This window comes from Aquimarina pacifica (assembly GCF_000520955.1).
Classification (GTDB): domain Bacteria; phylum Bacteroidota; class Bacteroidia; order Flavobacteriales; family Flavobacteriaceae; genus Aquimarina; species Aquimarina pacifica.
This window is the reverse complement of sequence record NZ_JACC01000040.1, coordinates 1-57,671: the sequence shown is the minus strand read 5'-3', so window position 1 is coordinate 57,671 and position 57,671 is coordinate 1. Positions and strand designations below refer to the sequence as shown.

Sequence of the window (57,671 nt, the reverse complement as noted above, 5' to 3'; positions counted from 1 at the left end):
TAGATTAAATCCAATCTTAATGACAGCCTTTACAACAGGATTAGCATTAATTCCATTAGCCTTAAAAGGTGGCGAACCGGGTAGTGAAATACAAAGCCCGATGGCGGTTGTAATTTTAGGTGGTTTGTTGTCAGCTACGATATTGAATTTGGTGGTAATTCCTTGTGTGTATCAATTAGTTCTGAAAAAAGAAAAATAGTAAATTGATTATAACTGTAAAACCTTCTTACTCTGGTAGGGAGGTTTTTTATGCCATTAGATTTATAATCCCATTCAGCACATTCCCCTACATTCCGCGAAAGCTTCATTCCGGGAAAAGCGCTTCACTCAAAAAAGGTCTTGGACACAACTTCAAAGATTCCGATTTCCATTCCACTTGCCTACTCATTCCCGAGAAAATTCGGGAAGTGGTCAAACTCTATTCCAATCTACATCTTTAAAGTCAAGTCCGCTTTAAATCCTACTTCAAAAGAATAATTTGGTTCTATAATCCGTTCAGCACTTTCCCGCTACATTTCGCAAAAAGCTACATTTCGGGCAAAGAGCTTCTCTATAAAAAATCTTGGACCCAATTCCCGTTTTTGGTTTTCCATTCCGCTTCCCCTTCCCGCTTCGCTGGGAAGGAACGCTACATTCCCAAACCAAAACCGTGAATCCAGTCCGCTTGTAATCGGAAAGTCAAAGCCTCGATTTTCTTAACAGAATTAACGGCAAAGCCTACTTTGGTCTTTACTCGATAATTCTTAAAAACCGAACCTTTGCCTCACACATTTTAAGGGGTTTATAATAGATGAAGCCTTTATTGTTTTTCGGGACAGCGAAAAACAGGTATGGCATAACCAATTCTAAAATAAAGCCATTTGCTCTGTTCGCTTAACTGTCGGTACGCTCTCGTCACAAATGGCTTTATAAGAATTGCTAATACCATTATGGAACTTGTCAAGACTGTACAAGTTTTAGGCAAAAATAAGGTTTCTACTTCCTTGAAAATCCAAGGATTTTACTACGTCGCAAACACACCTGATTTATTCCCTAAAAGTCTTGACAAAACCCACTTCATCCATTGTGCGGAGCACGAAAGAAATCATACAAACACCCCTTAAAATTTAATTCAGTTTAAATCAAAAAGGGAAATATTAATCTTTTAAATCTTTTATTATGAGTACTATTAAAAATCACGTACAGTTAATTGGAAATGTTGGGCAAGAACCAACTATTACGAACCTTGAAAGCGGTAAGAAAGTAGCCCGTTTATCATTGGCAACCAATGAATACTACAAAAACGGCAAGGGCGAAAAGCAAACGGATACCAATTGGCACACCGTTGTCGCTTGGGGCAAAACTGCTGAAATTATCGAAAAGTATGCCGAAAAGGGCAAAGAAATCGGAGTTGTTGGAAAACTAAAGACCCGAACCTATACCACGGACGATGGCAATCAACGCTATGTTACCGAAGTGATAGCCGATGAAATCCTATTATTAGGTAGTAAGTAAAAAGTAAAGAGGGCACTAATACCAGTTTTCAATTAGTTTGTGCCCTCTTCTTTTCATCATTAATTCTAAAAAGATATAACAATGAAAGCACAAGTTAACGAAATAAAAGAAGGATTGCAACATTTTCACGGTTCTGAAATGTTCTATCAAATCCCATTAATACGCACCCGATTTACAAACGGACTGAAATATTTAGCCAACGTAGCAGAGTGTTTTTGGCTCATTACCGATGTTTCAGTAATCGCCAAAAGTTTGCTAAACCGAAGCCATTTTATAACAATAGATTTTAAAAGGCTATCGGAAGAGGAACAGGATTATACAGGCTATGAAGCTGAAATAATTTACAGCGATGGAAATGGGAATATATTTGAAATACACCGATACAATTTTACCGATTTTCCTTTGGATGAACTACGGTTGTATTTTGTGGATAATACGTTGATGCTTACAAGCGAATATTAAAAAGTAAGGCTATGATTTATCTAAATTATAACAACCTCGATGACGAAACCCAACAACATCTACTTTCCGTTTCAAAAGAAGATATAGAAAGCAAATTTGGGAACGACCTTAAAGCCTACGCCAATGAACATCATATGGATTATGATAAGATATTGGACGAAGAAGCGATAAAAAATCTATATTCATATCAGTACGTTTTTAACATCTAAAATAAAAACAAGAATTAAGACCTTTGAACTTTCAGAGGTCTTTTTTTGTGCTTTACTTTTTTCAAATTTACAAGAGCCAATATTCAAAAACTCGACGTCTTAAATTTACTTTTTTATAAAAATCCTATTTTTTGGTATCAAAACTAACCATTTGGAAACAATCTGTATTTCAATATTATATCTAAATAGAATATCTTTAAAAGACTGTTAGCAGTATCAATTTAAAGTATCGTTATCCCATTTTGATTTGACTTTCGCCGATAATGATACCCATCAAAAATTAAACATATCGGAATTTTTTATTCCGAAAAAAAGCAACTGACTTTTCAGTCAGGTTGTTTGAAAAATTTTGTCCCTGCGGGACGAATTTGAGAAGCAAGAGGGTAACACGCCAAGGCGATGTTAACGATTGGTTTTTAGTTGTAATTATTTGATATTCAAATAATTACTGGTTATATAAAATAGAGAAATAACAAAGTTTTACAGTAAATCCTTTTGAAACCCCTATAAAACGGCAATTTTTTACAGTAAATGAGTTCAAATCATCAAAAGAAATACAGTTTTTCTGCCATTAGTATTAAACCTAAAGTGGCAACTCGCTTTCGGAAATTTTCCAAGGAAATTACCCATTCACATACTGATACGTTGGAAGCAATGATGAACTTTTTCGATTTGAACGAGCTATCCCCAAATGAATCTTTGGGTGCAAATATGAAGACTTTAGAGAATAGCTTAAAAAAACGAATCAATGCACTTGTAGCCATTATTAGGGATATTGAAAAAAACCAGACCAAACCCACCAATGCAATGTTGGAACTGCTCTTTCAGGAGAATCCAAAAGAGGAAGAAGCACAAGAAGAATTATTTGAATTTGAACAACAGGAATTGATTACAGAAAATGAGGAACTGAATCATTATCGAAATCGGTACGAAGAAGTTCAACAACAATTCCATTCCGTAAAATATGATTTAGAAAAAATCATTGATAAGACCACTTATGTTAAAAGCAGTTTTGGAGGTGGCTATTTAAAACTGGATTTAAGCAAAGATGAATTTGAAAACATTAAACAAAAATTATAATGTATATCACAGTAACCAAACAGACATTAGATGGCAATTATGCACAGAGCGTTTCCGATTTTGTCGCTTATCTCGAAAAAGAAAACGATGACAAATCCATTGATGAAATGGAACATTTTTTCAATCAGTATGGCGAAGAAATATCAGGTAAGGAAGTCATTAAAGAAATTGACGGAAATACGGCTAAACTCAAAAAGACCGAACCAAAGTTTTATTCCATTACAGTCAATCCGAGTGCTTATGAATTGAAGCGATTGCAAAATCATTCCGAGGAACTGAAAAAGTACACCCGAGAATTGATGAAAGAGTACGCTAAATCTTTTAATCGGGAAATAAACGGACGAGCTGTTACTGTAGATGACATTATATACTATGCCAAAATTGAGCATCAGCGTACGTATAAGGGAACGGATAGGAAAATTCAGGAGAACCAACCTTATGCCACCAAGATACTTCAAATTAAGAACGATATCCGGAAAATTAAAAGTGGCGAATTAGAAGGCAACATCAAAAAATTACAGCAAACGATGTCCCGATTGGAAAAAGAAGCACCACATCAACAAGATGGAAAACGCATTGTTAGAGGGATGCCTAAAGAAGGCTCTCAAAGCCATATCCATATTATTGTGAGCAGAAAGGATATGTCCAATAAATACAGTTTGTCCCCTGGTAGCAAGTACAAAGCTTCGGAAACCGTTTTTAATGGCAAACCTGTAAAACGTGGTTTTGATAGGGACAAATTCTTTAAGGCTTCTGAAAAAACGTTTGACACTCTATTTCAATACAAACGAAACTATGTTGAAACTTATAAGGCACGTAAAACATTCCTGAAAAATCCAAAGTTGTATTTCTCAATTCTTTCGGGATTGCCAACCAATGAAAAGGCAACTGCCTATAAAATACTTGCCAAATCTGGTGTACCCATAATGAATATTCCAACAAACAAAGTACAGTTGGCATTAAAGATAATCAACAAGTTAAAAAAAGGGATTGACCGAGCCATACAGTCGGGTTCTATTGGGATATGAGTATGTCAATACCACATATCATCCTTTTTATTGTTGTTCCGGTATTGTTTGTCAGTACAGTTTTATATGTGTTTCTTCATCAAGAAGAGCCCAAAAACGGAGATAAGAAATATCAGGTACGCTTTAAACTTCGTCGTGGAAAATTTCAAATCGAAAATATCAAGCGAGGTGCATCGATTATTGGCTCTGCGGGAAGCGGTAAAACAGAAAGTGTTATCTATAATTTTTTACAGCATTTTAGTACCCATCAATTTTGTGGTATCATACACGATTACAAGGATTTTGAACTTACCGAAATTGCCTACCCATTATTTAAAGAAAAGGATATTAAATTCTATACCATAGCTTTTGACCAAATCCATTATTGTGTAAACCCAATTACCCCAAGATATTTGCCCAATGAGGAAAGTGTGAATGAATTATCCAAGGTACTCATTGAAAATCTTTTGGAGTTCAACGAATCCAGTACAAACAGTACCACAAAATTCTTCAGTGATGCTGTTGAAGGTTTGATGGGTGGAATGATTTGGAAACTAAAAACGTCCTATCCTCAATATTGCACCCTGCCCCATTTGATTGCTATTTTTCAATCGATGACTACCAAACAGTTGGTTACTTTTGTGAGCTCAAATATCACTTCCCGAAGTATGGCAAGTGCTTTTATCAACGGAATGGATTCTGACAAGCAAACGGCAGGTGTAAAAAGCACATTGGCCAATGCCTTTAAAAAGATAGGTTCACAACAGTTGTTTATGGCTTTGTCAAAAGATGAAGTACCATTGAATATCAACAGCAAGGACAATCCTGCTGTTATCTGCATCGTGAACCATCCCAAATATGAATCAGCTTACTCGCCTATCATCGCTGCAATTATGCACACAGTCATCAAGCAAATGAGCGTGAGAGGTCAACAGTCGTCATTTTTAATGATGGAAGAAGCCCCAACCATCAAACTACTTAATATGCACCGCATTCCCGCAACTTTAAGAAGCTATGATATTGCCACAATTTACGTCATGCAGGATAAAATTCAGAATGATATGCTTTATGGAGACAAAGCGAGTAAGGCTATTTTGAGCAACCTTTCCTATCAGTTTTTCGGAAAGGTCAATGACCCTGATACCGCAAAATATTATGAGCGTTTTTTTGAAATTGTCCGTATGGAAACCACAAGTATAAATCGTGGGCACAATCTAAATTTTGATACGAGAATTACCACAGGCGAAAAAGAAGTTTCTAAACGTAGGGCAGATGTGTTTTTCCGTCTAAAACAAGGCGAGTTTATCACTTTTGCGGATGGCAAGGATAAAGGAGTTCAATTTAAACTACAAGCGATTAAAAGAGAAGTACCAAATCCTCATCAACATTTCACAACTGATGAATTAAAGCTCAATTTTGAACGGATTTATAGAGAGGCAAAATCTATATTTAAGGTTAACTAAAATTAGTTAATAAAGATTTAAAAATCCGTAATAATGGGTTTAGCTTATTGCTTTAACTTAAAATTATCTCAAAACCTGATATTAAAAAATACTATTAAGAATTATTCTAAATAACTTGGATGATACAAAAGAGGATATTATATTTGTGACCTATTTATAATCATTCTAAATAAAATTGCAAATGAAAATTCTATCCTTCACAGCAACTACCTTGCTATTTTACATCACGGGATTGGCACAGACCAACCCACAACAAAAAGATTCAATTAAGCAACAAACCGAACAACTTAAGGAAGTCATCGTTACGGGAAGTGTATTATTGGGAAGTAAATTTGAGGCACAAAATAAAACGGGTTCTGCAACTTATATCTCAAAAGAAGACTTGAAAAAGTTCTCTTTCACCAATATCAACAGAATTTTACGCACGGTTCCAGGCATCAACATCTATGAAGAAGATGGTTTTGGATTACGACCAAACATTAGTTTAAGAGGTACTTCGCCTGAGCGCAGCGCAAAAATTAATTTAATGGAAGATGGTGTGTTGATTGCACCCGCCCCTTACAGTGCACCGGCTGCCTACTATTTCCCTACTATTGGTAGAATGGAAGCCATAGAGGTGTTAAAAGGAAGCAGCCAAATACAGTACGGCCCCAACACCACAGGTGGTGCCATAAATATGATATCCTCTCGAATACCGGAAGAATTTTCTGGAAAAGCGTCGATTGCTGCAGGAAACTATGATTCAAGAAACACCCAATTGGCATTAGGCAATAGTTTCAAGAACTTTGGGTTTATGACGGATTATTACAACTACAGTTCCGATGGTTTTAAGGATTTAGACGGTGGTGGCAACACGGGTTTCGACAAAACAGATTATTTGGCTAAATTTAGAGTAAACACAAATTTGGATGCCAAAATCTATCAGTCGCTATTGTTTAAAATCCAATATTCAGAAGAAGAGGCCAACGAGACCTATTTGGGACTGACAGATGCAGATTTTGAGGAAAGTCCCTTTAGAAGATACAGAGCTTCTTCAGAGGATGTGATGAACGCCGAACATCAACAATACCAGCTTACCCATTTTATCCGTTTGTCACCATCCCTTGATATAAGGACAACAGGCTATCTCAATAGATTTAAACGAAATTGGTATAAATTGGATGACGTGAATTTGGGCGAACGCGTAAGTATTAACAACATTTTGTCTTCACCAGAAAATTTTCCTTCAGAATATCAAACCCTCTTGGGCAACGAAGACACCCAAACAAATGCATTAGGTATAAAGGCCAACAACAGAGCTTATACCTCAAACGGAATTCAATCTGTAGCAACTCTAAATTGGGGTAACCGATGGGTACAGCGCTTAGAAGCAGGAATACGCTATCACGAAGATGACGAGGATAGGTTTCAATGGGTGGATAGATATGCGTTTCAAAACCAAGAGTTAATACAGACTACAGTTGGTGAAAAAGGAACAGATGCCAACCGTATAAGCAGTGCCAAAGCACTGGCAGCACATTTACTATACACGGTAAAAATTGAAAATTTGACTTTGACCCCAGGGTTGCGCTATGAAAACATCACATTAACTAGAATGGATTATGGTACTGATGACCCTTTACGAACAGGTCAAAATCTATCGATTAGAGAAAACGAAGTGGATGTCTGGATTCCTGGAATAGGAGCTAATTATAGGTTCAGTAACAACATATCAATATTCGGTGGTGTGCATAAAGGTTTTTCGCCACCAAGTAATACGCCGGGGCAAAATCCTGAAGAAAGCATTAATTATGAATTGGGTTCCCGATTTAGCCTTAAAGGTTTCAACGGCGAAATTGTTGGCTTTTACAATGACTACCAAAACCTACTTGGAAGTGATTTAGCTGCAACTGGCGGTACAGGAAGCCTTGACCAATTTAACGCAGGCGAAGTTCGTGTAAGTGGTATCGAGTTTTTACTAAATTACAACCTGTTGTATAAACAAAGTAGTAGATTTAAGCTTCCCTTATCTGTCTCATACACACTTACCGATACTGAATTTTTAACCAGTTTTGACAGTAATGAGGATATTTACGGCATAGTCACCGTAGGGGACGAGATACCCTATATTGCAAAAAATCAATTAAACGCATCTTTGGGGTTCCAGCACAGTAAGTTTGAAGTAAACCTCAATTCACGATACACAAGCGCTTTCAGAACAAAAGCAGGTGCTGGAACAATCCCAGAAAACTTTAAAGTAGATTCAAATTTTATAGTGGATTTGTCTGCCCGGTATTTTATTGATGCCAATTTTACCTTGTCATCTAATATTATAAATCTCTTTAATACAACCTATGCAGTATCGAGGGTTCCAGCAGGTTTACGTCCTGGACATCCATTTGGAATTAATTTTTCTGTCGCGTACGGATTTTAAATTCTTGAAAAGAAATTACACAATTTTTAAAAAATAGAACCTTGCCAAATTTTGTATGGATTAGGTTCACTTACTTACCCCTTAATAAACCACTTAATCGAGTACTCTTAAGGGAGGTATGGGTGTGATATTAGTTACTTTTGTAGCCTTTATTTAACTTTTAATTACCAATACGTCGATAATTGGGGCTTATTAGTTGATTTTAGAGCAAAATACGCAGATGGCTCTAATATTTTGATAAGTCAAATCTTATTTTTTATCCCGCTTCAAGTTTTTGCACAACCTGTGCATCGATTAATTTGTATCTTTGTGAAACTTTATGAAAATATTCTTTTCCATATCAATGTCTATTTTATTCTTTTTTCAGGGAATTAGCATTGATATGGATTTTTGTGGACCAATTAAAGAAATTTCAAGCATTATTACCCATTATCAAGACCATAAAGTTTATGGAGACTCCTTCCTTGAATATATAGTTGAAGATTACATCGACAACGATGCAAAAAATAAGGGGCATCATAATAACCCAGATAAGGAGAATACACCAAGCCATTCTCATCAGCAATGTTGTCACCCTTTAGTGTTAATGATTGAGAACAACAATTTGGCTTTAATTAATCAATTAAAGTTTGAAGGAAAAAAACAGGTTAACTTACATAAAGTAAACTTCACTTCCAGATACCTAGAATCCCTCTTCCAACCCCCTAAAGTATAATTCAGTTTTTTTTAAGGATAACTATATCCTAACGTGATGCTTCTCTAGGCAAGCATTGCTTTATAAATGCGTTGCATCTATTCGCATCGTAAGTTTTAAACTGAATTAATACATTTTCTATGATTAACAAAATCATTTCATTTTCCATTAATAATAAATTTATTATTGGCTTATTTATAGTGGCATTGGTTGGTACGGGCATTTGGTCTATGGCCACTATAAACTTGGGTTCCGTACCCGATATAACAAACAACCAAGTACAGGTAATAACCGTGGCCCCAAACTTGGGGACAGAAGATATAGAACAATTTGTTACCTATCCCGTAGAATTGGCAATGGCAAATCTACCTGATGTTATCGAACTACGTTCGGTGTCCCGTTTTGGTCTTTCTGTAGTTACCATTGTCTTTAAGGATGAGGCTGGAACCTACCTTCCTAGGCAATTGGTACAAGAGAAATTAACCGAAGTTGCTGGAGAAATCCCCGAAGGCTTCGGCACGCCATTTATGGCACCCATAACAACAGGTCTGGGCGAAATCTACCAATACACCTTAAAATTAAAAGAGGGCTACGAAGATAAGTACGATGCAATGGAGCTTCGTACCATCCAAGATTGGATTGTAAAACGCCAAATGGCTTTAGTGCCAGGAGTCGTCGAGGTCAATGCCTTTGGAGGTTATGTAAAACAATACGAAGTTGCCATAAATCCTGATAAACTAAAAAGTTTTGGTATTACAATGAATCAGGTTTTTGAAGCCCTTAAAGCAAACAATGCCAATACTGGTGGTGCTTACATTGAAAAAAACCACCAAGCAAATTTCATTCGTGGAGAAGGTTTGGCACGTAGCATTGAAGATTTGGAAAATACAGTTGTTACCACACAAAACGGTAGTCCTGTTTTGATACGTGATGTCGCCGAAAAAGTAGGCTATGGTAATCAAGTGCGTTATGGTGCGTTTACCCAAGATGGACACGAAACTGTTGGTGGACAAATTTTAATGCTGAAAGGCGAAAGCCCAGGCGACGTGATTGAAAATGTGGAAAAGCGTATTGTAGAAATTCAAAAATCCCTGCCGGAAGGCGTTTATATTGATGCTTTTTTAAGCCGAAGTGAACTTATTGAGGCAACCACAAGTACCGTTAAAAACAATCTAATAGAAGGAGCCCTAATCGTCATATTTGTTTTGGTCTTACTTTTGGGAAGCTTCCGTGGTGGCTTGATAGCAGCTTCGATAATCCCTTTATGTCTATTATTTGCATTTATTTTGATGAAACAATTTGGCGTATGGGCAAATTTAATGTCCTTGGGTGCGATCGATTTTGGAATTATTGTAGATGGTGCGGTGATTATCGTAGAAGGAGCGGTTTTCCACATTCATCAACGGATGAAAAAATCCACAACCGCCATCAACCAAGCTGAAATGGATGAAATCGCCTATGAATCTTCAAGTAAAATGATGAATTCTGCCTTCTTCGGTCAACTAATTGTTCTTATAGTTTTTACACCGATTCTATTTTTGACCGGTGTGGAAGGAAAAATGTTCCGACCAATGGCATTTACATTTGGTTTTGCCGTTTTAGGGGCAATTATCCTTTGTCTTACCTACGTGCCAATGATGTCATCATTATTTTTAAAACCTGCTAAAAATCAAAATAGTTGGTTCGCCAAGTTTGAAAACAAGATTGATACGTTCAGTGATAAAATTATGGATGTTCTGAATCGTATCTATCTGCCTATATTAAATTTTGCACTTCGCTTTCGGGCAGGTGTGGTTATAGGCGCGGTTGCCTTGCTTTTGATTTCAGGATTTATTTTTAGCAATATGGGAGCAGAATTTGTCCCTAAATTTGATGAAGGCGATATTGCATTTCAAGCATTGATAAAACCGGGGAGCAGTCTTACAGAATCTATTGAGGCTTCAGAGAAACTTCAGAATTTGATCAATGAGTTTCCGGAAGTAAAAACAGTAGTTTCAAGAATTGGTGTGGCCGAAATACCAACAGACCCAATGCCTATGGATATTGCCGATAGTTATATTATTCTTGAAAAAGATAAGAGTAAATGGACTTCCGCAGATAGCAAAGAGGAACTCATAGAAAAAATCCAGGAAAAAATTTCAGTCGTTCCTGGCGTAAATTTCGTGTTTACCCAACCTGTAGAACTTCGTTTTAATGAATTGCTTACAGGTGTGCGTGAGGACGTGGCAATTAAACTGTACGGAGAAGATTTGGGCGTTTTGGCAGACAAGGTACAGGAAATCGCAGCAGTCATCAGAACCGTTCCCGGAGCGGCTGACCTCAATGTAGAAGCTACAAGCGGTTTGCCACAAATGACGGTGGTGTATAAGCGGGCAAAAATGGCACAATACGGTGTAACCGTTGACAAGCTGAATGATTATGTAAGTGCTTCATTTTCTGGAGAACAGGCAGGAGTCATTTTTGAAGGGGAAAAACGATTCGATGTGGTCATTCGTTTGGCAGAGGAATATCGACAAGATATCAATAGCTTAAAAAACCTTTACATAGACCTGCCAAACGGTGCACAAGTACCTTTAAAGGAGGTTGCAGATATCAGCTATAAGCCAGGTCCGATGCAGATTTCAAGGGACAATACCTCTCGTCGTATTTCGGTAGGGGTCAATGTTCGTGGGCGCGATGTAAAATCGATGGTCGAGGAAATTCAACAAAAATTGGAAACGGACGTGAAACTGCCACCAGGTTATTTTGTAACCTACGGAGGTTCTTTCGAAAACCTGCAACGTGCTTCAGACCGATTGATGATTGTAGTTCCAATCGTTCTATTAACAATATTTGTTCTGCTTTACTTTGCTTTAAATTCAGTTACACAAGCCTTGATGATCTATATGGCAGTGCCTTTGGCGACCATTGGTGGTGTTTTCGTTTTGTTGATTCGTGGAATGCCTTTCAGTATTTCTGCCGGAGTCGGGTTTATTGTGCTCTTCGGAGTTGCCGTATTAAACGGACTCATACTCATAAACAAATTCAATGAATTAAAAGACAGTGGAATGACAGACTTAAAAAAACGAATATACGAAGCAACGCACGAACGCTTACGTCCAATTTTATTAACAGCTATTACAACAATTATGGGCTTTATCCCAATGGCAATTTCTACCTCTGGTGGTGCAGAAGTACAGCGGCCTTTGGCGACAGTAGTCATTGGAGGAATGCTTACGGCAACGTTTCTGACCTTGGTGGTTATTCCTATTCTTTATTATTGGCTTGAATCCCGAAAAGAAAAGAAGGATAATGATGGTGACGCAAGTTACATTAAGAAAGGCGCAACGGTTATTATTGTATTATTGAGTTTGGGAGGGTTTTTAACCCCAAATGCAGCAAATGCACAGGACAACCAGTTGGCTCAAACCCTTACCTTGGAAGAAGCCATATCTATGGCCAAGGAAAATTATCCTTCCCTAAAGGAAAGTCAAGCTTTAATCGAAAGAGAACAGGCGATGAAAGGAACAAGTTTTGATTTAGGAAGCACCTCTTTATATACCGGTAGAGAAGACCAAGGGGTGCAACAAGGAATATTGAGTACGTATGGCGTACAACAGGGCAATATTGATTTGCTTTCTGGTTTTTCAAAAAACAAGTTCTATAAAGAACGGGTTAAATTGGGCGAAAAATTCTATGCTGTCAATGAGCAGCAATTGATTCGTAATGTGATGCAGACGTATGACCTTATCAATTATAACAAGGCACAATTGCGTTTTGCGGAACAGTTGGACAGTGTTTATGCCAACTTTAGGACGGCTGCCGAATTACGCTATGACACAGGGGAAACGGGCAAACTGGAGTTTATTGCGGCTTCTTCCGAATATCAGCAGATTCAAGTATTAAGGCAACAAGCCTATGATGATATTGAAATTGCAAAAAGAGCATTGAAGCAGTATTTGGGCATTGACCAAGAAATTGAAACTGTGAATTTGGCCTATGAACCAATGGATTTTTTGACCAATTTGGATTCGGCTTCTGCAGCCAATAATCCTTTACTTCAATATGCTATGCAAAATGCCGAAGTAAGCAAAGCGAATATAGGTGTTGAGAAGTCACAGTTCTTACCAAAATTCAGCATAAGTTATGATAAATTGAAGTACAATGATGTGTCTGGCTTTAGCGCATATCAAGCTGGTATTAGCATACCGCTTTGGTTTTTTCCGCAGAAATCAAGGGTAAAGGCTGCCAAGGCAGATGCTATGGTTGCCGAGAACCAATATTTGGAACAAAAAGCAATGACCGAAAGTAGAGTGTCACAGCTCATAAAATCGCTGGAAAAGACCAAAAAAACCCTTTCCTATTATGAGGAAGGTGCATTACTTTTGGCAGAACAGCAAATTACTACGGCTGAACTGGCATCTAAAGAAGGTGAAATTGATTATGTGAACTATATCACTATTCTCAACAGTGCCATCAGGATAAAACAAAACCATTTACAGTTTATAAATCAATATAACCAGCAGTCCATTGAACTGCAATATCAATTGGGTAACCTATAATCTAAAAAAAGAAAAATGAAGAATATACTATTAGTATGTACCGTATTATTTACACTTATGTTTATGAGTTGTAATGATACCCCAAAATCTGAACTTGGGCACAACGAAGCCGAAGGCGTATCAAAAACCAATGAAGCTGGGGAAGATGCACACGGCGAGGAAGGCCACAATCACGGCGAGGAAGGCCACAATGAAGGAGAAGAAGAAGGTCACAGCGAGGAAGAAGGCGTTGTAGAACTCACAAAGCAACAGGCTGAAACCATAGGTTTGGAAATGAAACTTTTGGAGGAACGCAATTTAGGGAACAACATTAAGGTAACGGGAACGCTGGAGCTTTTCCCACAGGACAAGGCGAACATAAGCCCTTTTGTTGGTGGAAATGTGAGTTCCATAAAAGTAATCCCTGGAGATAACGTAAAGAAGGGTCAGGTGCTGGCATATATAGAACACCCGGATATCATTGCAATGCAACAGGATTATCAGGAAAAAAATGACGAACTGGTCTTTTTGAAACAGGATTTTGAACGCAAGCAGACGCTATATGACAAAGGCGTTTCTTCTGGCAAGGAATTTCAGATGGCACAATCAAAATTTCGTTCCACAACATCCAGCGTCAATGGTTTGAGGGCCCAATTGAAGTTGTTGGGGATTAATCCGGAAAAAGTGGCGGAAGGCCAGATATATTCCGCAGTTCCCATTACCACACCCATAAGTGGTTATGTGGATGAAGTAATGATTAGCCTTGGCGATTACGTGGCACAACAATCCAAAATGTTCTCAATAAGCGATAATTCAAAAATTTATGTCAACTTCAAAGTCTATGAAAAAGACATAAAGCAAATCAAGCAAGGACAACAGATATATTTTTCCACGGCCTCTCGCCGAGATGAACTGCTTAAAGCAACCGTTCGGTCTATAGGTAAAACTTTTGAGACAGACCCAAAAGCCATAGAAGTTCTTGCTGATATAGAAAACAAGGATAAAAATCTTTTGCCAGGTATGTATGTAGAAGGGCGCATAGTGCAGGGCGAGAAAAAGGGTTTTGCCGTTCCGGAAGCCGCCATTATAAAGGAAGGCGAGCAATCCTTCATTTTTATCTTGGATGAAGATGAGGAAATGGAAGAAGGCAAAATGAAATTCAAAATGATACCCGTAACGGTTGGTATTACTGATTTAGGCTTTGTTGAAGTCAATCTGCCTGCCGAAGTTTCAACCGATGCCAAAGTCGTGATAAACGGAGCTTATAACCTGTCTTCCGAGATGGTTAAAGGCGAACTGGAACACGGACATTAATTCAATAATAATCAAAGATTTTGATTCCGAGTTTGTTTATCGTCTTAATTAGTTAGTTAAAAATTAGAAAACAGGCTCGGTTCAAAATCGATTAAAAATTTAAAAAATTCATAATATGAAGGAAATAAAAGCATTTATAAAACCGAACCGAATCCAAAGAGTCATTGAAGCACTTTCTGACAATGGATTTGAAAGTATGACCCTTTCAAATGGAGAAGGCACAGGAGCATTTAAGGCAAAAGGCGCAAGACCGTCGTTGGATTTTCGTATTACCGATAGTCCTGTAGTTAAGCTGGAATTGGTCTGTCAAAATGAGGAAGCCCAAGCTGCCATTGAAATAATTTTAAAAAATGGCAAAACGGAAGAACCTGGAGATGGTATTATCTATATAGCAAATATTGAGGATGCCTTTCAAATTAAAACTGGAGAATCCTTAAAACGGTACGACCTATAAAACACTTTGTTGTAAATGGAAAAATTAGTTCAACTTCTGGAAAGCAAAGGGATACGACCTACGGCTATGCGCTTGATGACTTATAAACGTTTGGCGGAATTAGAGGCGGCCATAAGTCTTGGCGACTTGGAAAAGGATTTTAAGGTCAGTGAAAGAAGCACCCTATTTAGGACTATGAAAACATTTGAAGAAAAAGGTATTGTGCATCAAATTGAGGATGGTACGGGAATTATAAAATACGCCCTTTGCGAAGAAAATTGTGAATGCGAGGTCGGCAACGACCTTCATTTGCACTTTCATTGCAACAATTGTAATGAAACAGTCTGTTTAACAGAGCATAAAATCCCTCACATCAACTTGCCTGATGGCTATATCACGAAGGACATTAACTTGGTGATAAAGGGTATCTGCGAAAAATGCAGTGGCAATTTGGATTAAACCTTTGGTTTTTAAATTCAATTATCATTTATAAATAATTAGCAATGATAACAATTTATAAAAAAGAAGCTACGGTATATATGGTAGCAGAAAACAAGCTGGATACCAAGGATTATGAAAACTTGATACCGGTCTTAACAGAACACATAAATGCATATCAGGAAGTTTTCTGGTACATTGAAATGCAAAATTTTGAAGGCTGGACGGTAAGTGCCTATTGGAAGGGCATTGAATTAAACCTTCCGAATGAAAAGCATTTAAAGCGTGTTGCTTTGGTGGGTAGCGTTAAATGGCAGGAGCAATTTACCGAGGTATTGCTTCCTTTTTCAGAAGCTCATATAAAATTTTATAAGACCGAAGAAAAAGACGATGCCAAAGAGTGGATAAAATAAAAATAAAAAATGGAAAAACTACAACTAAAAATACCGGTCATCCTTCCGCAAGTTCCTAACGAAAAAGATTCTTGTGTTGAAAGGCTTATTCAAAAACTACAAGCTAAAGAGGGCATCGAAAAAGTGCACATTGCCGATGCAAACGGAGATGATGTGCCGCAGCTCTGTTTTCATTATGACCCAGATATCATTTCCATTGACCGCATCCAATCCCTCGCCGAAAGTACTGGTGCCAAGATTACAGAAAAATACGGGCATTTGCTCATTGAAGTTAAAGGAATCAGACACACAAGACAGGCTCGTTCCATAGAGAAAAGCCTTTTGACAATCAATGGAGTTTTGGAAGCTTCCGTTTCAGGCTCTGGAATGGTACGACTTGAATTTGATAAAAAACAAACAAATTTTGATGAAATAAGCAAACAAATTGAAAAGGAAGACCTTCAGGTTCAACGCAGTGCTTCAAACGAAAATGATTACACCAAAGCATCCAAAAAACAGGAGCGTTCAAAGAAGGAAGAGACTAAAGAGCAAACTTCCACAGAGGGACACGAGTACAAAGAAGGCGAGACCCACGAGGAAGGAGAAGAGCACGCCCACGGTGGTATTTTCGGTAAAAATACGGAGCTCATTTTTTCCATTATCTGTGGGGCACTTCTCGGAATAGGTTTCGGCCTTTCCTATGTGGAATCCATCCCAGATTGGGTCAGTCTTACTTTATACATTGGCGCTTACTTTTTCGGTGGTTTCTTTACGGCCAAGGAAGCAGTACAGACCGTCGCCAAAGGCGGTTTTGAAATTGACTTCTTAATGTTGGTTGCCGCCATTGGTGCCGCCATTCTGGGAGAATGGGCAGAAGGTGCATTGTTATTGTTCCTGTTTAGTTTGGGGCACGCCCTTGAACATTATGCAATGGAAAAGGCCCGAAAGTCCATTGCGGCACTGGCAGATTTAGCACCAAAAACGGCATTGCTCAAAAAAGATGGCAAGACCGAAGAAGTTGGAATTGAGGAATTGAGTATTGGCGATATTATAGTGGTCAAGCCCAATAGTAAAATATCCGCAGATGGCGTCGTGGTCAATGGAAAAAGCAGCGTCAACCAGGCACCTATTACCGGGGAAAGTGTACCCGTGGACAAAATTCCCGTGGAAGATACGAGCAGGGACTATTCCGCAGATGATGATATAAATGATGAAAACCGCGTGTTCGCCGGAACTATCAACGGTAATAACACGCTGGAAATAAAGGTAATCAAAGAAGCCAAAGACTCTACGCTGTCCCGACTGGTCAAATTGGTCAACGAGGCACAGACCCAGAAATCCCCAACCCAACTGTTGACCGACAAGTTTGAAAAATACTTTGTACCATCCGTACTGATATTGGTGGGTATCCTACTCTTTGCCTTTTTGGTCATCGACGAGCCATTTAGTGCCAGCTTTTATAGGGCGATGGCGGTATTGGTCGCAGCAAGTCCCTGTGCATTGGCCATTTCAACACCAAGCGCGGTATTAAGCGGTGTGGCACGGGCAGCACGGGGCGGTGTACTTATCAAAGGTGGGCGACCACTTGAGGATTTAGGGGTCATTACCGCTTTGGCTTTTGATAAAACAGGCACGCTTACCGAAGGAAAGCCTAAACTTACCCAAGTTGTTCCACTTGGGGATATAGAAGAAAATGAACTTATAAAAATAGCCGTAGCTGTTGAAAATTTGAGCGACCACCCTTTGGCAAAAGCCGTTGTAAGGGATGGAAAAGAACGTCTGGAAGGCACTTCAATACCCGATGCGACCGATTTGGAAGCTGTTCTTGGAAAAGGTATCAAAGCTTCTTTGGGCAAGGATAAAATCTATATTGGAAACCTTGACTTGTACGAAGACCTCGATGAAGCAAAACCACCCGAAGAAATATCGAATAAAGTAAAAGAACTTGAAGGTGGTGGAAATACCACAATGCTCATAAGAAGGAACAAAGAATATATAGGTATCATCGCCCTGATGGATACCCCACGGGAAGCGGCCAAGGAAACCCTTAAAAAATTAAAGGAAATCGGTATTAAGCGGATGATAATGCTAACCGGGGATAATCAAAAGGTTGCCGATGCCGTTGCTAAAGAAATTGGGTTGACCGATGCCTGGGGAAGCCTGTTGCCAGAGGAAAAGGTTGATGCCATTAAAAAATTAAAAGAACAGGAATCCAAAGTCGCAATGGTAGGCGACGGTGTGAACGATGCCCCTGCAATGGCAAACAGCACCGTAGGAATCGCAATGGGTGCTGCGGGCAGTGATGTAGCATTGGAAACAGCTGACATTGCCCTAATGGCCGATAAACTGGAAACCCTGCCCTTTGCCATAGGTTTGAGCAGGAAGGCAAAAACCATTATTAAGCAAAACCTTTGGGTAAGCCTCGGTATTGTGGCATTGCTCATACCATCGACCATTATGGGTTGGGCCAATATCGGTATTGCAGTGGTCATCCACGAAGGCTCAACGTTACTTGTGGTTTTTAATGCGTTAAGGCTTTTGGCTTATAAAAAATAAATTTAATAAAAAAGGGTTGCTTTTGAAAAGGTTAAAATGACCAAAACGGAAAAGATACTATCATATCACGGGATTCGACCTACTCAAATGAGGTCGAAGATATACAAGTTCCTGAAAAGGAAACAAAGTGCCGTGTCCTTTTCCGATTTAAAAAAAGCCTTTGTTCAAAAGAGCGAAACCAATAAAACAGCCAACAGAACGACCTTTTATCGCAATCTCAAGATTTTTGAGGATAAAGGGTTGATTCATCAGATTAATGATGGTGTCGGGGTGTCAAAATATGCGATTTCTGATGAAAATGCCAAAGGTAAATACGGTACAGATTTACATATGCACTTTCATTGTACCGATTGTAGGAAAACAATCTGTTTACCAAATAAAATATCGGAAGAAAGCTTGCCAGACGATTATGAAGTGAACGATGTGAACCTTGTATTGAAAGGAATTTGTGAAAAATGCAGAAAAAAATAACAGGTGGGAGTACTTGAACCTTGAACCCTTGCGCCCAATGGTCCAGTTCAGGTTTCTTCCACCCTCTTTAACTACAAAATATGACAGAACTAAAAAAATCATTATCAGAAGGCATCATAAGGGCGGAAGAATGGTTTTATGATTTAGAAGGATAATACTTAATTAAAAACTATATAAAATGTTACAGATAATCGAGTTAAAAGAAAAAAATATTGTTGCAACAAAAGCTTCGGGAAAATTGAGAAAAGAAGATATAGAAAAAATCCATCCACTTATCCACGCTATACTGGACAAGGGAATGAAAGTCCGTTGGTATTTTGAGATGGTCAACTTTACGGGTTGGGATTTACCTGGTTTATGGGAAGACCTGAAAATGGACACAGCCCACGCCACGGACTATGAAAAAATAGCAATGGTAGGAGATAAAAAATGGCAGAATTGGATAACCCAATTTATGAAACCTTTTACCAACGCCGATATTAAGTATTTCAATTTAGACCAAAAGGAAGAGGCCAAAAGTTGGATTGAAAGCCTGTAAAGTTTATAACTGTAAAAGACAAACGATGAATAAAAAAAACATTCTTATTACCATTTTAATTGGGTTTGCAGTAGGTGTTTTTATCCTTCAACCTTTTGGAATAACAATTTTCACGTTTAGCAGACAGAATTATGAAATTAATTGGTGGCAATATTTAATAAATAATTTCATTGAAATTTTGAATATCAATGGGAATCAAATTTTTGAGAACACTCTGTTTGGCTTATTAGGTGCAAGTGTTGCGCTGATTTATTATTTCGGTAAAAGAGAAAAGGATATAGATAACAAGTAGCGGTAAATCGTTATAGGAATGAGCGAAATTTTTTATTTAAATAAGTTAAGTGAAAACTTAATTAATAGCAGGCAGCTTTTATGATGCTTTTTAAAGCAAAATGATTAATAGCATTAAAAGCAAAAGTAGAAGCTGCTTTTTTAAATTATACAAGTAAAGATGGGCATTATGAATATTAAACATTGTTTTTTAATAATCTTGTTGGTTAGTTATTATAAGGTAAATGCCCAAAAAGTTTATACAACTGAAGAAGGTCATATTATGATGATGACTTTGGTTGACAATAAACCCGTCAAGGCAGAAAGCCATAAATTGGCACTATATCTTGATTATGATTCCAAAGTGGTCAATGGTGTACTCGACCTTAAGACTTTATCAACAGATAGTCCTAAAATCAATGCCCTTTTAGAACAGCGGGAAGACCCTTTAATACTACGATTTACTGGCACAATTCCATCACAAGATTTTTTATCAAAACGGCACGACCCTATCAACTTTAATTGGCTGATAGATGTTACTTATCAAGGGAAATCCTTTAAATCACAATTTAAAGCAACCATTACCCATATAGAACAAGGAGTAAGTATGTCCTGCCTGATAAGTGCAACCGGACAATTATTGGTTTCAAATACTGGTTTGGATTCCTTAATAAAGGGTATCGATGATACCATAGAGGTGCAGTTTGCCCAATTGGTGTTGAGATTGGAATGACTGTGAATTTAAATAAAATTATAATTTAAATAAATGAAAAAGAAAAAGCAAAATTCACAGCATATAAATGACAGCGAAAATTGTTGCATTGGCAATGATGGTAGCCATAACAGTAATGACAACGCAAGTACTTTTAAAATTTATTTGCCCGCTACATTCAGCTTTGTAATGCTGATAACTGGAATTATCGTTGATTATCTGGAGATTTTCCCGCATTTTTCCGATTGGATAAGGATTGTTTGGTATGTTATGGCCTATATTCCTGTTGGATTTCCAGTTATAATTGAAGGCTGGGAAAGTATTAAAAAAGGAGATTTCTTTACGGAATTTCTTTTGATGTCAATTGCCACAATAGGGGCATTCGCCATTGGCGAATATCCTGAAGGTGTTGCCGTGATGCTATTTTATGCCGTGGGCGAATTGTTCCAAAGTGCCGCGGTTAAAAAAGCCAAGGGAAGCATCAAGGCATTACTGGATGTACGACCTAATGAAGCCTTGGTCTATAGGAACAACAATTATGTTTCTGTAAATCCAGAAACCGTTGCCATTGGCGAAAAAGTACAAGTTCGTGTGGGCGAAAAAATCCCTTTGGATGGTATTTTACTTTCTGAAAAAGGCTCGTTCAATACAGCGGCTTTAACGGGCGAAAGTAAACCCGATACCATTGCAAAGGGAGAAAAAGTATTTGCGGGAAGCATAAATTTGGACGGTGTAATTGAAATAGAAACCACCAAAGAATTTAAGGACAGTTCTATTGCACGAATCCTCGAAATGGTTCAGAATGCCACGGCACGTAAATCGAAAACAGAATTGTTTATTAGAATATTTGCAAGAATTTATACGCCTATTGTAGTGTTCTTGGCGATTGGGTTAACATTTTTACCTTACTTTTTTGTGGATGAATACGTGTTTAGCGATTGGTTATACAGGGCATTGATATTCTTGGTCATTTCCTGCCCGTGTGCTTTGGTAATCTCTATTCCGTTGGGTTATTTTGGTGGATTGGGAGCAGCATCCAAAAATGGGATTCTCTTTAAGGGCGCATCCTTTTTGGACGAAATGACAAAAGTAACCACGGTTGTAATGGACAAAACCGGAACTGTGACCAAAGGTGTTTTCAAAATTAAAAATGTCGTCGTAAATAATGGGTCATTGAGCGAAGCCGAAATGATGAAATACCTGATGGCGATGGAAGAACAATCAACACATCCCATTGCCAAGGCCATAATGGAATACAAAGCTGATGGCGAAGATTTTCAGGCAACCAAAGTAACTGAAGTTGCAGGAAAAGGATTAAAGGGAACGGTCAATGGCAAAATTGTTTTAGTTGGGAATAAACCATTGATGACTTCAAATAATATTGAAGTTCCATCTGAAACCGACAACATTGTAGAATCCGTTGTGATGGTTTCTATTGAAAACAAATTCGCTGGCTATGTCATCATTGCAGACGAATTGAAAGCAGATGCCCACGAAGCCATCAAACAAATTCGAGAATCCGGTATTTCCAAAATCATAATGCTTTCCGGCGATAAGGATTCCATAACCCAACAAGTGGCAAAAGAAATGAGTATTGATACTGCAAAAGGCGGTTTGTTACCAGAAGATAAGCTCAACGAAGTTGAGCATTTGAAAAAACAATTTAATACTAAAGTAGCCTTTATAGGCGATGGCATCAACGATGCACCGGTTTTGGCAGCGAGCGATGTTGGCATTGCAATGGGTGGTTTGGGCAGCGATGTGGCGATAGAGACCGCAGATGTAATCATCCAAACAGACCAACCAAGTAAAATAGCTAGAGCCATAAAAATAGGACGTTCTACAAGACGCATCGTTTGGCAGAATATTGGGTTGGCCTTTGGTGTAAAAGCAGTGGTTTTGGTTTTGGGCGCAGGTGGTCTGGCAACGATGTGGGAAGCAGTTTTTGCCGATGTAGGCGTGGCCTTGTTAGCCATTCTGAATGCGGTTCGATTACAGAAGATGAATTGGAAATAGTATAAAAGAATGTCTCAAAATAGAAGAAATAGAAGAAACAAAAAAAATCGGAAATCATCGAATACCGACATCACAAAAATAGATAAGGTCAAAGGTATTCTTATGATAATCCTTATGGTAATAGCCGCATTTCTGCTTTATTTTTTTGTACTAAAAGGAAATATTCATAAGCATTAATGAATTAAGAGGATATAATATTCAAGCGTTTTGTGTGGCTACAAAAATTGAATTGGAAATGATTGATAAAGAGTAAAAATGATATTCTATGTCGGAAAATAGACGGAATAGACGAAATAAAAAAAGCAATAAAGTACCCTCTGTAAAAAATAGCATTACCAAAAAAGATAAAATAATTTGGATTAGTATTCTAATCGTTGTTATCGTGTTAATCTTCTTTGTACTGTTCTTGCAATTCCTAAAGTACTTTATATCTGTTTAATTGATTGGTTTTAACTTTCTCAATTTAACTGTTACTAACAATTTTAAACGCAACACTATTGTACAATACGAAATGATAATAATGATACCGAAAATAAATGGTTACAAATTACGACGATATATTAAAAAATTTAGACAATAAACTAGATATTCTTGAAATAGAAGAACAAGATATTTTACTCAAAGCTGAAAAAGGGATTAAAATTGCAAAACAGACCCTTAAATCAATTAGAAGTATCGTAGTTGATTATGAATTTGAAACCAAATTAGAGGAAATTCATTTCTTTAAATGTACTAAACCAAAAATTTATAGCAAACTTATTTATTACGTAAAATTATTTAACATTGAAAGTAAAAGACCCAGGGGAAGCAATAAATCGCAAGTAAAGTATTTGAACAATTATATCGAAAAACTTCAAACTTACTTTAACGACAATCTTGACTTTTACCATTATTACCGCAGGGAAGCTGCCGTGTTTGATGAGCAGTATTTTTTAAGAGGTAAAGCAGATATTAGGTTATTCCCAGACTCATTTCACTTTTTTGTTGATGAAGAGTTTGCAACAAGTCACGATAGTACCGTAGCCACGATTTTAGCTTACGACCTGTTGATTGTGCACCTAAAACGAGAGATTGATAAATTGGAAAATAATGGAAATTATGCAAATTTAAGAATGATACAAAGAAAGCCAAAAATTACGTGGACGGCACACAAAATATACTTAATTGAACTAATTTACGCTTTGCACAGTACAGACGTCATAAATAATGGGACTGTTGACATTAAAGATATTGCCTATTTTGTTGAAAAAACGTTTAAAGTGGACTTGGGCGATTATTACAGGGCTTTTTTGGAAATACGGATGCGTAAAAATGGGAGAACCAAATTCTTGGATATACTAAAAAAGCAGTTGACCAAACGGATGGATGATACTGATAACGTAAAATAAGACACCCAAGATGCTTCAACTTGGGTGTTTCTTGTTTTATGGAAAATCTCATTTTATTTGGTGGTTTTTAGATAGGGTATTTTTTCTGAAGAAGTACCAAAACCCTCTATTGTATTACATTGAAAATGAGAGAAGAAAAACACCCAAGTAGGCCTAACTTGTGAATAAAATCCAGCAAACTACCCCAATTTTGTAGAACGAAAGTCAAATCAGGTCAGGGGCTATCATTTTAGATGAAAGCAAAACGGTAGTCCCTTTCTTTTAATCCGTTCTATTATGCCCACAAGTATTATTACCACAGACGACCTTCGAGAATTCAAAATGGAACTGCTCGATGATATCAAGGAACTACTCAATAGCCAATCTGGTCATATTACCAAAAGGTGGCTAAAATCCCCTGAAGTAAAAAAGCTTTTGGGAATCTCTTCTGGCACGTTACAGAATTTAAGAATTAATGGCACATTGCCCTACACCAAAGTAGGGGGTGTACTCTATTACGATTACGAAGAAATAATTAGCGTAATGGAAAATAATAAAGTTCATAACAAATTCTAAATCGTTTTGGAGCAGGTCAATTACATTAAGCACCTAAACGCTGTATTCTTACAATTCTCAAAGGATAGCCGTTTAAATCCCACGCACATAAGTTTGTACGTGGCATTGTTTCAATTATGGAACAACTATCACTTTCCGACAGAATTCTATATCAATCGAGAAGAAGCGATGCGGTTTTCCAAGATTGGTTCAAAAACTACCTACCATCGCTGCATCAAAGAACTACATCATTGGAAATACCTATTATACGAACCCTCACATAATCCATTTAAAGGCAGCAGAATCAAGATGTTCAATTTTGGGACAAGTGATGGACAAGCTCTGTACCCAAACCCTACCAATATCGGGACAAGCAATGGACAAGCGGTGGTATCTATAAACAAACATATACAAACAGGAAAAAACAAAGCAAATGATACTAAACTTGACAAGCCAAAAAATGAAAATGAAGTCATTGATTTTTTTGAAAAGGAAAATTGGCCAGAATTGGAAGCCAAAAAATTTTACAACCACTACCAAGGCATCGGTTGGAAAGTAGGTGGAAAAACAAAAATTGTCGATTGGCACGCCACAGCTCGAAACTGGATGATAAAGGCCGAAGAGCTAAAAGAAGAAAAAACAATGGTTGCAGTTAGCCAAAATACGGACAACCTAAAGACAAGTTCCAACAAAAATTATAATGAACCATTATGAATCCCCACAAACCACATATCATTACCGAGGGTAGCGTTCAATACACCTTGGGAGAACTGAAAGACAATCAAATGCTTTATGATTTTGATAAAATGCTAATTTATCTCAATGCCAAAGGAAAACTACTTTTTGGCAAGAAATTCAAAATTTTTGAAGAAGACCGTGATATTATATTCAAGCTCTGTAATTATTTTATCAGGGATGAAGCTAATTGCAAAAAATTAGACATCGACCGCGATAAAGGGATTTTGCTTTCTGGTCCTGTTGGTTGTGGAAAAACCAGTTTAATGAAACTGTTACGCCATATTGTGCCACATCAGAAATCGTATGAGGTTATACCCACACGAAACATTGCCTTTGCCTTTAATAATATTGGGTACACCATCATTGAAAATTACGGCGACAAAAAGTTTTATTGTTTTGATGATTTGGGTGTAGAACCCACCGGAAGGCATTTTGGAAAAGATTGTAATGTAATGGGCGAAATCTTACTTTCACGTTATGATTTATTTTTAAGTCATAAAACTAAAACACACGCAACTACAAACCTCAATGCTAAAGAACTGGAGGAACGTTATGGGAATAGGGTACGTTCAAGGATGCGACAACTGTTCAATTTAATTGCCTTTGATAAAAGCAGTCGTGATAAAAGGGATTAAATCTAATTTTGGTTTTCTTCCTCTAAAAGAAGTAGTTCGTGTATCATATCGCTTTCATCCAAATATTGAGCCAACCATTCTTGTTGGGAAAGCCAATTGATATACTCTTTATCAGATTCCCAAATAGCTTCAACATATTCCCCTCTATATTTACCGAAACTAAATTTCGTTCCAGAATCTTGTCCCTCAACTTCAGTATCGAACAATTTGTAATAGGTTTCTAATAAACCTTCTTCTCTACACCTGTAATACAGCCATTGTTTTTTATAGCCTTTGTATTGCCTTCTTTTTTCAAGATATTTTACCTTTTCAACATCAGATAAGGCCTTAAATGAATTTCGTTTGGTTTTTGGTTTAAACAACCATCCAAAAGTCATCCCCAAAGTATTTTGAAGTACGTTCAAAAAGAAAATTGCAATTGCTCTCATTTTATTTGCACTAGAGTTTATAACACTCTAATTAGGCCTAATTTACGAAAAAAGACCAAAATTTTGACTTCCAGAAGTAAAGATATATTCTTAATAAAATTTTAACAATTTGTAGGAAACCGTAAGAATTTAAAAAGACATTTCAGTATATTTATAGGCGATTACGCTTAAAATATTAATGTTTAAAAAGCTAATGGGTTTTCATTGGCTTTTTTTGAATAAAATAACGTCAAAAAATGTGGAATGATAACGAAACAAACTCTGATTTTATCGACTATCAGCATCTTGTAAATGCTGTAACAAGCATTGTAAACAATGTCAATCTATTGCCTTGTAGTATTGGTGTTTTTGGCGATTGGGGAAGCGGAAAGTCGAGTCTTATGAGAATGGTTGAAGAGACCTATTTAGGGGACAAAGATGTTTTAATTATCAACTTTAATGGATGGTTATTTGAAGGGTATGAAGATACCAAAACCGTTTTGATGGGCAGGATAGTTAACGAAATAATCAAAAAAAGAAAACCACAGGATAAAGCATTAAAAATTGCAGCAAAACTTCTAAAAAAAATAGACTTACTTAAAATTGGACAATCTGCTGTTAAGCATGGAGCTGGTTTTATGTTAATGGGGCCAGCAGGACTTGCCTTAACTACTACATCAGACATCTTAAGTAAGTTGTCCAATGCCGATTATGAAGAGTATATAAAAAAGCAAAATGAAAATACTGACCCTGACGAAATCCTTAAAAATGACATTCAAGAATTCCATCTAGCATTTGAAGAATTAATTAAGGAAACCAATTTAAAAAAAATAGTAGTGTTAATTGATGATTTGGATAGGTGTTCACCAGATACAGTCATTGGAACACTTGAAGCCATTAAATTATTCTTATTTGCGAAAAATACTGCTTTTGTAATTGGGGCGGATGAACGACTCATTAAACATGCAGTTAGAAGAAGGTTTCCAGAAATACCAGGAGACAATACTGAAGTGGGACGTGATTATCTGGAAAAACTAATTCAATACCCAATAAGAATTCCACCCCTTAGTGACCTAGAATTGACAACTTACATCAATCTATTATTCACTAATTTATATACGGACATCGGAGAATTTGAACATATCAGGATAAGTGTTTTAGAAGAGAAAAATAAAGACCAATTTGGTTTTACGTTTAGATTAGAAAATGCGAATGAATTTGTTACTGAAGTCAACGAAAATCTAAAAGAAGCGTTGCTTCTCTCTGCCCAACTTGTATCGGTTCTGGCAGTAGGTCTTAATGGTAACCCCAGACAGACAAAAAGATTTTTAAACACTCTTTTGTTAAGACACCAGATGGCCAATTCCAAAGGAGAAAATCTTGATAAACGTATTTTGGCAAAACTAATGCTCTTGGAATACTTCAAGTCAGAAACGTTCAAAAGTTTTTATCAACAACAAGCAAAGAACCAAGGAATTATTACCGAATTAAAATTGATGGAAGAGTTAGTACTAGAAAATAATGATGAAAAATTAGATGAACTGCCAGTAGAATTTCAAAGTTATTTACAAGATTCTTGGATTAGACAATGGCTATCTTCAGAACCCAATGTCAGCGAGGTAAATTTACAATCCTATTTTTATTATTCAAGAGACAAATTATCCGTTTCTGGGACTAATATCCAAAGAATGAGTTCTCAAGCTCAAGAATTATTTATAAAACTCTTAAATGATTCTGAAACTATCAGAAGCTTGGCCTTAAAAGAAGTAAGGTCTCTTAGCGATGGGGATTCATCAGCGATATTTGAATCTCTAGCAGAAAGAATGAAAAATGAAGGAGAACAGAATGGGGAATCACCAACCATAAAACGTTTAATAGATTTTTGTAACGTCAGAAATGAACTAATCTCTCAATTATTAAGTTTGATTGATAAATTACCGCACCAAGTTTTACCACTTAGTATTACCACTTGGCTTCAAGGAATTTCCGAAAATACTTCGCACGAACCTACAGTTAATAAAATGATAAAAGACTGGAGTAAGAGTTCAACAAATAAGCGTTTGGCAGGAATCGCCAAACGTAAATTAAAAAACTTGTAATAAATTATGGGAACTTCTGCATCAGGTACTGGACCAAAAGGAAAAACACCATTACTACCCAGTTGGGCAACTGACTCTGACAATGCCCCAGAAACAGACGAGAAAAACAATCAGCAATCGGATGACACTTTAAATGAAACAGTAGATTCAAAACCTGAAACAGTACCAACACAAAAATTATCAGGCACAAAAAGTATACTCACAAGAATTTCTAATGGAGGTAGCGGTTCTAGTTTTAAAACTTTTGCTAAATCATATATAAAGTCATCTGGTGGTAGTAGGGCAGCCACAAAATCTTCAATTGCTGGAATTAACGTTGGTAGAAATTATCTTGGTTTTTTGAGCGGAGTTTCAAAAGAAGGCTTTAATGAAACTTTACAAAAATATGACTTATCTGATTGTATAGGTAAATCTAGTGAGGAAGTTATTGCAAAAATTGCTGATAGAATTGCCCCAACGGGTAGTACTAATGACGAAGCAATCGCACGTGCAGCCATAATGATAACATTTGACCGACTCTATGAAAAAATCCTTGATAGTGGTAGAGATATAGAATCACTAGACAGTATTAACTCAGAAACATTGTCTGATACCGTAGTTGAATTTGTGAGTGCTTATATCTTCAAGAAATGGGTTTATGAAGCTGGAATTGCTCTTGAAAGAAATGATTTATCTGAAAGCGAAGCAATTAAATTGGAAAATGAAATGCGTTTTTTTATAAGAGATGAAGTAAAAAACGGATTTAAAAAAGCTGATATTTCTAAAATAGATTTAGCTCAAGGAGAAGGAAAAAAAATAATAGAGGACATATTTGAACTCGCATATTCAACACTAGAAAAATGAGTATTTGGCACATAATAATAAAAAATAATGAGAAGGATACTTTTGATGTAAAAGTGTCTGCTTCAGAAGAAAAGTATATTTTAAACACCGTTCAATTAGGAAATGACCCATCCGCTTTGGGAACTAATATTTTCAAAGAATTACGTTTGGCAAAAATAGAACCAAAAGATGAAGTTTTAGATTTATTGCATCTTTCCCTCGGAATTTACACTACTGACCAAGTGGTTTCCAGAAAAGCTCATGGCTTTCAAGAATGGAGTCGCCACTTCAAAATATATATGCCTGTTTCCTCTTTGGACAAATGGGAAAATGCAAAAGAAGATTTGCAGAAATTACTATCGTTTTTAAGTGGAGATAAATGGGAAATTTACTTTAGAAAAAACATAATTACAGAAGGAAAACAAATTAAACTCATTAAAAACCACAACCCTAATAAAATAGAAAAGGTCGCTTTATTTTCTGGTGGAATGGACTCATTTATTGGAGCCATTGACCTATTAGAAAACAAAAAGAAGGTAACCTTTGTTAGTCACTATAAAAGAGGAGCTGATAAAAGTGCTCAAACTATGCTGTATGAAAATTTAAGAAAAAAATATGGCGATGAGTCTTTCTCTAATTATCAATTTTATGTGCAGCCAAATCAACAGCATGCCAAAGCTTCAAAAGAAGAAAGTTCTAGAGCTAGGTCTTTTTTGTTTTTGTGCCTTGGTCTAATAGTGGCAAATACATTAGAAGAAACTATTGACTTCATTATTCCCGAAAATGGCTTAATCTCTTTAAATGTTCCTTTGACTGGAACTAGACTTAGTAGTCATAGCACAAGAACTACACATCCATACTACCTATCTACATTTAAAAAAGTGATTTCCGAATTAGGGATAAAGAATAAAATTAACAATCCATATCAATGGAAAACCAAAGGCGAAATGATGGTTGAATGCAAGAATCAAAAATTGCTAAAAAAACTTAATCATGAAACACTTTCTTGCTCTCATTCAGAAAATAGTAGGTATTCAGGCATGAGACCAGGAATTCAATGTGGATATTGTGTACCATGCATTATAAGACAATCAGCAGAAAAGAAAAGTGGTACTACCGGAACTGAATATGTACACAATATAACTCAAAATGTTCCTTCACAAAAACTGGTTTCTGGCAGTGACATAAGGGCATTCAAACTATCTCTAAAGCGTTTAGAAAACCGTCCAATAAGAAGCATAATGTTTGATATTTTGAGTTCTGGCCCTTTACCGTTTGAAAGTAAGCAAGAATTAGATAAATATATAGATGTTTATCAACGTGGAATGAATGAAGTAAGAGATTTTTTAGAATGAAATATCATGACACTCATTTTCATCTGGACTTGATGTCCAATCCGATTGATATTGTAAATCAAATAGAGAAATCTAAAGTTTACACAATCGCAGTAACGAATAGCCCCAAAGTTTATTTTTATACAGAAAATATTACAAAAAACACTAAGTATATAAGACCGGCTCTTGGATTGCATCCTGAATTAGTTGGAGAAAGACATCAGGAAATTGATAAGTTCATTTCACTTTTAAGTAAGACAAAATATATTGGAGAAATAGGACTAGACAATTACAACAAATCGCCTGTAGATTATAAAAGACAGGTTCAAGTTTTTGAGAAAATAATATCAGAATGCACAAATTTTAGCGATAAGGTTTTGACGGTTCATAGTCGAAAAGCCGAAAATGATTTACTGGATATTTTTGGCAAATCGTTCCCTGGGAAAGTTATTCTACATTGGTACTCAGGCTCTATCAAAAACCTTGAAATTGCGGTATCCCGTGGATATTACTTTTCGATAAACTACCAAATGACAAAATCTAAAAACGGACAGAAGATTATTGATAGTATCCCTATTAATCAAATTCTATTAGAAACGGACGGTCCTTTTACATCATTAGGCTCAAAAAAATTCACCCCATTAATGGTTGACAGTATCCTAGATAAAATTTGTCATTTAAAAAAGGATTATAATTCAGATAAACTAAAAAACGTGATTTTAAATAACTTTTACGACCTGATTCAGAATTGATGGTTTTTAGGGGTTATGCTATTTACGAGTACTAACAATCCACCTATTAATATCTTTTATTTCTTTTTTTAGTTCTGATAAGAGCTTTTTCAAACTCTTCACAATCTCAATAAGTATTTCCTTCATAATCCAGTATTAAAATAGTTACACAATCCCATTAAAATGGCCAATGCCATAGCTCTTATATTTTTGGGTTTTAAAAAATAATCCGCTTCATCAGTATTCGTAACAAAGCCCATTTCAACGAGTATCGAAGGGCGATATGTAGTATTCTCTCGTAGCACTTGAAAATTTGAAAATCGGACAGCTCGTTTTTTAAAACCTAATTTTTGGGTGCTTTCTTTCAAAATGGACAATCCCATTTCGATAGATTTTTTTATCAGCACTTCTATGTCATTGGTATTATGTACATAAACATCTATCCCTTTTGAAGAAGTATTAGAAGCATTGCAATGTAATGATACAAACACATCAGCCTTTAAGCTTTCAGCTAATTGGCTTCTGTCCGATAAGGAAATTAAAGTGTCCTTATATCTAGTTGAGTAAATGTCAAACTTGTTATTTATAAGGGTTTTATTTAGCCTTATAATCTCATTTGCAATATCAAGCACAACATCCTTTTCTTGAATACTATTTGTGCCAATTGCACCAGTATCTTTTCCACCATGCCCAGGATCGATGATAATCACTTTTTGTTGACCGAAAATCACACAGAAATGTAGCATCAAAATCACAAAACTGACGTTTTTAGGCTTTATCCTCTTCCAAAATTTTAGAGTTATTAACATAGCACTTCTCGATTTTCATAAAATTTGATACCAATTCGTATCAAATAAAAACAATTGATGTCAAAATTTATTTTATTCACAAATTACTGATTATCAGTTATTTGCGTTGTAATATACACTATTTTTCAAATATCAAAATTGACGTAAAATTTAAATCACCTTGATTATGAAAAAATCACATTATGTAACCATCTTATCATTACTTATTTCAAGTACGACTTTTGCACAAATTGGAGGTATCGAAGATTCCGTAAACGATGTTTCCGATACTATCCGAACCATTTTCCCTATTATTCTGGGCGTTATATTCTTAATTGGCTTTCTATTCAATGCAGGACACTTCTTTGGCGAAAATGCCGATTTAAAAAAAGGTATTACCCGTGTATTGGTCTTTGTATTGATTGCGGGAGCAGTCGTGGGCATCTTTACGTACCTCATTAGCATCGTAGTGTAATGAAACGATTCGAGGTCTATAAAAACATACGCAAGCGAGCCGTGATTATGGGTCTGCCCATATCATTGTTCGCTTTAATGATGACCGTTGTTATCGGTTCATTGCTGTTCATCATCTTTTCGTTCAGCTTTACTGTTATCATTTCAGTATTTCTATTGAACGGTGCACTGTATATCGTATTGACTCACATTACCAAAAACCCTGCATTGATGCACATCAAAAAGGTATTCCCACAAACAATTAGTAACAAAAAAGGAAGTCGTCTGTACTATGAAGAAAATTAACCTATCGGCATATCATCCTATTTTGGATATTCAAGACCATATCGTGTTCGCTAATAACGGCAATGTGGTATTGGGCTATCAAGTGGACAATCCTGAAATCTATTCCCTCGCGGAAAAAGATTTTGAGGATATTCACGGTTCGTGGTTTCAAGCGTTTAAATCATTGCCTATTGCCACGGTTATCCACAAACAGGACATCTATCAGAAAGCTGAATATTTGGCGGAAGAACTTCCGAACAAAAGCTTTTTGCAACGTGCCACACACGATTATTTTAAAGGTCGGGAATTCATTAAACATTCTTCTTACCTATTCTTTATACTTCCGCACAACAAAGCTTTGAACGCACCGAAGTTTACCAACCCATTCCGCAAGGTCGAAAAGGGTATTCATAAGCAAATGGACCATAACGTTCAGGAATTTATTGCTTCTGTTAACGATGCCGTTTCCTTTGTAAATAACAGCCGGAAAGTGTCATTGATACCTTTGGGTATCGATAAAGTCTTGTCATTGACCAATGCTTATTTTAATGGATTCAACGAAGGATTTGATACCGACATTCTATTGAAAAAAGCGAATATTGAAATTGGCGACCATCATTTTGATGTGCTGGCCATCAATAGCGAATTGTGTTATGGCGATGTGGTTCAGAGTAGCAAGACCAATGATAAATTTACTTCGGACGACTTTGTATTCCACCAAGGATTTATTGACGGATTAGGGTTGAATCTCAATGAAAATCATATTGTCAACCAAATCATTTATTTGGATGATAAGCACAAATGGCGAAAGCTGTTGGACAAGAAAATTGAAGAACTCAAAAAGAGTTCCAATTTTGGAACACAGAACAAAGTCATCTTAAAGAAGATTGAAGACATTGTTACCAAAATCAATGAGGACGATAGTTCAAGAATTATTAGGGGTCATCTAAATATTATATTCTGGGATAAAGATGAAGCACAATTAGAAAGAATTGCTTCCAAAATAAAAACCGAATTCAAAGAATTGGATATAGTGCCTTATTATCCAAAAGGCGAAGAACGCAAGCAATATTTCTTAAACTCATATTGCTGTTTTACTTCCAATTTTTCTAATGAGGATTTATACGTAACCGATTTAAAACACGCTCTTTGCCTGTACATTAACAATACCAACTATCAGTCAGATGCCACAGGTGTCATCTTTAATGACAGACAACATAACATTCCTGTACTTAAAGATGTCTGGGATGAAAAGAAGAAACGCATCAAGGCAAGGAACTTTGCCATTTTCGCACCTACTGGAGAGGGAAAATCTTTTTTGGCAAACAATATTCTACGCCAATATTTTGAACAAAATGTTCGATTGGTCATTATTGATTTAGGTGGTTCATATTCAAAATTTGCCAAGCTCTATCCAGACGACCATATCATCCTTCGCTATGAACAGGGAAAAAATTTGGGTATCAATCCATTCTATATCTCTGATGTCAATGATTTGACACCAGAGCGATTGGAAGATTTGGCAATCTTCCTTTTAGAGCTCTTGGCTTCGGGCAAAGCAACGACTAAAGCTGAAGAAGTGGCGGTCAAAAAAGTACTTCGGTACTACTATCTACAAAATGTGGGTGGTACACATTCTTTGGAAAATTTATACCAGTTCGTTGATACAAAAAAAGACACCTTTTTAGAAGAACTACATATTCAAGAGCAACATTTCAACATCTACGATTTTCTGCACATTCTCTCTGAATATGTGGATGATGGCTTGTACAGCTTCCTGTTCAATGTAAGTGAAGACCAGACCTATAAAATTGAGGATAAAAGACTGATTGTTTTTGAACTTGATGAAGTAAAGGACAATAAGGAAATCCTTTCCGTAATGTTGAAGCTGATTAAATCTGCCATTCAAAGAACCATTTGGAGAAATAAAGCCGAGAGGGGAATCATCCTATTCGACGAGTTTGCCAAACAGCTCAAATTTGGAAATGTACTCGAAAGTGTAGAATTCTATTATCAAGCCATTAGAAAACAAAATGGAGCGATTGGGATTATACTGCAATCCATTAACCAATTGCCCAACAATTCCACATCGGCGAGTATTCTTGAAAACACCCAAGTAATTTACAGCCTTCGTAATGAAAAAGGCTATGCCGAATTAAAAAACAGGCTCAACCTTACCAGTCACGATTTAAACCAGTTAAAATCCATTCGTAACAACCTTACAGGAACACGAAAATATACCGAAATGTTCATCAAAATCGGAAAGGAAAGCAACATTTTCCGATTGGAAGTACCGCCCGAAGTCTTTGCTGCTTACCTCACGGATGGCAAAGAAAACGAAGACATTATGAAACATTTTGAAGAACACCAAAATATGGAGAAAGCCATTAAAATATTTATTAATTCTTAAAAATAAAAATTATGAGACACACTATCAGAAATCTAATGTTATCCGCACTATTTGTAGTGCTAATTGGAAGTAAGGCTTCGGCCCAGGGGATGCCTGTGTATGACAACACAAACTTTATCTCTTTTGTAAAATCATTATTGGAATCAGGTAAACAAACCGCCAATTTAATGAAGACGGTAAAATTCCTTAAAACCCAAAAAGAGAATATCGATAAGGTAAACAATGTCATCAAACAACTTCAAGCAGTCAGGGAACTGGCAAGAAACAACCAACGATTGTTTGATGTTGTACAGGATGATTTGAGGGAAATCCTCAATTCCCCTTTTATTAAACCAAATGAAGTTACACGCATTTCAGATTCCTTTGATGCCATCCTTCAGAACTCTATGGCTGGTATGGAATATATCGACCAAATATTGTCCAGCGACAATCTGAAAATGACCGATGCCGAACGTGCCGAAGTCCTTAAAGAAAAAGAGCTGGAATCCAAGGAAATGGTAGCGGAAATTGAGGCAAAAACCAGACGCTATCGAGAGATTATTCAATTTCGAGAAATGCAGTACAAAATCAATAACCGAGAAACCGATTACTAATGTCAGGTATTTTTTTAGGCATAGGGTTAGAGTTTGTGGACACTATTTTTCAAACGATAAAAAATAGTGATTTCTCACAATACACTATTGTAGGAATGAAGACACTCGCCCTCTTGTTTTTTCTCATCAACATCCTAAAAAAGTACAATGAAGGTGTAGCCAATAATGAGGGTTATACGTGGGGATTGACCCCTGCGGAACTGGCCAAAAACTTTGCAATAGTGATTTTAGTCATTTTTTCCACACAGGTATTAAGTGTTTTCGACACCATTTTGGTGGCCATTGAAAACCAATATCGGGACACGGCACCCGCACTTCTTCCTTTACAGATGCAAGATATTGACATCGAACAGGATGTAAGTGCTTGGGATGCCACCAAAAAAGCAATGGCAATGCTTTATGAAGCATTAGTAACACCTTTATACGGCTTAAAAATACTATCCTTTATTGCCGGAATATTTCTCTGGCTATTGGATTTGTTTATTTACCCCTTATTCCTTGCAGAACGATTCTTTTTGCTGGGCATAATGCAAGCCTTTTTCCCTTTGGTCATCAGCTTGGCGGTTTTTGAAAAGTTCAGGTCGTTGGCATACAACTTTTTTAAGCTTTACGCTGGCGTATATATGTTAGTTCCTGCCTTCTTTCTGGTCAATGTTTTCGTGAATAATCTTTATACCGAAATCAATACAAATTTCTGGAGCGACTTATTTGGTACGGATTGGGGGAGTAATTTTTTCGCACCGCTTTTACAGTTAGGGTCTATCGGATTTATTGTATTGCTGAAATTCAAATTATATAAACGAGCGACCTCGTTCACTTTTAAACTCTTTACAGGCTGATAAAGCAATAATAATTTACAGATGAAAACACCATATAAGAATATTTACAACATCTTAAAGCTCAATCGCTTTATAGTATTGACCGTCGTTATTGGAGCTGTGCTCACGTGCGTCATTTCCGTTTTGATGGTCATAAAGCTGCATAAAGAAACAGTTAATAATGCTTTTGTAGTCAATTCGGACGGAAGTGTTATTCCCTTGAAACTGGTATCTCAACAAGAAAATTTAAAAGTAGAAGTCTTGGCACAATTGGAGTTGTTTCACACTTATTTCTATAACATTGATGCCAGCAATTACGAAAAGAACTTGGAGAAAGCCCTTTGGTTGGGTAATAGTTCTGTAGATGCTCTGTACCGACAGAAAAAAGCCGATGGAGTTTATAACCGTTTGTTGCAATACTCGTTGGTTCAAAAAGTATTGAATATCGAATCCAAAGTTGATATTCAAAACGAACCCTACAAGTTTGAAACGAAAACCATTTTTGAAATCAATAGAGGTACTATCACAGATACTTATGAGTTGACCACTATTGGAAATTTGATTCACGTAGATAGAAACTTTCCAAACAATACCCACGGACTGCTAATTACCAACTTTTTTGAAAGCACATTACGAAAATTAGAAAATTATGAAAGTAGAAAAAAATAAAATAGTCTTTGCCATCGTGTTGGTATGCATCCTGCTTTTTATAGGTGGCTATGCAATGCTTATATTGGGCGAGGACGAAGAACCGACCATTGAGAACAACCAGATTCCTGTACCGGAACTGGAAGACGACCAAAAGGAATACGATTCCAAATTGGATGCCCTAAACGACTTAAAGGAAGTTAGGGAAACCAACGCACCCAGCATTTATGATGAACGGCTGTTGGATTCCACAGGCGTATATGACCCTGATTTATTGGACAAGAAAAAAATGCAGATGGTAGATAGCATTTACCAACAAGGGCAGATTCGATATTCAGATAGAACGTTTGAAAATATTAATCCAAGATACTATCCACCAAAACCACCTGTTAAGAAGGAAAAAGACACAACGGATGCTATTGAAGAGCAAGAAACGAACGTGGAAGCCAAAGAACGTGCTTTGGAGCATCAACTCTTTTTTGCTTCGCATCCTATTGAAAATGAGGATTTGAATTCAAAAAATACCGATGATTTCATTTATGTACGAGTAGATGGCACACAAACAGTTAAAACCAATTATCGCTTACAAATGCGGTTGATAAAAGATGCTACCATTTATGGACAACGCTATTCCAAGAATACGCCTATTTATGGATTTGTCAATTTTAAACCCAATCGCACCATCATAGACATTGAGAATATCAATCATCAACCAGTAAAATTGAAAGCCTATGATTTTCAGGATGGTAGCGAAGGCATTTATGTTGAAAACAGTTTTAGAGCAGAAGTTACCAATGAAATTGTTGGCGATATGGTGGACGACATTAATATTACTGGTGTTCCGCAAGTAAGCGGTTTCAAGAAAATATTCCAACGTAACCATAAAAACGTAAAGGTTACGATAACCGATAATTACAAACTCATTTTAAGACTTCCTAAAACAAAATATCAAGGAAAGCCCATAATGGGCAATTAATAAACTCACTCTTATGAAAACATATATCACATTACTGTTATTGATTTGTTCAATGTCAATTTCAGCACAGCAACCCCTTGACACTATTTACGCCAACGACCAGAAAAACGTTGCCCTGTTTTTTCCAAACCCTATTCGACAAGGAATTACAGGAGCTTCCAATTTTGTATTCACCTATAATCGTGAGAAAGAGCAGTATTTCGGTTTGTTACAGGCGAAGCCTGGAACAGAAAGCAACCTATTGACCGTTACAAGTGATGGTCGCGTTTATTCTTATATTTTGAAATATTCTGAAAAACTTCCAGAACTGAATTATTTTATCAATGAAAATGAAAGCATTGGCAGTGAACTTCCGGAAAAGATTAAGCAGAAGCCAGAAGTTAAACCGTTGAACGAATATGCAAATAGAATAACACATTTTCAAAAATTCAGCGAGTATTTATTAAAATCCAACTTTGAGCGTATTGAAACCAAACGCAAAAAAGGAATTAAAGTCCAATTACAAAAAATAGCGTATGATGCTTCTGAAGTGTATTTGGTTATAGAGGTCAAGAACAGGTCTGGAATCGATTTTGAAATTGACTACATTAAAGTTTATAGAACCAACGGAAACAAAAAGCGTAAAGCCTCTTACCAAAGATTACAACAAGAAGTTATTTACAAACACAAAATGCCATATTCCATTACTGATGGAGAAAGTCAATGCTTTGTGTATGTAGTTTCAAAGTTTGTTTTAGGCGACAACGAAAAGTTAATGCTGGAGCTGAAGGAGCTAAAAGGGAGCAGAAAAATGATTTTGGAAACCAAAATTTAAGAGGTGTTTATCACCTCTTTTTTTTGTGATTAAAAAAGTATCTTTGTTATAAATATAACAAATTTATTGACAACTAAAATTAGAATGAATAACGAACAAACCGCAATACGAACAACTTATTTCAGCATAATTGGGAATACTGCTTTAGCCTTAATTAAAGGACTTGCGGGATTTTTTGGAAATTCTTATGCTTTAATTGCAGATGCGATTGAATCGACAACGGATATTTTTGCTTCATTTTTAGTTTTATTAGGTTTTAAATATGCAAAACGACCAGCGGACGAAAATCATCCCTATGGACACGGCAAAATTGAGCCATTAATTACCTTTGGAGTTGTTACATTCCTTGTTGTTTCTGCCACAATAATCGCCTATGAAAGTATTCAAAACATTCAAACACCTCATAAAATCCCGAAATCTTGGACTTTGATTGTGCTAGGTCTAATAATAGCTTGGAAAGAAATCTCATTTCAAATTGTAATTAAAAAAAGTAAACAAACAAATAGTTCATCATTAAAAGCAGATGCTTGGCATCATAGAAGTGATGCCATAACTTCGGTAATGGCCTTTATCGGTATTTCGATAGCAATCATATATGGAAAAGGTTATGAAACAGCAGATGATTGGGCTGCCTTATTCGCTTCTGGATTCATTTTATATAATAGTTATTTAATATTACGTCCAGCTTTAGGAGAAGTTATGGACGAACAACTTTATGACGAACTGATAATTGAAATTAGAGAAAAATCAACAGAAGTTCAAGGTGTTTTAGGAACAGAGAAATGTTTTATTAGAAAATCCGGAATGAAATTCCACGTGGATTTACACGCAATTGTGAATAATGAAATTTCGGTAAAATCTGGTCACGACATTGCTCATAAGTTAAAAGACCATTTACAAAAAGAAATACCGAATTTAGGACACATACTAATTCATATTGAACCGAATTAATAAAAGCAATATATTCATAAAAATTGTCTATTCTGATAAGCAAAGAAAAGTTACTAATCTTTCCTATCCGTTTTAAAACCAATTCGTTCCCTGTTATGCTGTTCAATCTGTACCTTGTCCTTTTGCAGTAAATAATTCAAAGCCTGATGAATGTCCTTAAATTTGATATTCATTTCTTTTTCAAGTTGGGCTATATGTTCTTTAAGGTTGCTATAATCTGTAAGATGCTGCCGTAACGCTACAAATGCACGCATAATAGATATATTTACGTCAATGGCCTTGTCGCTGTTAAGTACGCTAGAAAGCATTGCCACGCCCTGTTCGGTAAAGGCAAACGGAGTGGCAGGACTAAATTTAATGTTCTCTGGAAGGTTGTCACAATTTGTGATAACCTCTTTCCACTCATCTTTTGAAAGCTGAAACATAAAATCATCGGGGAAACGTTTAAGATTACGTCTAACCGCTTGTTTTAGTACTCTAGTTTCTACTTCATAGAGTTCAGCAAGGTCAAAATCAAGAATAACTTTGTTTCCTTGAATATTATGGATTTTATTTTTTATTATAGATAGTTCCATTGTATTTTTAATTAACTGGAATTATGAATTTTGAGAAACCACTTTAGAGATAGATTCATTTTCTATCTCATTGAATTGAGCCCTTAATTTTTGCATATCATCACTTACTTTACGTTCAATGACTTTAGCATAAATTTGGGTTGTAGATATTCGGGAGTGACCCAACAATTTTGAAACCGTCTCAATGGGCATACCATTACTTAATGTAACCGTTGTAGCAAATGTATGTCGGGCAATGTGGAAAGTAAGGTTCTTTTTAATACCACAAACATCAGCAATTTCCTTTAAATAAGAATTTAGTTTTTGATTTGAGATTTTAGGAAATATACTTCCTTGTGATATTGATTTACGGTTGCTCTTGTATTTTTCAACAATTTGCATCGCCTTTGGCAACAAAGGTATTCGTATGGGCTTTGTCGTCTTTTCCCGTTTGTAATAAATCCAAAGTTCGCCATCGATGCCAATACAGATATTATCCGCAGTTAAATGGATGACATCGATATAACTTAAACTGGTATAGCAACTAAAAACAAACAAATCCTTTACCAATTCCAATCTTGGAATGCTAAATTGTTTATTTTCTATCTCTTGAAGCTCTTCGAGACTTAAAAAGCCTCTTTCGTTTTTAATGAATTTAGATTTGAAATTGATAAATGGGTCGCGTTGAATCCAACCCAATTTAAACGATAAATTTATCATCTTTCTAAAACGCTCGATATGCTTCATTACGGTATTGTTGCCCATTGGCTTTTGATGGTCTTCTGGTATGTAGTCCCGGAGATATTTCTCAAACTTTATGATAAAGTGATAATCAAGTTCCCGTAAATAAAGGTCTGTGGTCTTATAGGATTTCGATAAAAATTTGGAGATATAACTCTGTGTAGTGTAATAATTTTTTTGTGTTCCCCACTTTAATTTGTTTACCATATCTTCATTATGGTAATTGATAATATCTGTAATGGAACGATTATTTTCGTCATTACCGAAATATCGAGCCTTAACGACCTGTGCGGTAATCAATTTATGCTCATTCATTAAATCGCGATAACATTTAAACAGATGATTGTAAGTTTCATCTAAATAACTGTTTAGAATTCTTGATTTCTGATTTGTTCCCCGAGCTCTGTTTTTATGGACATCCCAATCAGACACTAAAACTTTTCGTTTTAGACTGATGGTAGCTCGCTTGCCATTTACCGTAATTCTTGCGTAAATAGATGCTTGGTCATTTTTTGCCCTGGAGAAGTCCGCCCAGAACAAAATACTGAAGGTGGTAGATGTTTTCATTATTTCGTCTTTTAGTTAACAATAATTCGTTGTTATCAGACGAAAGTCAAATCACTTATAAAGATACATTTATTTATTGATTAGCAGACCGTTGGTCATAAATCTGGTCAACACTTTTTGAAATTTTAATTTGTTATCCGATTTGTTGACATTTTTAATCAAAACATATCAATTCTTATGATATTCTTAAAAACAGAAAAACCTGAAAATCATACGATTAACAGGTTTTTGTTATAGATTGATACTATAATTTGTCGGGGTGGCAGGATTCGAACCTGCGACCTCCGCGTCCCAAACGCGGCGCGATAACCGGGCTACGCTACACCCCGAGGCATAGCTTCTTCCTAAGAAGGGTGCAAATATAAATAAACCTATTTGATTTTTGCGCTCAAAAATTAAAAATATTATTTTAAAGTTGAAATTAAGAGGCGCTTCTCCAGTTTCTCTATTTGGACTCCCTTTTGAGACTCCTAAAAAATGGTATTATAAAATCCTTTGGGTATTATAATAAAGCAAGGTTAAAGTATGGTTAGTTTCTTCATAAATCGGGCTTTGTGTCGTATCTTTATGCTGCAAAAAAAAGTTCAAATACTTCTAAATTTCTTCTATGGAAAACCTCGATGCTGCAAGGCTCCAGATGGCATTTACCCTTATATTTCATATTGTTTTTGCTTGTATTGGTATGGTCATGCCATTTTTTATGGTGCTATCGCATTATAAATGGCTAAAAACACGTGATCCACTTTATCTTACACTTACGAAATCTTGGCAAAAAGGGGTCGCTATATTTTTTGTTACGGGTGCCGTTTCGGGTACTGCACTGTCCTTTGAACTGGGGCTATTATGGCCAGAGTTTATGAAACATGCAGGACCGATTATAGGCATGCCTTTTTCATTAGAGGGTGCTGCTTTTTTTGTAGAAGCAATTGCACTAGGGTTTTATTTATATGGATGGGATAAGTTGCCCGAGCGATTTCATTGGTTTACCGGAGTTATTATTGGGGTTTCTGGGGTGGCTTCGGGTATTTTGGTCGTCGCAGCAAATGGATGGATGAATTCACCCAGCGGATTTGATTATATAGATGGACAATTTCTTAATATAGATCCTGTGGCAGCTATGCTTAATCCAGCTTGGTTTACCCAGGCGCTACACATGACATTGGCGGCTTTTACAGCTACAGGTTTTGCAGTCGCAGGGATTCATGCATTTCAGGTGTATAAAGGGCGCAAGGTAGCTTTGCATAAAGAAGCCTTTAAGATTGCTATTACTTTTGGTGCCATAGCGGCAATTCTACAGCCTATCAGTGGTGATATTTCTGCAAAAGATATTGCTACACGACAGCCTGTAAAATTAGCGGCAATGGAGGCGCATTATAATACAGAAAAAGGAGCGCCCCTGTATATAGGAGGATTAGTAGACGCAGAAACTCAAGAGGTCAAGTACAAAATAGCAATCCCAGGAATGCTCTCTTTTTTAGCATTCGGGGATTTTGATGCAGAAGTAAAAGGACTGAACGATTTTCCTAAAGACGAACACCCCAATGTGCCCATGGTACATTATGCTTTTCAGATCATGGTAGGGATAGGATCTCTTTTACTTTTGGCCGGTTTGTTATACTTTGTATCTCTTAAAAAGAAACAATGGTTTGCAAATCAGAAATACTGGTTATTGTTTGTGTTACTGGCACCAATGGGCTTTATAGCCTTAGAAGCAGGTTGGATTGTTACCGAAGTAGGGCGACAACCCTGGATCATTCATAAAATAATGAGAACAAAAGATGCAGTAACGCCTATGCCGGGTATAGTTGTTAGTTTCTATACGTATATTGTTGTTTATCTTACGTTATCAGTCGCTGTGACTTGGCTGATGATCCGTCAGATAAAAGTACTTAACTCCTCAAATCATTAATATGTTATATGTTGTTTTATTTTTCTTGATGTTTTCATTGTTTTTGTATGTGGTTTTAGGAGGTGCAGACTATGGTGCAGGAATCGTTGAATTATTTTCTTCTAAGGAGAATCAAAAAATTACCAAAAAAACGATTTACAGAGTGATGGGACCCGTTTGGGAAGCCAATCACATTTGGATTATTATTTTGATTGTTATTTTATGGATAGCATTTCCCGAATACTATAACATAATTGTGATCTACCTGCATTTACCTCTTACTATCGTATTACTAGGGGTTACACTTAGAGGAGTGGCCTTTGTATTTAGACATTACGATGCGATTATTGATAATTCTCAAAAACTCTATGATACCCTGTTTAAAATATCTAGTTTGATTACTCCCGTATTTTTAGGAATCGTATTCGGAGCTTTGATTAGTGGTCAAATAATAATAGTAGAAGATATAGGGACATTAACATTTTTTGAAGCATTTATAAAACCTTGGTGTAATATGTTTAGCATCCTTATTGGATTCTTTTTTGCGGCTTTATGTGCATTTTTGTCATCTGTTTTATTGATTGGCGAATCAGAAGAAGATAATCAGCATATCTATATCAGGAAATCAGTTGTAGCATCGATCATCGTTTTCATATTGGGACTTTTTACTTTTATATATGGATATGTAACAAAAAGTGTATTTGTCTATGAATTTATAACTAATACATATGCAATTGTAGCTGTAGTCATTTCTGCTTTATTACTGGTGCCACTATGGAGAACAATCAAAGCGGGAAATAAGGTATGGAGTCGGTTTTTTGCGGGGTTTCAGGTGTTTTTGATTTTATTAGCTGCACTTGTTTCTCATTTTCCGAATATTATAATTACCCAAAATCAACGTATCAGTTTACTTGATAATTTGGCACCTGTATCCGTTATAAATGTATTAGGAATATCCCTTATCATAGGTGGAGCTGTTATTCTTCCGGGATTATTTCATTTGTTGAAATCGTTTAAAATGATTAAAATATTAGATAAGAATAATAATCCTTCAATTTAAGACTAAGATTATTATATTTGCAATCGGTTTTTTGGTAGTAGCTTAGTCTGGATCAACAACTCTAATGGGGTAGGGGACTCAGCGATATAGTTTCTACATAATGTAAAACATTTTTTAAAATTCGGGTAGTAGCTTAGTCCGGTTAAAGTGCTGGTCTGGGGGACCAGAGATCGGAGGTTCGAATCCTCTCTACCCGACGAATATAAGTAGGCTATCCTTTCTGGGTAGCCTAATTTTTTTTCTAGCGTAGCAGGTACTCTGTTGATGCAGAATAAATACTGAATAAAAAAATCCAATCATTTCTGATTGGATTTTTTTATGGTTGAATATTTTCGATACTTACTGTTTAGAATTATTTTTCATATTTTCTTTGACTAAGCTATAAAATTGATCAAATTCTGGGTCAATAATTAATCGAGTTACTGTTTCTATACCTTCGGTACCGTATTCGCTTTTTGCCAGAACTTCTAATCTTTTAGGATTTACCTTATAATCTTTTTGAAGAGCGCTCACAATAGCAGCGGCTTGTAGAGAACTTAATGCCCAATTGTCTTTTATGGTCTTATCTTTAAGGTTAAGTGCATTGCTATTTCCTTCTACAATAAGTTTTAGATTCGATTTTCCGTTAAGCGCAGTGGCGATTTTACTTAGAATTCCTTTTCCTTTTTCGTCAATTACAATACTCTTATCATTATCCCCAAATAATTTTGTGTTGGGGATTGTAATAAGAACCATTCCATTTTTTACCCCGATACTACCGCTATCACCCAATGCATTTTTAAAAACTGTAAGTGTAGCTAGTTTTGTAGAGTCACTCTTAGTAAGAGCGTCATTAATAACCTTGAGTTGTTTGTCTTTCTCCTGAAGGTTTTTTAAAGAAGTCTCTAGGTTTTTGGCCTTTTTATTTGATAATTCGGTAAAACTACTCATTTGGGTAAGTAGCGAAGTATTGGTTTCTTTAAGATCATTCATCTGTGCCTCCATACCTTCAATTTGACCTTGTTTGGCTTTTGAAGTTTTGCGTGCATCAGAGAGTTCTGATTTTGTGTTTTTAAGTTCTGTTCTTAATGTTTCAATTTCATCAAGAAGATCTTTTTTTTTCTGAGCATTTAGAGATAAAGAACAGATAAGTAGCGTACTAGTAAATAGAATAATTTGTTTCATTGATATTAGTATTGATTTGTTGCACTCGCTAAAGTAAAACATTTTTGTAAAATACAAAGTGGTTTACACTTTTTTGATGATCACCAAAAAGTGTAAACCACGTATAAAGGTTCTTATAGCTTTTAGGATTCTCCTAAAAGTCTTTTTGCATTATCAATACTAGAGTTTATTTGCTCTTTTAAAGTATTTACCTCAATTTCTTCTTCTTTAAGAGTTTTCATTTTTGCTTCAAACTTCTCTTTGTCATCTGCTGTTATTTCTTCATTGTAAGGAAATTTTTTGCTAAAGTCTTGCATCCATTCCATCATAAAATCATAAGATCCTTTAAGATCCTCTTGCGCCTTTATGTAGGGAGCACTTGCCGCAGTAGTATCAACTTTTGCCTCTAATTTTTTGATTAATGAACCTATATTTCCAATTTTGGGCATTACTTCGTCATGAACATCTATTACTTGCTGCATTAGGTCATCAAACTCTTTTTCTTTTTTTGCATTGTCGTTACAGGAGAATAAAAAAGAGGTGCTAATAGCTATTATAAATATGGTGATGGCTGATTTTTTCATGTTTTTCGGTATTAGTGATTGTTCAAATATATTGTTTTTTTACAGAGTCGTAGTTTTTAAAGGCGGTTTATGCATTTCGCAGCTGGTTTTTACGATCTATTCGTTTTTGATAATATTCAATTCCTAAAATAAATAAAAGACTAAGCCCAAATAACGGAAATAGTATACTGAGTAGAATTATAAGAATGATAATGCCATAACCCGCTTTAAATGAAGCTGGTACTTTGGGAACTCCCCAACGACGTCTTTTCTTGCGCATATTATAAGATACAATTGCTGCAATGCTCATGATCGCTAATGCAGTGGCTGTGATAAGCATTAGAACCCAGTTCCATACACCAAACTCTCCTTGATGGAAAGCCATAAACCACATTCGACCTCGCATTAAAATACCGACATCTTTCCAATTATTACCTAGTATTTTTTGACCTGTATACTGATCAAAATGTACTTTTTTTTGTTCGTTAAGATTAGAAGGAATAGAATTAGAAACGCTATAAATCCCTTTTTCTCCTTTAGGAAATTGAACAGTTACCTCACCAGGTAAGTTTAGTTCTTTGGCGATGGTAACCATTCGATCAAGGGTAATTGTTTTTTTGATATTACTATCAGAAGTAGAGTTTACTTGTCTACCACTCCAACTGCTAGGAAATCCTGTATTGGTTATTTTTTGTAGTGTTTTAAAATTACTACCAAACACATCGGTCCAAGGAAATCCTCCTGCCAGAATCATAAGCAATAGTATAGAAAACCAAAATCCGGTAATTGCATGTAGATCTCTATAAAAAGTGCGTTTTCCATTTTTTATACGAGGAATAAAAAAGCCTTTGATACTCCATCCTTTTCCTGGCCACCAAACATACAAACCCGTGAGAATTAACACCACCATCCAGCTGGCAATAGCTTCAATGATCTTTGTACCAAACGTACCCATTAGTAATTCTCCATGCAGTTTTCTTACTGTAAACATGGCAGAATCTTTTGGTGAAATTGTACCTGAAATTGTACCTGTGTATGGGTTTATATATGTGCTTTTTTTATGACTAAAACGTCCGGAAACAAATTCTGTAGCCCTATTTGTTGCTGTAGGCATTATCATTGCAGTAGGTTGCTTTTTTGCTTCTTTCTTTACAATTTCCCACTGTTTTTGTAGTGTCAAAGGGGTACCCGTAACGACCACCTCTTTTATATGTTTTTGTCTGGGAGCGTCATAATCAGCCTTAAACAAATAAATGATTCCCGTAATCGACAAGATGAGAATAAAAGGAAGCGAAATGATCCCCGATATAAAATGCCATTTCCATAACCATTTGTTTAGTTTTTCGTTCTTTTTCATATCATTTATACGACAGGCAGTTTGTATACCAAATTGCCTGTCTTTTTTTGTTAAAAATTGTACCGTAAACCAAGATGAAATGCTCTAGGATTTCCGATGGTATAACTATTTTGACTACTGTAAGAATTATAGGAAGCTCTAGCTGCATACAATTCATCTAAAATATTAAGGGCATGTCCCCAGATTTCGAAACCTTTGAAGTTTACTGTAGCTCTTAGGTTAAAAATACTATGCCCATCGTATGTAGCGGTACTCGTACTACCATCTTCATTTTCTACCTGTCCTTCGAAACTTGTATTGTACGCACCTACTAATTCGTGTTCTGCAGTTAGACTATAACCAACACCATTTTGTAATGTATTTCTATAAGTTATCAATGTAGTTCCTAATAGATTGGGAGCTGTTTCTCGGTCTGTATCAGAGTAGTCAATACCATCTTCATAGAAATCAATATATCGATGTTTTGCATAACTACCATTATGTGTAAGCGATAGTCCCTCGATAGGGATATAGGTAATCCCATATTCGATTCCGTATGACTGAGTTTCTCCTGCATTTGTACTATAAAAGTTGTCTTCCTCATCCCGCAGGGTAATTAATGTATTTTTACCATCTAGAAGATATACCGCTACATCAAGCTTTAGTTTAGCAGGAATCGTATAATATCCACCAATTTCATAATTGTGGTATTGACTCGGTTTAATACCTTGTAACTCATCTCCGCTTCGGTAAAGTGTCGATACCTGTGGAGGCGTAAATCCTTGTGAGTAATTTAGGTATATCCCTTTATTTTTGTCAAAGTTATAATTCAATCCTAATTTTGGAGTGAGGTTAGAATAGTCATCAACAGAGTCCTCTGTATCTACAATATCCTCTACCATATTATCATAATCATACTCAAAACTATCATATCGTAATGCGGCTGTAATTTTGAGTTGCTCTAATGGTGAAACTTCATATTGAATAAATCCTGCGTAATTAAATATACCAGCTTCGTAATTAAGAATGTAGTCTCCTGAATTAATTGAGTATTCGATATTTTGACCAGTTGCTGTATCTACAATTACATCAATAGTTTCGGCGACATATTCTTGCGGAGAATAATCTGCTGTTCCTCCTAAAATAAGTGAAGAGTTGGCAAAGTCGAAGTCTAGTTTATGCTGTATAAGTCCGACATAGCTAGAAAATTGATTAGAATTAATTTCTCCTGAACCAGTACCTGTAAGTACTCCGTCTGTTCTTGATTGTCGAACTCTATAAGAAGGCAATTGGTCCATTCGATTATTGCGATATATAAAGTTAAAAGAGGTTTTGTTGCGATCGTTCCAGAATTTATCTAAGGTACTTCTCATTCTAAACGCAGTTGCGTCTCTTTCTGTAAAGGTTTGATCACTTTCATAATTACCACTGGTATAGTCATCTTCACTTAAGGATCCTGACATATCCGATCGATACTTAATGATATCAAAAACGGTGGTCCATTTAGTTGTAGGAGAAGCATCGTATACTGTTTTTAGTGTAGTTGCAAATTTCTCATAATCACTGTGTGATATAGGTCCGTCTTTTCGTTTTACGAAATGCCCACCAAGGTAAAAGCCTAGTTTGTCATTTACTTGATCAGAAACTTCACCTTCATAACGGCTTAGACCAATATCATTTGTCTGAAAACCAATGCTTCCACTTAGTTTTTCTGTTGGGTTTTTGGTAATAAAGTTAAAACTACCACCTATAGATTCACTACCATAAATACTTGATGCAGGACCTTTTAAAACCTCAATTCTACCATAAGAAATGTCGTTCATTTCTAATAAGGCGTTATGATTAAAGACAGAAGTGGGTCGTATTTGCAAACCATCTTCTAAATATAGAAACAATGATTTGGTAGAAATAGGAGAACGTACAGCCATAAAATGCTGCTCATTGCTCGCTGCTCTTGATGTAGACATATATACTCCCGGAACTTGATTTACAAGTTGATCGATACCTAATGCTTTGGTTTCTGCAATAGATTGTGCCGTAATTGTGGCGATAGATCCAGGAACCTCAGATCTTTTTTGAATTTCTCTACTAGCTGATGATACGACCACTTCTTCTAATGCAACATCGTCTCTGGTTAGTCTAATTATAGTTGGTGTATCGCGTAAGGATACTGTTTTACTTTGGTATCCGATAAAACTTATAGTTACTTTTTTTGATGTATCTAAAGTAATAGAGAAGTTTCCTTCGTTATCTGTCATTACTCCATTAGTAGGAGTATTTATGGCTACTATTGTTGCCCCAGGTAATGAATTATTAGAGTTGTCGGTTACTTTTCCTGTATAAACGGTTTGTGCATGACTATATAACCCTAATAATAGAGCTAAGGCCAAAACAAATATATTTTTCATGATGTTGTTATATACTAATGTAGTGCTTGTTTACGAAAGGGTAAAGAAGCTAATTTTGTTTTATGTAATAAGTGCCATACGATATTTACTATATCATATATCATAGTATAACAGTTGTTATAATGCGTATTGCACTCCTATTGTTATTGTTTCCTTAGTTCTTAATTGAATGCCATTCATGTTCTGAAATAGGGGTAAAGAAGCTTCGGCACCTAATCTTAGGTTTTTTAATCCACCTTTGAAAGCATATAGATTAAACCCCAGACCTGCATTAGTATACGTCATACCTGAGTTGGCAGTATCTGCAGTAATAACCATCATTGGGTTAAGATCGGGGTTAGCACCTTCAATTTTGTCAATTGCACCTAGTTCGAATCTACCAGAGAAACTTAACCAGTCTGCTGCAACTAAAGACAACCAATTATTGATACTATATTTATTACCTAATCTATAGTCATTGTCATTTTTTCCGGTACGTATCGTTGTTTTTGCCTGTGACCCAAAAGATAGGGTGTTCCATTGTTTTAAATACGTCAAAGCTAGTTCTGCATCCCAGGTTCCGCTACCGATTTGCATGGGATAGGGCAGGATTACTTCGTTTGGAGAAGAGGCGGGGGTAACATCCATTTCTTCTATACTTCCTGTTGGGATCGAAAGTCCCACTTGTCCGTGCAGTTGTTGTTTATTTTTATTAAAAAACTTATACAAAGCACCAATTTTTGTATCGCTTAGTCCTGAACTTTCTGTTGTAAATGTCGCACCTGTCATCATAAGATGATCCATAGACATACTTAAATAGTTAGCCATTACCATTAAGGTTACTTTATTACTTGGCGCATACATCATCCCAAGCATATGCATATCCATGGGCATACTTGTAGGGGTAACCATATAATTTCCTGTTGGCATAATCGCATCCAAAAATTCGATATTTTCGCTATTTTCATTAAGATCTTCCATATTCATGTACATATACCGGTAACTGAACATAAAGTCTCCTTTACCATGAGTATGATCGCCCATTACAGAAATAGGAGCATGACCATCGGGCCGGGAACCAGACCATTTTTGTTCTGGACTTGTTGTATCTTCTTGAGCAAATATGGATATGCTTGCCATAAATAAAATGGCAGAGATATATTTTTTCATTTTTTGATGTTTATTAATAGGGCTCTTACTACATATTATTAATTAGAGTGACGGCACGTGATTATGTTGTTTCATGTTTTGAACTTAACGCGCATTACATATATGTAAAACACGAGTGCCTAGAAAACTAATACAATATAGTAGGAGCGTAGTTTCTAAATTGTGAACTATTGTAAACTAGTTCTGTAACTAAAAAGCACTGATTTTGAAAATACAATATCGCCTACAGCTTAAAATAAATTTTATTCTGAAGTAATCGCATTTAATCAGTATGTTCGAATTTAGGCAACTACTATTTTGGGAGGGTGATCTATGTCTTTTGAAACACCTTGCAGGAGTAAATCCTTGGCTTTCCAAATTTTTTGGGTATTCAAAGTAAGAAGAATGGTATTCGTAATATTGAAGGTGTTTTCTTGAAAAAATAAGGGTACAAAAGCTTCTGTAATTAGTATCAACTTATTTGTAGAAGTAGTATTGTCTGCTGTCTGTTGTTTTATTTGTTTCATGAGATAGCATTTTCCGTTACAATTAAGTTTGGGTCTTGCTTTGTTAACACAATATTTTTCTATAATAGTATCTATGTTGAGTTGATAATACATAACATTACTTATTTCTACAACCGGTCGTATAGAAAAAGAAAGTAATAATAGTATAGAAAAAAAAACTCTCAATGGTTCTGTTATTTAGTAAAGGTCTTTAATACCATGTAATAACGCTAAAACTGTGCGCAAAGATATACACAAATTTTAATTTTAAGTGGGTATACTTAAGTTTTATGTTGAACAAGCTGTTTATTAAGTTAACTTACTTGTTTATATAATAATTTTCATATCCTTTTTACTACTAGGATGTTTTATGTAACTTCTTTGATGTTATTATAAACTCCTTAAACTCCTTAGATTTATCAATATTGAATTCTTAGGTTTTACTATATTCTTGGGGATCCTTGCTAGAAACGGACTCATATTTTTTCTTATTGAATTCTTTATTAGGTTTAATTTTTATTTCCACTAACCAACTTTATACAATTACTTACAGCCATTGTTAGTAAGTCATTATTAATTTCTGCAAGCTCCACATTCATGATTGTTATTCAGGTATACGATTGTTTCTTTACAGATTTGTTCTAAGATTGAAATATTAATGTCAGCAAGTTTTTTAACATATATACAGGCTTTTCCCATTTTAAATTTGCCAAAATCTTTCAATAACTCATCACTCTTATCTGTTTTAGAATATATGTAGAATGAAAACTGTGCTTTTCTTGGTGAGAAACCTAACATTGGTGCATCTCCCTCATGGCCACTGTCATATTTATAGTGATAACTGCCAAAGCCAATAATAGTTGGTCCCCACATCCTTGGTTTACAACTAGACCATTTGCTCATTAGTTTTATGAGTTCAAGACTATCCGATTTCTTTTGCTCGTTTTCAACATAAGAATTGATAAAATCAAATACATCAATTTCAGTAACAGTTGTTTTGTTCTTTGCCATTCGATTATTGTATTAATTAATTATATTGAATGCTTTTCAATCTATTTGTGTATGATTTAGTTGCGAGAAAATATACACTTTACTTTCTGTAGCAACAATATAGTGAATTGTAAGAAAAGATCTTGCTATCAGTCAGCAATCCGCAGTTAATTACACATGTTGTTGATAGTAATTTTTATTCACTTACCCTGCTTTGAATTGTTCCGTTCTTAATTACCGTATTTATAGAAAGGCTATTGCTTATAGATTCCAGAGGATTTTTATCAAGAAGTATCATGTCTGCTAGTTTACCAACCTCAATTGAGCCTAAAGTATCGTCTGATTTCATCATTTTCGAAGCATTAAGTGTACCCATTTTAATAATGTCTAAGGGCTTCATTCCGCCTAGTTCTAAAATTTGCATCTCTTCATGCAGACTATAACCATGAAAATTGAATTCATTGCCTGTATCTGATCCCAAAACCATATTGATTCCATAATCATAAAGAAACTTTACATCTTCGACATGGTGATTAACAAAAGCTATGAATGTACTTTCTTCTATACCGTATTCCTTTTTCAGACTTTCGGCGATAATTTTTGCACGCTCGATCTGACTAGGTTCGATCACTTCCTTGATTTTTTGATATTTAGGCAGCATTTCTTCGACATCAAACCATTCTGGATGCAAAGGGTATAGAAAAGATTTATCAATCATTAGGGTAGTGACCCAAGAAGCATCTTTTTCTCGAAGATTTTCAATCCATTTTAAGTGTAAACTGTTATTGGGATCAATGTTGACACCTGTATAATGAACTAAATTTTGCACTCCTCCCTTTACAGCCATCTCCAATTCAATATTATCACTTACATGCGCATAAACTTCTAATCCATATTTTGAAGCTTCTTTAACGGTTTTATTCACAAACTTCTGAGGAATCCTTTCAACAAAAGGCGGAGTAGGGCCATCTTCTATGGTGATTTTTATTCCAAGAATAGGATATTGAGCAACTTGTTTCACAAGATTCTCAATTTGAATTGTATCTTTTAGGTAGAATATATTTTCTCCATTTTCTCTGTTAAAGCTCCCATAGGTTTTTGCTGGATGACGACCTTCCATAGTAAAGTGTTGACTTGTATGAAACACTCTAGGAGCAGGAATAGAATCTTGTTTACTGATTAAGCGCATGGCGGCATAATATTCATTGGTGCATCGACTTCCTCCGGGCACAAAAATTGATGTTATTCCGTAGTGAATCAGGTTTACAAAATCACCTTTAAAATCTCCAGTGTGTACATGGCAATCAAATAAGCCGGGAATCAAAAATTTATCAGTTCCATCAATGACGGTTCTTGCATTGACATCAGATTCAGATCCAATTGCTACAATTTTCTTGTCATCGATCGCAATTGTGACTGCTTTTTGGATTGGATTACCGGTTCCATCTATTAGGTCGACATTTTTTATTACTAAATCATAGTCTGATTCAAGGTTATTTCTACATCCTAACAATAGGGTTGGCACAATAAAATAAATCAGATATTTCATACTTTTTGTAATTATAGACATCGCTTGATGTAAGGAGCGTAGGGCAGAGGATAAGCACTGTCTTTAGGATTCTTACTAAGTCAAATTTACTTATTTTGCTTTTATTTTTCTCTAAATGTCAAATTAGAAATTTGACGACAGATTAAAGAAATCCAGCTTTTAGATTAAGCCTAAACCAAACTATGTTTTTTTATACGTTGTTACCTGCAGTTTATTTTATCAAACCTTTATTGTTTTCATTGGGTTCAATTAAATCCCACATATTTCCATATAAATCTTCAAATACAGCTACAGTTCCATATTCGAATTCGGTTTTAGGTCTTACAAATTTTACTTCTCTCTTCATCATTTTATTATAATCTCTTTCAAAATCATCAGTAAACAAGAAAAAACCAACCCTGCCTCCTGTCTGATTTCCAATACTTTCTTTTTGTTTGTCATCTGCAGCTTTTGCTAAAAGTAAACAACATTCTTTAGCTCCTGGTGGCGCAACCATTACCCATCTTTTCTTTTCGTCAATTTTTGTGTCTTCGAGAAGTTTGAAGTCTAGTTTTTTAGTATAAAATTCTATTGCTTCATCATATTCTTTTACAACTAAAGCAATATGCGCTATTCTTTGTTTCATTTATTTTTGTTACTTTTTTGTGATTGCAGCTAAGGTTTTTTGTATGATGAGTTGCGAGAAAGTACACAGGTACTTTCAGCCGTTGCTATAGATAATTAATGCAAGTGAATTTCTGATAGGGAAATTTTGCCTCAATTAAATCATAGTCCTTGTTAGTTGCTGTTTATTTTCTGTAAGAGTTTTTTCTTTAACTGAGTAAAATCTATCCAATAAATATTTCCAGTCCAGTAGGTACTCCCATCTTCTGTTGTTTTTTCAAAACTTCTGGAGAAAAATAAATATTTACCATCAGGGGAAACACTTGCACCAGTTTCATTTTGTTCGGTATTTATTTTAGGTCCCAAACTACAGGAATTAGTCCAATTCCCGTTATGGTTGAAACTGATATACAAATCACCATTTTCATTTATTGAAGTTCTTTCTGCATCATATATAATATAGCTTTCATCTGGAGCAATATATGAATGAGCTATCCATTTTCCGGAAAAATTTATTTCCTTTCCCATTTTTTGAACATTTTTATAGTGGCCTTTTTCGTTGATTGAATAATAAATACCGCCATCTTCGTGTTTAGCACCTTTTTCCTTAGAAGAGAAGTATAGATTGTCATCATATGTTGATGTGAGGTACATAACAAACCTTTCCGAGAAAGGACTTTCAAGAGGTTTTGGGTTGCTCCAACGTTTATTTTCTTTTACACAATACCATTCGTTTACCCCTGATGAGTTAATGGTATCGTTAATCTGTCTTGTACTTCCAAAATAGAGTTTATCTCCTTTCGGATTAATATGAGGTTGATAATCCCATCCATTATCTGTTGAAAAAGAAGCTAGTTCTGGCTTAGACCATTTTAAATCAATTAACTTACTAGTATAAATTTCATTCGTTCCCTTAGGCTTTCTCCTTGTGAAAAATAGTTCATTCATTTCTGGGTTAAATGTGATTGCAAATTCCTTATTATTATCAGTAGAAATAATTCCTTGTCCAAAAATTAAAGGGGTATCAGTTGGTATTTGATTACTAAGTAAAGCAAGATTGGTTTTTTTAATATTTTGGCAATAAAAACAAACAGGTAGTAAACTCAAAAAAAAGGTTATGATTTGTATTTGTTTCATTATTGAATTTTGGCATTTCGTTTTTATTCTTTGTCATTCAAGATATATAATCCATATTTAGCTTTTTCTCCATATATGGCAACGGCAGATTTAGGTTCGAAGTAGTAAAAATCTTTGTTTTCAAGACTGCAACTACTTTTTTTCCCCTGTTGCGCTTTAATAAACTCTTTGTATTTTATTTCTGTTCCGTTACTTAACACTATTGGTATCCAATCTTCCGAATAATGACCAATCCCGCCAAGAATTAATTCAATTGGTGTAGCTTTTATTTTATATTCAGCAGAAATTTCATTTTTAGTCAGCACATAATCAGTTGTTTCATATCCAAAAAACCTTTCATCATCTTTCTTAGGATTTTTTATATTTTTATATGACACCCTAATAACATTATCATTATCTATAAGGTCGATTGGTAGGTCAATCGAAAATGTACCAGATAGAGAACTATACGTTGACAGTAATTTATTGACTGTAGCGAATGTTATTTTCGCATTCTCAATCAAGTCTCCGTTTTCCGAAGTAACTATTCCACTAAATTTAATAGAATTCTTTGGTTTGATTGTATTTGATTTAGTATTGGTTAAGTGTTTTTCGGATTTTAGATTCTTATTGGTAGTTTGTACGAATTCAGTTTGTACTTGTGAATTTGTAACTGGTAAGTTTTGATTGCAAGATAATGTTGTAGCAATCATCAGTCCTGCAGCTACGTTTGTATATGGTAGTTTATAATCGTTATAGTTTTTTAATTCTACCAATGGGATTTTTAATTGCTCACTTGTTAATCTAGCACATAGGTTTCCGTTATTTTTAATTTCTTTCGAGATTTGAAGTTGATTGTTTTGGGTAAAATCAAATACACTTTTTGAACATAATTTGCAAAAACGTCCTCTTTCATTCGGCTTCATATTTGCCCAATTTTCTTTGCAGGACTTTTCTATTTTCAGAAATTTTGTTTTCATCTTTTTTGTTTTAAATACCAAATTTTATATTGGGCAGGCCTTATAAATAAGCGTAAATCTTACGATTTGGCACAAACGCCTTATGTTTTCTTATATATTGTTACCCAATGTTAATTATTTTTCCATCAACATCCTGCGCAAATTTTTCAGCGATATCACTCAATTTAGGTTTGAATGATTTGAAAATAGATCTCTTAATAATAATTCCGAAATACCCTAGTCCAAAAATCATAATTGGAATCAAATAAATTATTATATCAGTTACTTTATTTACAGCTATTATTAGTAAAGACAGGCATAAGAATACTATGAAAAATGTATTCGTTATAGTTTTATAATCAGGACTACAATCATTAATTATTAAGTCAATTGTAGTTTTTTCTTTATCTCCATTTATTTTACCTTTTACATCTATATGGGTACTATAATTTGTGTGACCACTGAATGAGTCTCCTTTTAAATTACCTACAAACTTTCCTTTGAATATATTATTCGTTTCGTCAAACATTAAATTTATGCTCTCTCTAATTGTATCAATATCGGTTATAGTTTCAATTTTATAATTCTGTTTCTTTTTTTCTGATTTACTCAATTATAGATGTTTTTGATAATGTTCGTTAAGATACATAGTTT

Annotated in this window: 54 protein-coding genes and 2 tRNA genes (1 of these 56 running past the window's edge); 39 read left to right on the top strand and 17 right to left on the bottom strand. The window is 35.6% G+C overall.

Annotated features, from left to right (window positions below):
* From DZ60_RS0117880 to DZ60_RS0117765, 24 genes are all read left to right on the top strand, one after another.
* Window positions 1–199, top strand: partial view of an efflux RND transporter permease subunit gene (locus DZ60_RS0117880; protein WP_025743392.1) — the final stretch only. It extends 2,885 nt beyond the left edge of the window; the window shows 199 of its 3,084 coding nt (coding positions 2,886–3,084); its start codon lies off the left edge, out of view; the stop codon is at window positions 197–199.
* 959 nt (window positions 200–1,158) lie between these two features.
* Window positions 1,159–1,494 (top strand): single-stranded DNA-binding protein, encoded by a 336-nt coding sequence (locus tag DZ60_RS0117875; RefSeq protein ID WP_008992779.1) that lies wholly within the window; start codon window positions 1,159–1,161, stop codon window positions 1,492–1,494.
* Between the two features lie 81 nt (window positions 1,495–1,575).
* A complete protein-coding gene (locus tag DZ60_RS0117870) occupies window positions 1,576–1,956 on the top strand; it encodes a DUF6876 family protein (RefSeq protein WP_025743391.1) in 381 nt (126 codons plus the stop codon).
* Window positions 1,957–1,967: 11 nt separating this feature from the next.
* Window positions 1,968–2,165, top strand: a complete 198-nt coding sequence (locus DZ60_RS0117865; RefSeq protein ID WP_008992777.1) for a hypothetical protein — start codon at window positions 1,968–1,970, stop codon at window positions 2,163–2,165.
* A gap of 531 nt (window positions 2,166–2,696) precedes the next feature.
* Window positions 2,697–3,245: a BfmA/BtgA family mobilization protein gene (locus DZ60_RS23370; protein WP_027126753.1), complete on the top strand. Its 549-nt coding sequence runs from the start codon at window positions 2,697–2,699 to the stop codon at window positions 3,243–3,245.
* A complete protein-coding gene (gene mobB / locus DZ60_RS0117855) occupies window positions 3,245–4,273 on the top strand; it encodes a MobB family relaxase (protein ID WP_025743390.1) in 1,029 nt (342 codons plus the stop codon). The genes DZ60_RS23370 and mobB overlap by 1 nt, the downstream gene beginning before the upstream one ends.
* On the top strand, window positions 4,270–5,715 hold the full coding sequence (locus DZ60_RS0117850) for a type IV secretory system conjugative DNA transfer family protein (RefSeq protein WP_025743389.1): 1,446 nt from the start codon (window positions 4,270–4,272) through the stop codon (window positions 5,713–5,715). The genes mobB and DZ60_RS0117850 overlap by 4 nt, the downstream gene beginning before the upstream one ends.
* 181 nt (window positions 5,716–5,896) lie before the next feature.
* A complete protein-coding gene (locus tag DZ60_RS0117845; protein ID WP_025743388.1) occupies window positions 5,897–8,128 on the top strand; it encodes a TonB-dependent receptor family protein in 2,232 nt (743 codons plus the stop codon).
* 319 nt (window positions 8,129–8,447) lie between these two features.
* Window positions 8,448–8,843 carry a hypothetical protein gene (locus DZ60_RS0117840; protein ID WP_241448759.1) on the top strand — a complete coding sequence of 132 codons (396 nt, stop codon included), beginning with the start codon at window positions 8,448–8,450 and terminating at the stop codon, window positions 8,841–8,843.
* A gap of 119 nt (window positions 8,844–8,962) precedes the next feature.
* The gene (locus DZ60_RS0117835; RefSeq protein ID WP_025743386.1) at window positions 8,963–13,363 is read left to right on the top strand and encodes a CusA/CzcA family heavy metal efflux RND transporter; all 4,401 of its coding nucleotides are present in this window, start codon (window positions 8,963–8,965) and stop codon (window positions 13,361–13,363) included.
* 15 nt (window positions 13,364–13,378) lie between these two features.
* The gene (locus DZ60_RS0117830; protein ID WP_025743385.1) at window positions 13,379–14,656 is read left to right on the top strand and encodes an efflux RND transporter periplasmic adaptor subunit; all 1,278 of its coding nucleotides are present in this window, start codon (window positions 13,379–13,381) and stop codon (window positions 14,654–14,656) included.
* Window positions 14,657–14,771: 115 nt separating this feature from the next.
* Window positions 14,772–15,110 carry a P-II family nitrogen regulator gene (locus tag DZ60_RS0117825; RefSeq protein ID WP_025743384.1) on the top strand — a complete coding sequence of 113 codons (339 nt, stop codon included), beginning with the start codon at window positions 14,772–14,774 and terminating at the stop codon, window positions 15,108–15,110.
* A 15-nt stretch (window positions 15,111–15,125) separates the two neighbouring features.
* The gene (locus DZ60_RS0117820; protein WP_025743383.1) at window positions 15,126–15,548 is read left to right on the top strand and encodes a Fur family transcriptional regulator; all 423 of its coding nucleotides are present in this window, start codon (window positions 15,126–15,128) and stop codon (window positions 15,546–15,548) included.
* 44 nt (window positions 15,549–15,592) lie between these two features.
* The gene (locus tag DZ60_RS23365) at window positions 15,593–15,940 is read left to right on the top strand and encodes a SpoIIAA family protein (RefSeq protein WP_034230063.1); all 348 of its coding nucleotides are present in this window, start codon (window positions 15,593–15,595) and stop codon (window positions 15,938–15,940) included.
* Between the two features lie 9 nt (window positions 15,941–15,949).
* Complete coding sequence (locus tag DZ60_RS0117810; RefSeq protein ID WP_025743382.1) at window positions 15,950–18,475, top strand: heavy metal translocating P-type ATPase; 2,526 nt, start codon at window positions 15,950–15,952, stop codon at window positions 18,473–18,475.
* Window positions 18,476–18,511: 36 nt separating this feature from the next.
* A complete protein-coding gene (locus tag DZ60_RS0117805; RefSeq protein ID WP_025743381.1) occupies window positions 18,512–18,946 on the top strand; it encodes a Fur family transcriptional regulator in 435 nt (144 codons plus the stop codon).
* A gap of 178 nt (window positions 18,947–19,124) precedes the next feature.
* Complete coding sequence (locus tag DZ60_RS0117800; RefSeq protein ID WP_025743380.1) at window positions 19,125–19,484, top strand: SpoIIAA family protein; 360 nt, start codon at window positions 19,125–19,127, stop codon at window positions 19,482–19,484.
* 25 nt (window positions 19,485–19,509) lie between these two features.
* Window positions 19,510–19,776 (top strand): hypothetical protein, encoded by a 267-nt coding sequence (locus DZ60_RS0117795; protein ID WP_025743379.1) that lies wholly within the window; start codon window positions 19,510–19,512, stop codon window positions 19,774–19,776.
* Between the two features lie 168 nt (window positions 19,777–19,944).
* The gene (locus DZ60_RS0117790) at window positions 19,945–20,487 is read left to right on the top strand and encodes a hypothetical protein (protein ID WP_025743378.1); all 543 of its coding nucleotides are present in this window, start codon (window positions 19,945–19,947) and stop codon (window positions 20,485–20,487) included.
* A gap of 33 nt (window positions 20,488–20,520) precedes the next feature.
* Window positions 20,521–22,482, top strand: a complete 1,962-nt coding sequence (locus DZ60_RS0117785) for a heavy metal translocating P-type ATPase (protein WP_025743377.1) — start codon at window positions 20,521–20,523, stop codon at window positions 22,480–22,482.
* Between the two features lie 536 nt (window positions 22,483–23,018).
* Window positions 23,019–23,870: an RteC domain-containing protein gene (locus DZ60_RS0117780; RefSeq protein ID WP_025743376.1), complete on the top strand. Its 852-nt coding sequence runs from the start codon at window positions 23,019–23,021 to the stop codon at window positions 23,868–23,870.
* 276 nt (window positions 23,871–24,146) lie between these two features.
* Complete coding sequence (locus DZ60_RS0117775) at window positions 24,147–24,425, top strand: helix-turn-helix domain-containing protein (RefSeq protein ID WP_025743375.1); 279 nt, start codon at window positions 24,147–24,149, stop codon at window positions 24,423–24,425.
* A 99-nt stretch (window positions 24,426–24,524) separates the two neighbouring features.
* Entirely contained in the window at window positions 24,525–25,118 is a 594-nt protein-coding gene (locus DZ60_RS0117770) for a hypothetical protein (protein WP_231567362.1), read from the top strand.
* Entirely contained in the window at window positions 25,115–25,777 is a 663-nt protein-coding gene (locus tag DZ60_RS0117765; RefSeq protein WP_110355858.1) for a P-loop NTPase family protein, read from the top strand. The genes DZ60_RS0117770 and DZ60_RS0117765 overlap by 4 nt, the downstream gene beginning before the upstream one ends.
* A 2-nt stretch (window positions 25,778–25,779) precedes the next feature.
* Here the strand turns inward: DZ60_RS0117765 and DZ60_RS0117760 are convergent, their stop codons facing one another.
* Complete coding sequence (locus tag DZ60_RS0117760) at window positions 25,780–26,205, bottom strand: exodeoxyribonuclease X C-terminal domain-containing protein (RefSeq protein ID WP_025743372.1); 426 nt, start codon at window positions 26,203–26,205, stop codon at window positions 25,780–25,782.
* Between the two features lie 236 nt (window positions 26,206–26,441).
* Here DZ60_RS0117760 and DZ60_RS0117755 point away from each other — a divergent pair, with 236 nt between their 5' ends.
* The 4 genes from DZ60_RS0117755 to qatD are packed head-to-tail and all read left to right on the top strand — an operon-like array spanning window position 26,442 to window position 31,191.
* Window positions 26,442–28,283 (top strand): KAP family P-loop NTPase fold protein, encoded by a 1,842-nt coding sequence (locus DZ60_RS0117755; protein WP_025743371.1) that lies wholly within the window; start codon window positions 26,442–26,444, stop codon window positions 28,281–28,283.
* Between the two features lie 6 nt (window positions 28,284–28,289).
* Window positions 28,290–29,126 (top strand): Qat anti-phage system associated protein QatB, encoded by an 837-nt coding sequence (qatB, locus tag DZ60_RS0117750; RefSeq protein WP_025743370.1) that lies wholly within the window; start codon window positions 28,290–28,292, stop codon window positions 29,124–29,126.
* A complete protein-coding gene (qatC, locus tag DZ60_RS0117745) occupies window positions 29,123–30,460 on the top strand; it encodes a Qat anti-phage system QueC-like protein QatC (RefSeq protein WP_025743369.1) in 1,338 nt (445 codons plus the stop codon). Before qatB ends, qatC begins: the two co-directional genes overlap by 4 nt.
* A complete protein-coding gene (gene qatD, locus DZ60_RS0117740) occupies window positions 30,457–31,191 on the top strand; it encodes a Qat anti-phage system TatD family nuclease QatD (protein WP_025743368.1) in 735 nt (244 codons plus the stop codon). Before qatC ends, qatD begins: the two co-directional genes overlap by 4 nt.
* A 122-nt stretch (window positions 31,192–31,313) precedes the next feature.
* Here qatD and DZ60_RS0117730 read toward each other — a convergent pair whose 3' ends face one another.
* A complete protein-coding gene (locus tag DZ60_RS0117730) occupies window positions 31,314–31,979 on the bottom strand; it encodes an N-acetylmuramoyl-L-alanine amidase family protein (RefSeq protein WP_025743367.1) in 666 nt (221 codons plus the stop codon).
* 166 nt (window positions 31,980–32,145) lie between these two features.
* On the opposite strand from DZ60_RS0117730, the gene DZ60_RS0117725 reads away from it, so the two are divergent.
* The 8 genes from DZ60_RS0117725 to DZ60_RS0117690 all read left to right on the top strand — a co-directional run bounded on the left by DZ60_RS0117725 (window position 32,146) and on the right by DZ60_RS0117690 (window position 39,906).
* Window positions 32,146–32,433: a hypothetical protein gene (locus tag DZ60_RS0117725; RefSeq protein WP_025743366.1), complete on the top strand. Its 288-nt coding sequence runs from the start codon at window positions 32,146–32,148 to the stop codon at window positions 32,431–32,433.
* 270 nt (window positions 32,434–32,703) lie between these two features.
* A complete protein-coding gene (locus tag DZ60_RS0117720) occupies window positions 32,704–35,106 on the top strand; it encodes a TraG family conjugative transposon ATPase (RefSeq protein ID WP_025743365.1) in 2,403 nt (800 codons plus the stop codon).
* 35 nt (window positions 35,107–35,141) lie between these two features.
* Window positions 35,142–35,699 (top strand): conjugal transfer protein, encoded by a 558-nt coding sequence (locus DZ60_RS0117715; RefSeq protein WP_339917541.1) that lies wholly within the window; start codon window positions 35,142–35,144, stop codon window positions 35,697–35,699.
* Entirely contained in the window at window positions 35,699–36,538 is an 840-nt protein-coding gene (locus DZ60_RS0117710; protein ID WP_034230060.1) for a hypothetical protein, read from the top strand. The genes DZ60_RS0117715 and DZ60_RS0117710 overlap by 1 nt, the downstream gene beginning before the upstream one ends.
* Window positions 36,539–36,559: 21 nt before the next feature.
* Window positions 36,560–37,186 (top strand): conjugal transfer protein TraK, encoded by a 627-nt coding sequence (locus DZ60_RS0117705; protein WP_025743362.1) that lies wholly within the window; start codon window positions 36,560–36,562, stop codon window positions 37,184–37,186.
* On the top strand, window positions 37,167–38,141 hold the full coding sequence (gene traM / locus DZ60_RS0117700; protein ID WP_025743361.1) for a conjugative transposon protein TraM: 975 nt from the start codon (window positions 37,167–37,169) through the stop codon (window positions 38,139–38,141). The genes DZ60_RS0117705 and traM overlap by 20 nt, the downstream gene beginning before the upstream one ends.
* A gap of 13 nt (window positions 38,142–38,154) precedes the next feature.
* Window positions 38,155–38,955, top strand: coding sequence for a DUF4138 domain-containing protein (locus tag DZ60_RS0117695; protein WP_025743360.1), 801 nt, complete (start codon window positions 38,155–38,157; stop codon window positions 38,953–38,955).
* A gap of 84 nt (window positions 38,956–39,039) precedes the next feature.
* Entirely contained in the window at window positions 39,040–39,906 is an 867-nt protein-coding gene (locus DZ60_RS0117690) for a cation diffusion facilitator family transporter (RefSeq protein ID WP_025743359.1), read from the top strand.
* A gap of 53 nt (window positions 39,907–39,959) precedes the next feature.
* On the opposite strand, the gene DZ60_RS0117685 is transcribed toward DZ60_RS0117690, so the two are convergent.
* The 3 genes from DZ60_RS0117685 to DZ60_RS0117675 all read right to left on the bottom strand — a co-directional run bounded on the left by DZ60_RS0117685 (window position 39,960) and on the right by DZ60_RS0117675 (window position 42,097).
* Window positions 39,960–40,481 carry an ORF6N domain-containing protein gene (locus tag DZ60_RS0117685; RefSeq protein WP_025743358.1) on the bottom strand — a complete coding sequence of 174 codons (522 nt, stop codon included), beginning with the start codon at window positions 40,479–40,481 and terminating at the stop codon, window positions 39,960–39,962.
* Window positions 40,482–40,502: 21 nt separating this feature from the next.
* Window positions 40,503–41,768: a site-specific integrase gene (locus tag DZ60_RS0117680; protein ID WP_025743357.1), complete on the bottom strand. Its 1,266-nt coding sequence runs from the start codon at window positions 41,766–41,768 to the stop codon at window positions 40,503–40,505.
* A gap of 254 nt (window positions 41,769–42,022) precedes the next feature.
* Window positions 42,023–42,097 (bottom strand) — tRNA-Pro (locus tag DZ60_RS0117675).
* 278 nt (window positions 42,098–42,375) lie between these two features.
* Here DZ60_RS0117675 and DZ60_RS0117670 point away from each other — a divergent pair.
* From DZ60_RS0117670 to DZ60_RS0117660, 3 genes are all read left to right on the top strand, one after another.
* The gene (locus DZ60_RS0117670) at window positions 42,376–43,677 is read left to right on the top strand and encodes a cytochrome ubiquinol oxidase subunit I (protein ID WP_025743356.1); all 1,302 of its coding nucleotides are present in this window, start codon (window positions 42,376–42,378) and stop codon (window positions 43,675–43,677) included.
* A 1-nt stretch (window position 43,678) separates the two neighbouring features.
* Complete coding sequence (locus DZ60_RS0117665) at window positions 43,679–44,716, top strand: cytochrome d ubiquinol oxidase subunit II (protein ID WP_025743355.1); 1,038 nt, start codon at window positions 43,679–43,681, stop codon at window positions 44,714–44,716.
* A gap of 122 nt (window positions 44,717–44,838) precedes the next feature.
* Window positions 44,839–44,913: transfer RNA gene (locus DZ60_RS0117660), tRNA-Pro, on the top strand.
* 142 nt (window positions 44,914–45,055) lie between these two features.
* Here the strand turns inward: DZ60_RS0117660 and DZ60_RS0117655 are convergent.
* The 12 genes from DZ60_RS0117655 to DZ60_RS0117600 form a co-directional block, all read right to left on the bottom strand.
* Window positions 45,056–45,880, bottom strand: a complete 825-nt coding sequence (locus DZ60_RS0117655) for an OmpA family protein (RefSeq protein WP_025743354.1) — start codon at window positions 45,878–45,880, stop codon at window positions 45,056–45,058.
* 122 nt (window positions 45,881–46,002) lie between these two features.
* The gene (locus tag DZ60_RS0117650) at window positions 46,003–46,443 is read right to left on the bottom strand and encodes a hypothetical protein (protein WP_025743353.1); all 441 of its coding nucleotides are present in this window, start codon (window positions 46,441–46,443) and stop codon (window positions 46,003–46,005) included.
* Between the two features lie 67 nt (window positions 46,444–46,510).
* On the bottom strand, window positions 46,511–47,779 hold the full coding sequence (locus DZ60_RS0117645) for a PepSY-associated TM helix domain-containing protein (protein WP_025743352.1): 1,269 nt from the start codon (window positions 47,777–47,779) through the stop codon (window positions 46,511–46,513).
* A gap of 50 nt (window positions 47,780–47,829) precedes the next feature.
* On the bottom strand, window positions 47,830–50,166 hold the full coding sequence (locus DZ60_RS0117640; RefSeq protein ID WP_025743351.1) for a TonB-dependent receptor: 2,337 nt from the start codon (window positions 50,164–50,166) through the stop codon (window positions 47,830–47,832).
* Between the two features lie 117 nt (window positions 50,167–50,283).
* Window positions 50,284–51,315 carry a transporter family protein gene (locus DZ60_RS0117635; protein WP_025743350.1) on the bottom strand — a complete coding sequence of 344 codons (1,032 nt, stop codon included), beginning with the start codon at window positions 51,313–51,315 and terminating at the stop codon, window positions 50,284–50,286.
* Window positions 51,316–51,596: 281 nt separating this feature from the next.
* Complete coding sequence (locus tag DZ60_RS24425; RefSeq protein WP_025743349.1) at window positions 51,597–51,986, bottom strand: hypothetical protein; 390 nt, start codon at window positions 51,984–51,986, stop codon at window positions 51,597–51,599.
* Between the two features lie 387 nt (window positions 51,987–52,373).
* Window positions 52,374–52,811, bottom strand: coding sequence for a DUF1801 domain-containing protein (locus DZ60_RS0117625; protein ID WP_025743348.1), 438 nt, complete (start codon window positions 52,809–52,811; stop codon window positions 52,374–52,376).
* Window positions 52,812–52,986: 175 nt separating this feature from the next.
* Window positions 52,987–54,339, bottom strand: a complete 1,353-nt coding sequence (locus tag DZ60_RS0117620) for an amidohydrolase family protein (protein ID WP_025743347.1) — start codon at window positions 54,337–54,339, stop codon at window positions 52,987–52,989.
* Between the two features lie 211 nt (window positions 54,340–54,550).
* Window positions 54,551–54,964, bottom strand: a complete 414-nt coding sequence (locus tag DZ60_RS0117615; RefSeq protein ID WP_025743346.1) for a VOC family protein — start codon at window positions 54,962–54,964, stop codon at window positions 54,551–54,553.
* Window positions 54,965–55,116: 152 nt separating this feature from the next.
* Window positions 55,117–56,079 (bottom strand): PD40 domain-containing protein, encoded by a 963-nt coding sequence (locus DZ60_RS0117610; protein ID WP_025743345.1) that lies wholly within the window; start codon window positions 56,077–56,079, stop codon window positions 55,117–55,119.
* A gap of 23 nt (window positions 56,080–56,102) precedes the next feature.
* A complete protein-coding gene (locus DZ60_RS0117605; protein ID WP_025743344.1) occupies window positions 56,103–57,038 on the bottom strand; it encodes a hypothetical protein in 936 nt (311 codons plus the stop codon).
* 100 nt (window positions 57,039–57,138) lie between these two features.
* Window positions 57,139–57,630: a hypothetical protein gene (locus tag DZ60_RS0117600; RefSeq protein WP_025743343.1), complete on the bottom strand. Its 492-nt coding sequence runs from the start codon at window positions 57,628–57,630 to the stop codon at window positions 57,139–57,141.
* Window positions 57,631–57,671: the final 41 nt, after the last annotated feature.

Coding starts and splice junctions, on each gene's coding strand:
- DZ60_RS0117875 (WP_008992779.1), top strand. CDS start 1,159: ATGAGTACTATTAAAAATCACGTACAGTTAATTGGAAATGTTGGGCAA.
- DZ60_RS0117870 (WP_025743391.1), top strand. CDS start 1,576: ATGAAAGCACAAGTTAACGAAATAAAAGAAGGATTGCAACATTTTCAC.
- DZ60_RS0117865 (WP_008992777.1), top strand. CDS start 1,968: ATGATTTATCTAAATTATAACAACCTCGATGACGAAACCCAACAACAT.
- DZ60_RS23370 (WP_027126753.1), top strand. CDS start 2,697: ATGAGTTCAAATCATCAAAAGAAATACAGTTTTTCTGCCATTAGTATT.
- mobB (WP_025743390.1), top strand. CDS start 3,245: ATGTATATCACAGTAACCAAACAGACATTAGATGGCAATTATGCACAG.
- DZ60_RS0117850 (WP_025743389.1), top strand. CDS start 4,270: ATGAGTATGTCAATACCACATATCATCCTTTTTATTGTTGTTCCGGTA.
- DZ60_RS0117845 (WP_025743388.1), top strand. CDS start 5,897: ATGAAAATTCTATCCTTCACAGCAACTACCTTGCTATTTTACATCACG.
- DZ60_RS0117840 (WP_241448759.1), top strand. CDS start 8,448: ATGAAAATATTCTTTTCCATATCAATGTCTATTTTATTCTTTTTTCAG.
- DZ60_RS0117835 (WP_025743386.1), top strand. CDS start 8,963: ATGATTAACAAAATCATTTCATTTTCCATTAATAATAAATTTATTATT.
- DZ60_RS0117830 (WP_025743385.1), top strand. CDS start 13,379: ATGAAGAATATACTATTAGTATGTACCGTATTATTTACACTTATGTTT.
- DZ60_RS0117825 (WP_025743384.1), top strand. CDS start 14,772: ATGAAGGAAATAAAAGCATTTATAAAACCGAACCGAATCCAAAGAGTC.
- DZ60_RS0117820 (WP_025743383.1), top strand. CDS start 15,126: ATGGAAAAATTAGTTCAACTTCTGGAAAGCAAAGGGATACGACCTACG.
- DZ60_RS23365 (WP_034230063.1), top strand. CDS start 15,593: ATGATAACAATTTATAAAAAAGAAGCTACGGTATATATGGTAGCAGAA.
- DZ60_RS0117810 (WP_025743382.1), top strand. CDS start 15,950: ATGGAAAAACTACAACTAAAAATACCGGTCATCCTTCCGCAAGTTCCT.
- DZ60_RS0117805 (WP_025743381.1), top strand. CDS start 18,512: ATGACCAAAACGGAAAAGATACTATCATATCACGGGATTCGACCTACT.
- DZ60_RS0117800 (WP_025743380.1), top strand. CDS start 19,125: ATGTTACAGATAATCGAGTTAAAAGAAAAAAATATTGTTGCAACAAAA.
- DZ60_RS0117795 (WP_025743379.1), top strand. CDS start 19,510: ATGAATAAAAAAAACATTCTTATTACCATTTTAATTGGGTTTGCAGTA.
- DZ60_RS0117790 (WP_025743378.1), top strand. CDS start 19,945: ATGAATATTAAACATTGTTTTTTAATAATCTTGTTGGTTAGTTATTAT.
- DZ60_RS0117785 (WP_025743377.1), top strand. CDS start 20,521: ATGAAAAAGAAAAAGCAAAATTCACAGCATATAAATGACAGCGAAAAT.
- DZ60_RS0117780 (WP_025743376.1), top strand. CDS start 23,019: ATGGTTACAAATTACGACGATATATTAAAAAATTTAGACAATAAACTA.
- DZ60_RS0117775 (WP_025743375.1), top strand. CDS start 24,147: ATGCCCACAAGTATTATTACCACAGACGACCTTCGAGAATTCAAAATG.
- DZ60_RS0117765 (WP_110355858.1), top strand. CDS start 25,115: ATGAATCCCCACAAACCACATATCATTACCGAGGGTAGCGTTCAATAC.
- DZ60_RS0117760 (WP_025743372.1), bottom strand. CDS start 26,205: ATGAGAGCAATTGCAATTTTCTTTTTGAACGTACTTCAAAATACTTTG.
- DZ60_RS0117755 (WP_025743371.1), top strand. CDS start 26,442: ATGTGGAATGATAACGAAACAAACTCTGATTTTATCGACTATCAGCAT.
- qatB (WP_025743370.1), top strand. CDS start 28,290: ATGGGAACTTCTGCATCAGGTACTGGACCAAAAGGAAAAACACCATTA.
- qatC (WP_025743369.1), top strand. CDS start 29,123: ATGAGTATTTGGCACATAATAATAAAAAATAATGAGAAGGATACTTTT.
- qatD (WP_025743368.1), top strand. CDS start 30,457: ATGAAATATCATGACACTCATTTTCATCTGGACTTGATGTCCAATCCG.
- DZ60_RS0117730 (WP_025743367.1), bottom strand. CDS start 31,979: ATGTTAATAACTCTAAAATTTTGGAAGAGGATAAAGCCTAAAAACGTC.
- DZ60_RS0117725 (WP_025743366.1), top strand. CDS start 32,146: ATGAAAAAATCACATTATGTAACCATCTTATCATTACTTATTTCAAGT.
- DZ60_RS0117720 (WP_025743365.1), top strand. CDS start 32,704: ATGAAGAAAATTAACCTATCGGCATATCATCCTATTTTGGATATTCAA.
- DZ60_RS0117715 (WP_339917541.1), top strand. CDS start 35,142: ATGTTATCCGCACTATTTGTAGTGCTAATTGGAAGTAAGGCTTCGGCC.
- DZ60_RS0117710 (WP_034230060.1), top strand. CDS start 35,699: ATGTCAGGTATTTTTTTAGGCATAGGGTTAGAGTTTGTGGACACTATT.
- DZ60_RS0117705 (WP_025743362.1), top strand. CDS start 36,560: ATGAAAACACCATATAAGAATATTTACAACATCTTAAAGCTCAATCGC.
- traM (WP_025743361.1), top strand. CDS start 37,167: ATGAAAGTAGAAAAAAATAAAATAGTCTTTGCCATCGTGTTGGTATGC.
- DZ60_RS0117695 (WP_025743360.1), top strand. CDS start 38,155: ATGAAAACATATATCACATTACTGTTATTGATTTGTTCAATGTCAATT.
- DZ60_RS0117690 (WP_025743359.1), top strand. CDS start 39,040: ATGAATAACGAACAAACCGCAATACGAACAACTTATTTCAGCATAATT.
- DZ60_RS0117685 (WP_025743358.1), bottom strand. CDS start 40,481: ATGGAACTATCTATAATAAAAAATAAAATCCATAATATTCAAGGAAAC.
- DZ60_RS0117680 (WP_025743357.1), bottom strand. CDS start 41,768: ATGAAAACATCTACCACCTTCAGTATTTTGTTCTGGGCGGACTTCTCC.
- DZ60_RS0117670 (WP_025743356.1), top strand. CDS start 42,376: ATGGAAAACCTCGATGCTGCAAGGCTCCAGATGGCATTTACCCTTATA.
- DZ60_RS0117665 (WP_025743355.1), top strand. CDS start 43,679: ATGTTATATGTTGTTTTATTTTTCTTGATGTTTTCATTGTTTTTGTAT.
- DZ60_RS0117655 (WP_025743354.1), bottom strand. CDS start 45,880: ATGAAACAAATTATTCTATTTACTAGTACGCTACTTATCTGTTCTTTA.
- DZ60_RS0117650 (WP_025743353.1), bottom strand. CDS start 46,443: ATGAAAAAATCAGCCATCACCATATTTATAATAGCTATTAGCACCTCT.
- DZ60_RS0117645 (WP_025743352.1), bottom strand. CDS start 47,779: ATGAAAAAGAACGAAAAACTAAACAAATGGTTATGGAAATGGCATTTT.
- DZ60_RS0117640 (WP_025743351.1), bottom strand. CDS start 50,166: ATGAAAAATATATTTGTTTTGGCCTTAGCTCTATTATTAGGGTTATAT.
- DZ60_RS0117635 (WP_025743350.1), bottom strand. CDS start 51,315: ATGAAAAAATATATCTCTGCCATTTTATTTATGGCAAGCATATCCATA.
- DZ60_RS0117625 (WP_025743348.1), bottom strand. CDS start 52,811: ATGGCAAAGAACAAAACAACTGTTACTGAAATTGATGTATTTGATTTT.
- DZ60_RS0117620 (WP_025743347.1), bottom strand. CDS start 54,339: ATGAAATATCTGATTTATTTTATTGTGCCAACCCTATTGTTAGGATGT.
- DZ60_RS0117615 (WP_025743346.1), bottom strand. CDS start 54,964: ATGAAACAAAGAATAGCGCATATTGCTTTAGTTGTAAAAGAATATGAT.
- DZ60_RS0117610 (WP_025743345.1), bottom strand. CDS start 56,079: ATGAAACAAATACAAATCATAACCTTTTTTTTGAGTTTACTACCTGTT.
- DZ60_RS0117605 (WP_025743344.1), bottom strand. CDS start 57,038: ATGAAAACAAAATTTCTGAAAATAGAAAAGTCCTGCAAAGAAAATTGG.